General features: G+C 38.5%; 40 protein-coding genes. 23 read left to right on the forward strand and 17 right to left on the reverse strand.

Annotated elements, in window-relative coordinates; all coding sequences use genetic code 11:
- The first annotated feature begins 681 nt into the window (after nt 1-681).
- Together AOB46_RS21240 and AOB46_RS21245 are read left to right on the forward strand one after the other, a co-directional pair.
- Entirely contained in the window at nt 682-3,534 is a 2,853-nt protein-coding gene (locus tag AOB46_RS21240) for a SusC/RagA family TonB-linked outer membrane protein (protein WP_062703189.1), read from the forward strand.
- A 12-nt stretch (nt 3,535-3,546) separates the two neighbouring features.
- The gene (locus tag AOB46_RS21245; RefSeq protein WP_062703191.1) at nt 3,547-5,166 is read left to right on the forward strand and encodes a RagB/SusD family nutrient uptake outer membrane protein; all 1,620 of its coding nucleotides are present in this window, start codon (nt 3,547-3,549) and stop codon (nt 5,164-5,166) included.
- Between the two features lie 115 nt (nt 5,167-5,281).
- On the opposite strand, the gene AOB46_RS21250 is transcribed toward AOB46_RS21245, so the two are convergent.
- Nucleotides 5,282-6,208, reverse strand: coding sequence for a helix-turn-helix domain-containing protein (locus tag AOB46_RS21250; RefSeq protein WP_062703193.1), 927 nt, complete (start codon nt 6,206-6,208; stop codon nt 5,282-5,284).
- A 179-nt stretch (nt 6,209-6,387) separates the two neighbouring features.
- On the opposite strand from AOB46_RS21250, the gene AOB46_RS21255 reads away from it, so the two are divergent.
- Entirely contained in the window at nt 6,388-7,917 is a 1,530-nt protein-coding gene (locus AOB46_RS21255; RefSeq protein WP_062703195.1) for an aldehyde dehydrogenase family protein, read from the forward strand.
- Nucleotides 7,918-7,919: 2 nt separating this feature from the next.
- Here the strand turns inward: AOB46_RS21255 and AOB46_RS21260 are convergent, their stop codons facing one another.
- Nucleotides 7,920-8,243 (reverse strand): hypothetical protein, encoded by a 324-nt coding sequence (locus AOB46_RS21260; RefSeq protein WP_062703197.1) that lies wholly within the window; start codon nt 8,241-8,243, stop codon nt 7,920-7,922.
- 25 nt (nt 8,244-8,268) lie between these two features.
- Between AOB46_RS21260 and adhP the strand changes: the two genes are divergently transcribed.
- Both adhP and AOB46_RS21270 read left to right on the forward strand, forming a co-directional pair.
- A complete protein-coding gene (adhP, locus tag AOB46_RS21265) occupies nt 8,269-9,303 on the forward strand; it encodes an alcohol dehydrogenase AdhP (protein ID WP_062703198.1) in 1,035 nt (344 codons plus the stop codon).
- A gap of 120 nt (nt 9,304-9,423) precedes the next feature.
- Nucleotides 9,424-9,807 (forward strand): DUF779 domain-containing protein, encoded by a 384-nt coding sequence (locus AOB46_RS21270; RefSeq protein ID WP_062703200.1) that lies wholly within the window; start codon nt 9,424-9,426, stop codon nt 9,805-9,807.
- 23 nt (nt 9,808-9,830) lie between these two features.
- On the opposite strand, the gene AOB46_RS21275 is transcribed toward AOB46_RS21270, so the two are convergent.
- Nucleotides 9,831-11,030 (reverse strand): dicarboxylate/amino acid:cation symporter, encoded by a 1,200-nt coding sequence (locus AOB46_RS21275; protein WP_062703202.1) that lies wholly within the window; start codon nt 11,028-11,030, stop codon nt 9,831-9,833.
- 94 nt (nt 11,031-11,124) lie between these two features.
- On the opposite strand from AOB46_RS21275, the gene AOB46_RS21280 reads away from it, so the two are divergent.
- The 3 genes from AOB46_RS21280 (at nt 11,125) to AOB46_RS21290 (ending at nt 12,991) form a co-directional block, all read left to right on the forward strand.
- The gene (locus AOB46_RS21280) at nt 11,125-12,048 is read left to right on the forward strand and encodes a DnaJ C-terminal domain-containing protein (protein WP_062703204.1); all 924 of its coding nucleotides are present in this window, start codon (nt 11,125-11,127) and stop codon (nt 12,046-12,048) included.
- A gap of 3 nt (nt 12,049-12,051) precedes the next feature.
- Entirely contained in the window at nt 12,052-12,354 is a 303-nt protein-coding gene (locus AOB46_RS21285) for a chaperone modulator CbpM (protein WP_062703206.1), read from the forward strand.
- A 109-nt stretch (nt 12,355-12,463) separates the two neighbouring features.
- The gene (locus tag AOB46_RS21290) at nt 12,464-12,991 is read left to right on the forward strand and encodes a hypothetical protein (protein WP_062703207.1); all 528 of its coding nucleotides are present in this window, start codon (nt 12,464-12,466) and stop codon (nt 12,989-12,991) included.
- A gap of 87 nt (nt 12,992-13,078) precedes the next feature.
- Here AOB46_RS21290 and AOB46_RS21295 read toward each other — a convergent pair whose 3' ends face one another.
- Both AOB46_RS21295 and AOB46_RS21300 read right to left on the reverse strand, forming a co-directional pair.
- Complete coding sequence (locus AOB46_RS21295) at nt 13,079-14,062, reverse strand: PLP-dependent cysteine synthase family protein (protein WP_062703210.1); 984 nt, start codon at nt 14,060-14,062, stop codon at nt 13,079-13,081.
- 152 nt (nt 14,063-14,214) lie between these two features.
- A complete protein-coding gene (locus AOB46_RS21300) occupies nt 14,215-15,444 on the reverse strand; it encodes an ABC transporter permease (protein ID WP_062703212.1) in 1,230 nt (409 codons plus the stop codon).
- A gap of 4 nt (nt 15,445-15,448) precedes the next feature.
- Between AOB46_RS21300 and AOB46_RS21305 the strand changes: the two genes are divergently transcribed.
- Nucleotides 15,449-16,645: an exo-beta-N-acetylmuramidase NamZ domain-containing protein gene (locus AOB46_RS21305; RefSeq protein ID WP_062703256.1), complete on the forward strand. Its 1,197-nt coding sequence runs from the start codon at nt 15,449-15,451 to the stop codon at nt 16,643-16,645.
- Between the two features lie 166 nt (nt 16,646-16,811).
- On the opposite strand, the gene AOB46_RS21310 is transcribed toward AOB46_RS21305, so the two are convergent.
- The 6 genes from AOB46_RS21310 to AOB46_RS21335 form a co-directional block, all read right to left on the reverse strand.
- Complete coding sequence (locus AOB46_RS21310) at nt 16,812-17,018, reverse strand: hypothetical protein (protein ID WP_062703214.1); 207 nt, start codon at nt 17,016-17,018, stop codon at nt 16,812-16,814.
- A 5-nt stretch (nt 17,019-17,023) separates the two neighbouring features.
- Nucleotides 17,024-17,653 carry a DUF3575 domain-containing protein gene (locus AOB46_RS21315; RefSeq protein ID WP_241489256.1) on the reverse strand — a complete coding sequence of 210 codons (630 nt, stop codon included), beginning with the start codon at nt 17,651-17,653 and terminating at the stop codon, nt 17,024-17,026.
- 5 nt (nt 17,654-17,658) lie between these two features.
- On the reverse strand, nt 17,659-18,834 hold the full coding sequence (locus AOB46_RS21320) for a thioredoxin family protein (protein WP_062703216.1): 1,176 nt from the start codon (nt 18,832-18,834) through the stop codon (nt 17,659-17,661).
- 163 nt (nt 18,835-18,997) lie between these two features.
- Nucleotides 18,998-19,693, reverse strand: a complete 696-nt coding sequence (locus AOB46_RS21325) for an alpha/beta hydrolase (RefSeq protein WP_062703218.1) — start codon at nt 19,691-19,693, stop codon at nt 18,998-19,000.
- Nucleotides 19,694-19,753: 60 nt separating this feature from the next.
- The gene (locus AOB46_RS21330; RefSeq protein WP_062703220.1) at nt 19,754-20,338 is read right to left on the reverse strand and encodes a Crp/Fnr family transcriptional regulator; all 585 of its coding nucleotides are present in this window, start codon (nt 20,336-20,338) and stop codon (nt 19,754-19,756) included.
- A gap of 88 nt (nt 20,339-20,426) precedes the next feature.
- Nucleotides 20,427-20,672, reverse strand: coding sequence for a GNAT family N-acetyltransferase (locus tag AOB46_RS21335; RefSeq protein ID WP_062703222.1), 246 nt, complete (start codon nt 20,670-20,672; stop codon nt 20,427-20,429).
- Nucleotides 20,673-20,892: 220 nt separating this feature from the next.
- Here AOB46_RS21335 and AOB46_RS21340 point away from each other — a divergent pair, with 220 nt between their 5' ends.
- From AOB46_RS21340 to AOB46_RS21375, 8 genes are all read left to right on the forward strand, one after another.
- Complete coding sequence (locus tag AOB46_RS21340) at nt 20,893-21,996, forward strand: helix-turn-helix domain-containing protein (protein ID WP_062703224.1); 1,104 nt, start codon at nt 20,893-20,895, stop codon at nt 21,994-21,996.
- Nucleotides 21,997-22,157: 161 nt separating this feature from the next.
- Complete coding sequence (locus tag AOB46_RS21345; RefSeq protein WP_062703225.1) at nt 22,158-23,177, forward strand: alpha/beta fold hydrolase; 1,020 nt, start codon at nt 22,158-22,160, stop codon at nt 23,175-23,177.
- A gap of 9 nt (nt 23,178-23,186) precedes the next feature.
- Nucleotides 23,187-23,855, forward strand: a complete 669-nt coding sequence (locus tag AOB46_RS21350; RefSeq protein ID WP_062703226.1) for a hypothetical protein — start codon at nt 23,187-23,189, stop codon at nt 23,853-23,855.
- A 307-nt stretch (nt 23,856-24,162) separates the two neighbouring features.
- A complete protein-coding gene (locus AOB46_RS21355; protein WP_062703227.1) occupies nt 24,163-25,758 on the forward strand; it encodes a histidine kinase in 1,596 nt (531 codons plus the stop codon).
- A 103-nt stretch (nt 25,759-25,861) separates the two neighbouring features.
- Nucleotides 25,862-28,444 carry a zinc-dependent metalloprotease gene (locus tag AOB46_RS21360; RefSeq protein ID WP_062703228.1) on the forward strand — a complete coding sequence of 861 codons (2,583 nt, stop codon included), beginning with the start codon at nt 25,862-25,864 and terminating at the stop codon, nt 28,442-28,444.
- 6 nt (nt 28,445-28,450) lie between these two features.
- Complete coding sequence (locus AOB46_RS21365) at nt 28,451-31,786, forward strand: SusC/RagA family TonB-linked outer membrane protein (protein ID WP_062703229.1); 3,336 nt, start codon at nt 28,451-28,453, stop codon at nt 31,784-31,786.
- A gap of 12 nt (nt 31,787-31,798) precedes the next feature.
- Nucleotides 31,799-33,118, forward strand: a complete 1,320-nt coding sequence (locus AOB46_RS21370) for a RagB/SusD family nutrient uptake outer membrane protein (RefSeq protein ID WP_062703230.1) — start codon at nt 31,799-31,801, stop codon at nt 33,116-33,118.
- Nucleotides 33,119-33,193: 75 nt separating this feature from the next.
- Nucleotides 33,194-33,958 carry a LytR/AlgR family response regulator transcription factor gene (locus AOB46_RS21375; protein ID WP_062703232.1) on the forward strand — a complete coding sequence of 255 codons (765 nt, stop codon included), beginning with the start codon at nt 33,194-33,196 and terminating at the stop codon, nt 33,956-33,958.
- 29 nt (nt 33,959-33,987) lie between these two features.
- On the opposite strand, the gene AOB46_RS23500 is transcribed toward AOB46_RS21375, so the two are convergent.
- The gene (locus AOB46_RS23500) at nt 33,988-34,155 is read right to left on the reverse strand and encodes a hypothetical protein (RefSeq protein ID WP_157845091.1); all 168 of its coding nucleotides are present in this window, start codon (nt 34,153-34,155) and stop codon (nt 33,988-33,990) included.
- A 6-nt stretch (nt 34,156-34,161) separates the two neighbouring features.
- On the opposite strand from AOB46_RS23500, the gene AOB46_RS21380 reads away from it, so the two are divergent.
- Genes AOB46_RS21380 through AOB46_RS21400 form a run of 5 tightly spaced genes read left to right on the forward strand, consistent with a single transcriptional unit; the run spans nt 34,162 to nt 37,668 of the window.
- On the forward strand, nt 34,162-35,619 hold the full coding sequence (locus AOB46_RS21380; protein WP_062703234.1) for a hypothetical protein: 1,458 nt from the start codon (nt 34,162-34,164) through the stop codon (nt 35,617-35,619).
- A gap of 23 nt (nt 35,620-35,642) precedes the next feature.
- Nucleotides 35,643-36,110, forward strand: a complete 468-nt coding sequence (locus tag AOB46_RS21385; protein WP_062703236.1) for a hypothetical protein — start codon at nt 35,643-35,645, stop codon at nt 36,108-36,110.
- A 39-nt stretch (nt 36,111-36,149) separates the two neighbouring features.
- Nucleotides 36,150-36,611 (forward strand): hypothetical protein, encoded by a 462-nt coding sequence (locus AOB46_RS21390; protein WP_062703238.1) that lies wholly within the window; start codon nt 36,150-36,152, stop codon nt 36,609-36,611.
- Nucleotides 36,612-36,613: 2 nt separating this feature from the next.
- On the forward strand, nt 36,614-36,997 hold the full coding sequence (locus tag AOB46_RS21395) for a hypothetical protein (protein ID WP_062703240.1): 384 nt from the start codon (nt 36,614-36,616) through the stop codon (nt 36,995-36,997).
- Nucleotides 36,994-37,668 (forward strand): hypothetical protein, encoded by a 675-nt coding sequence (locus AOB46_RS21400; protein WP_062703243.1) that lies wholly within the window; start codon nt 36,994-36,996, stop codon nt 37,666-37,668. The genes AOB46_RS21395 and AOB46_RS21400 overlap by 4 nt, the downstream gene beginning before the upstream one ends.
- A 156-nt stretch (nt 37,669-37,824) precedes the next feature.
- On the opposite strand, the gene AOB46_RS21405 is transcribed toward AOB46_RS21400, so the two are convergent.
- Nucleotides 37,825-38,703, reverse strand: a complete 879-nt coding sequence (locus AOB46_RS21405; protein ID WP_062703245.1) for a tetratricopeptide repeat protein — start codon at nt 38,701-38,703, stop codon at nt 37,825-37,827.
- 195 nt (nt 38,704-38,898) lie between these two features.
- On the opposite strand from AOB46_RS21405, the gene AOB46_RS21410 reads away from it, so the two are divergent.
- On the forward strand, nt 38,899-40,638 hold the full coding sequence (locus AOB46_RS21410; protein ID WP_062703246.1) for a S41 family peptidase: 1,740 nt from the start codon (nt 38,899-38,901) through the stop codon (nt 40,636-40,638).
- A 186-nt stretch (nt 40,639-40,824) separates the two neighbouring features.
- On the opposite strand, the gene gwsS is transcribed toward AOB46_RS21410, so the two are convergent.
- The 4 genes from gwsS to AOB46_RS21430 all read right to left on the reverse strand — a co-directional run bounded on the left by gwsS (nt 40,825) and on the right by AOB46_RS21430 (nt 44,389).
- On the reverse strand, nt 40,825-41,919 hold the full coding sequence (gene gwsS, locus AOB46_RS21415; protein WP_062703248.1) for a grasp-with-spasm system SPASM domain peptide maturase: 1,095 nt from the start codon (nt 41,917-41,919) through the stop codon (nt 40,825-40,827).
- Between the two features lie 155 nt (nt 41,920-42,074).
- Nucleotides 42,075-43,001 carry a hypothetical protein gene (locus AOB46_RS21420; RefSeq protein ID WP_062703250.1) on the reverse strand — a complete coding sequence of 309 codons (927 nt, stop codon included), beginning with the start codon at nt 42,999-43,001 and terminating at the stop codon, nt 42,075-42,077.
- Complete coding sequence (locus AOB46_RS21425; RefSeq protein ID WP_062703252.1) at nt 42,985-44,076, reverse strand: hypothetical protein; 1,092 nt, start codon at nt 44,074-44,076, stop codon at nt 42,985-42,987. The genes AOB46_RS21420 and AOB46_RS21425 overlap by 17 nt, the downstream gene beginning before the upstream one ends.
- Nucleotides 44,077-44,134: 58 nt before the next feature.
- A complete protein-coding gene (locus tag AOB46_RS21430) occupies nt 44,135-44,389 on the reverse strand; it encodes a hypothetical protein (protein ID WP_062703254.1) in 255 nt (84 codons plus the stop codon).
- Between the last annotated feature and the right edge of the window lie 279 nt (nt 44,390-44,668).

Below are 44,668 nucleotides of genomic sequence, written 5' to 3' on the forward strand. Positions count from 1 at the left end.
ATGACAACTCACTTTAATAAGTAAAAGCTTCTTCACAGAAGAACACTTATATAAATTTTTAAAAGCAGTAACATGGTCACATGTTGCTGCTTTTTTTTGTTGTAAAAATTAACGTGTATAGAAAAAAGAGTAACATAAGGGGAAAGATAAATCGGCTTGTTTTATAGTTGGATTTTTCAAAATCACAGTATTATAAAAACAATAGATAGCGGAATACATTGCATAAAGAGTTTTGAGGAATTTCCTGTATCAGTAAACGAAAAATATAAAATATTTTATTCGGGAATGAGAATAAAACAGCATTACCATAAGATAAAAGTTACTTAAACTTAATGTTTTTCAACAAAAAATGAGACTGGGTTTATTCAGTTTCTTTAAAAATGAGAAATTTTAACTTTTATATTTTTCGTTAATAATAATATTTTTAATTAATATTTTTTATAATTTTAATTAAATCGATTGAATTTAATTTTCTTTTTTCTTTTTTCTAAAATTCCTCTAAAATTCCGTTTCTTTTACTTTTTGTTAATTTTTTAAATGGAACAAAACGTAATTTTTATTATTTCTGAAAAATTGTTATGAATATTTCCTTTGTTCATGCGGGTTTTGGCCGTTTAACCAATTGATGTTCCTGATTTTTATTAACATATTTGTCACTTCAATATATTAAAATTTGTTAATATGAATGTGAAACTACGCGTTTTGACAGCAGGTGTTCTATTTTTTACAGGACAGGCTGTATTTGCTCAGCAAAAAGAATCTAAGGACAACAAGGACAAGGAAACTAAAATTGAGGAAGTAGTTGTTTTGGGATATAGCAAAACTGCTACAAAGGCTAAAACAACAACATCTTCGGTAACAGTTGGTGCTGAAACTTTAGAAAACAGACCTAATATTTCGGTATTGAACTCAATTCAGGGAACTGCTCCCGGGATTGTTGTTAACTCCGCTTCTGGATCCCCGGGTTCTGGAAAATTCAATATTCTCATCAGAGGAGCCAGCTCCCTTAATGGTTCTACAGATCCTTTGTATGTTATAGATGGGGTAATTACTTCTGGTTCTCAGTTCAGAAACCTGAATTCTTATGATATTGAAACGTTCAGTATTTTGAAAGATGCCCAGGCAACTGCCATCTATGGTAACAGAGCTGCAAATGGAGTAGTTGTAATAACAACAAAAGGAGGGAAGTTTAACTCCGGATTAAAGGTATCTTATGATGCTTTAACTTCATTCAGCAAACTACCGGAGGCTCATTACAATATATCCAATGCTAAGCAGCTGCTTCAAATTCAGAAAACCCTATCAACAGGCAAAGGAAATACCCTGTCACAAGCCGATATTGATACCTGGGGAATTGATACTGACTGGAACAAGCAGTTTACCCGTACCGGTATATCTCAACAACACAATTTATCAATTACAGGAGGTGGAGAAAACATCAATAACTTTCTCTCTTTGGGATATCTGGATAGTGAAGGAACAGTGAAGCCAACTGATTTTAAAAGATTTACAATGAGAAACAATCTCAATGGCAAATCTAAAGATGGCAGGTTAACTTTCGGTTCTATTATTGGATTAGGGTATTCCAAAAGAAATCAGCTGGATGATGAAACCAACGTTGGAATTGCGAATAATACACTTCAGAATCCCTTATTTGGAGGTATTCTTTCCCGGCCGTATATAGGACCTTCTCCATATGCAAATGGTCAGGAGCTGTTTAATGCCATTAAATCAGATGCAACCAATAACAGACAATGGGTTCTTCAGGACAATATTAACGGAGGAATCAGAAACCGGTTTACGGAAATCAGCATCTCTGCGAATGTTAATGCAAATTATAAGATTACAGATTATCTAAGCATTGGGAACAGAACAGGAATTGAATATAAACAATACGAAAGAATTTTTGCAAGAGCGCCTCTGGGATATCTTTCCATTAGTGTTGCCAATGGTGATACATCCCAATATGGAGGTAACGAAGATTTTACCACAACACGGGATTTAACATTCAATAGTATAACCAATATTACATTCAACAAATCATTTGAAGATCACACCATCAATGCAGCAGCATATATGGATTATGTTAAAGCTCATGTTAGTACAACTTTCCAAAGGCAAAATGGCCTGAATCCATTGCAATGGGAATTTGGAGCAGGAACAGGTTATATTCCTTTTAATCCTGATACTCCTGACTTTTACAGACCTTCTGCAACTGCTTCAAAAGTGACTGCAGGTACATTAGCATATTTTGGAACAGTAGATTATGATTACAAAGATAAATATGGGGTGAGCGGAGTAGTAAGAAGAGATGGGTCTTACCGTTTTCTGCCTACCAACAGATGGGAGACTTTCTGGTCTGTAGCAGCAAGATGGAATATTGATAAAGAGGATTTCATGGCCAATTCCGGATTCAGGTTGTTAAAGTTAAGGGCTTCAATCGGTACTACAGGGAACCAGAACTTAGGAATTGCAAGCGATAATTCTAACCCATTGGTTTTACTTCCAAATAATTTCCTTGAATTGTATAATGGTTTTTCAGGGTATCAGAATATATTAGGATATAATTTTGTTAATCTTTCCAATCCTTACCTAAGATGGGAGCAGGTAAAACAGAGTAATATCGGACTGGATTATAACTTTAAAGGTCTTATTGAAGGTAGCATTGATTACTATCAGAAAAGGACATCCAGAATGTTTAATGACCTTCAGAAATCATCAGTTACCGGTACATATGCCATTAGAGGAAATGACGGGGTTCTTGATAACAAAGGTATTGAAGCATTAATCAGATATAACGCCATCAGAACGGAGAATACAAGATTATCTGTTTTCGCGAATGCAGCATATAATTCAAATAAAATTGTTTCTATGGATAGTGAAAACCTTGCAGGAGATGTGGTGAATGCCATAGGCGGACCTGCAGGACAGTATCAGCTATATCCATATGTAGGAGTAAACCGTGAAAACGGAAACCTGCAGTTCCTGGATAGGAACGGAAACATTACCGAGGCGCCAACATCTGCTGACAGAAGGCTTACCGGAAAATCCAGATATGCTAAATTTACAGGAGGTTTTGGATTTAATTTCAGCCATAAAGGATGGTTCCTGGATACCCTATTCTCTTTCCAGCAGGGAGGATGGATCTATGATAATTTACAATCCTGGGTATTTGACCCCAACGCTGCCGCTAACCGAAACCTTTCCGCTGATTTGCTGAATGCATGGACGCCTCAAAATAGAGATACCGATGTGCCTGCATTAAAAGCAACCAACTTAAGCTTAGGTTCTTCAGATAGATTTTTACACAGATCAGACTTTATAAGACTGAAGAACGTTTCTGTAGGATATAGTTTTGCAAAAAGCCAGCTAGGAAAGCTGCCGGTAAGAGGAATTAAGATATTTGTTCAGGCAGAGAACCTTTATACCTGGACGGATTGGAAAGGTTTTGATCCGGAGCCTATTACTTCATATTCATTAAATGTTTATCCTAACCCTAAAACAGTATCGGTAGGTTTAAATGTTGATTTTTAATATAGGAAAATTATGAAAAGAATTATCAATACAATATTAGCTGTAGTTACTTTATCATCTGCAGCATTGACGGTGGTGGGGTGTCAGGATGCACTTGATATCAGACAGCCAGGAGAGTTACAGGATTTTGAACTATATACAAGTGTTTCTAACCTGAATGAAGTCTTAAACGGAGCTGTATATGCTCAGCTGGACCCCATTGAAGAAATTTATTTTACAGCAGTATTTACAGATGAAGTAAAACCCGGTTCCGGAAGTGGAGGACAGGAATACACCCTGCACAGACACTTTCTTGATCCTGCCAGCACTATTGTAACAGGAGGAGGAACAGTAAGTACTGTCTCAAGCGATGGTATCTGGTTAAATAATTATAAAGTGATCAACAGAGTTAACAGATTACTTGAAGGAGCAAAGAAAATTACCCCTGCCAGTGATAAGGAAAAAGAAACATATGAGTCAATCCTTGCACAGGCAAGAGCCATCAGGGCATACTGTTACGTGCAGCTAGAAGCCTATTTCTCCAGAGATATGAAAGATCCGAATGCTTTAGGCGTAATTCTTCTGAAAGATGTTCCTTCCAATGAAGCTCAGCTGCCAAGGTCTAAAAACCAGGAAGTATATGATTTTATCAATGCTGATTTAGATTATGCAAGAGGCATATTGAAATATTCTGCTACAGTTGCAGGCGGTACAAGATATGCAGCCGATAAAGGATTTGTAAATGCTGTGACAGCCCGTTTTAATTTGTATAGGGGGAACACAGCTTTAGCAAAACAGTATGCTAATGAAGTCATTTTAAACTCAGCTTTAACCCTTACTGTAGCCAATCCATCAAAACCTGCCGGAGCAAATTCTCCTGAAATAAATACTCCTGAATGGAAAGATGCATTTTATGCGACCATATCTTCTTTCAATCCATACAGAAATCTTTGGAACGATTCTGAAAGAGGTGAGATTATCTTCTCTTTAAACAGGCTGCCATTAGGAGCCGGAGGAACTATCGGTTCAAGATGGAACACCAACCAGTCCAACATTAATGGTACGCCAATGTGGTTCTGGGGAAGAAACCTATACAATCTGTTACAGGAAACTCCGGGGGATATCAGAAAATATGCCTATTCAGACCCTACTTCAAAACCAGAGGCCAATTATGCTTCTGCAACAGCCGGAGCTACCAGAAACGATGCATTGGTGATTGATAAATATCCGGGGAAAAGAAGTACTCCTACCAGAAACGATATTAAAGTTTTCAGATTATCCGAAATGTATTTCATTTTAGCTGAAGCTGAAGTGGCAGGCGGAAATCTCTCAGCAGCCCATGATCTTATCCAGAAAGTGAGAGTGGCAAGAAATTATCTGGGTACAGCCGTAACCCCTAACTACTCAAATGCACAATTCGCCTATGCAGATATTTTGAAAGAGCGCAGAATAGAACTGGCACTTGAAGGTCACCGTTATCTTGACCTGAAAAGACTTGCTGTATTAGCGAATGTAAGCATGGATAGAAACCCTACAGATGATATTATTCCGGTTAAGAATCTTCCCAATGGTGATTATAGATATACTTTACCTATTCCTATCAAAGAAGTTTCAGCAAACCCTAATGTAGAACAGAATGACGGATATAAGTAGTAAACTGATTTTCCTTGGTAAGGAAATGAAAAGCTGAACAAGTCTGGTTATTTTAATTTTAAAAGCTGTCTCAACCTTGAGATGGCTTTTTTGTTGATCATCAATCCTGTAAATACTAATCCCTGTACAACGTTCTGTCCTGGAAACTTTTAGGAGTAATTCCTACAAGCTGCTTAAAAACCCTTGTAAAATAATTCGCATCCGAAAATCCGGTTTGGTAAGCCGTTTCTTTAATACTATTCTGATTTGAAAGTAATTCTTTGGCTTTATTGATCCTTTCCTGCAAAATAAAATCATTGGGAGAAGTCCCCAGCTCATCCTTAAACATCCTGAAAAAATTCGATTTGCTTACATAAGCCAGTTTAGCGATACTTTCAATCGAAAGTTTCTGATGAAGATTTTTCCGGATATAATCTACGGCAAAACCGATTCTGGATTTGTTTTTAGCTACATTTTTTTCTACCATGCTTCGGGCCTGGGTCTGCATAAGCCTGATCAAAAGCTCTTTCAAAGCAAGATCTGCCATGATATCCTTTTGGGAGTTATCATCCATTGCAATTCTCATAATGTTATTGGTAGCAGAAGCCAGAGACTGATTGTTAAAAAGAAAATATTCATCCAGCTGGATATTCCATTGGGAAGCTTCATCGGTTTTGGGAAGGCTGTAATTAAAATAATTAAGAGAATCCTCTATAAAATCCGGATTGAGGCTAAGAGAAATACACTGGGTGGGAGATTCATCTGCATCGGGAAAATCAATCACCATAGTTTCACCCGGAGCTACCAGAATGCTTTCACCGGGAAAATAGTCGAAGTAATTGGTTTTATGGTCCAGTTTCATATGTTTTTTTCCTCTCAGCATTGCTGTGAAAGCTATGTTTTCAAAATGAAGCTTAACTCCAAAAGCAGTTTTGTGGGTTTCATATATACTGAACTCACAATTGTTAAGGCTGAATTTGGTCTGGTGCTCTACGAGGCTCTGTAGCTGCTTTTCCTTCTTTAATTCAGGAGTATTTAATAAAAATTTATTATTACTGTTCATTTCTAAACATTTTAAAGGACCTGATAACTCAAATATAGAAAATTTAGCTTTGGGTTGTTGTTAACAAAATTATAAAATTGAAGCGTTGCACTATTTTGAAGTGTTTTTACACGATTGTGCTATATCTTTTTCTACTGTAAATGTAATTTGGCATTACGAAAAATTAAAACAATACTAATATGAGCACTATGACAGAACCGAGATCAGAGACTGCTTTACAGTGGCCTGAATTCAAAAACAGATATGATAATTATATTGACGGAAAATTTACACCTCCGGTAAACGGGCAGTATTTTGATGTGGTTTCCCCGGTAGACGGAAAAAACTTTACCCAGGTGGCTCATTCCTCAAAAGAAGATCTTGAACTGGCTGTAAATGCTGCTGGCAAAGCATTCCAGACCTGGAAAAATACATCATCTACAGAAAGAAGCATCATCCTGAATAAAATTGCAGACAGAATTGAGCAAAACCTTCAGTATCTTGCCGTCGTGGAAACCATTGACAACGGGAAGGCAGTAAGAGAAACACTGGCCGCAGATTTACCCTTGGCAATCGACCATTTCAGATACTTCGCTTCCGTAATCCGTGCAGAAGAGGGCTCTCATAACGAACTGGATAAAGATACCGTCTCCCTAATCGTTCACGAACCGCTGGGAGTAATTGCACAAATTATCCCATGGAATTTTCCTATTCTGATGGCGGTATGGAAGCTGGCACCGGCACTGGCTGCAGGAAACTGCGTGGTATTGAAACCTGCTGAAAGTACTCCGGTTTCAATTTTGATCCTGATGGAAATCATCGGAGACCTTCTTCCGGCAGGAGTTGTTAATATTGTTAACGGTTTCGGAGCGGAGCTAGGAAGAGCGCTGGTAACCAATCCTAAAGTGTCAAAAGCGGCATTCACCGGATCTACAGCTACAGGGCGTCTTGTAATGCAGTATGCTACAGAAAATATCATTCCTGTAACCCTGGAGCTTGGTGGTAAATCTCCCAATGTTTTCTTCAATTCGGTAATGGATGCGGATGATGAATTCCTGGACAAAGCCATTGAAGGAGCTGTTCTCTTTGCTCTTAATCAGGGAGAAATCTGTACATGTCCGTCAAGATTGCTGGTTCAGGAAGATATTGCAGATGCTTTCATCGCCCGGGTGATTGAAAGGGTGAAAGCCATCAAGATCGGAAATCCGCTGGATAAAACAGTAATGATGGGGGCACAGGCTTCCAAGATTCAGAAAGACAAGATTCTTTCCTACATTCAGCTGGGAAAAGAAGAAGGAGCGGAGGTTCTTGTAGGAGGAGATGTCAATAATGTAGGAGAAGGCCTGGAAGATGGATTTTATATTCAGCCAACCATTTTCAAAGGCAATAACAGGATGAGAATTTTCCAGGAGGAGATCTTTGGCCCGGTGCTGGCTTTTACAACCTTTAAAGATGAAGAAGAAGCCGTAAGAATTGCCAACGATACCATTTACGGGTTAGGTGCCGGAGTATGGACAAGAGATGCCCATCAACTGTATAATATTCCGCGCCAGATTCAGGCAGGGAGAGTTTGGGTAAACCAGTACCATTCATACCCGGCAGGAGCACCTTTCGGAGGATATAAGCAGTCCGGTATCGGACGTGAAAACCACAAAATGATGTTGGATCACTACCGTCAGACTAAAAATATGCTGATTTCCTACAACAAAAACAAATTAGGTTTCTTTTAATTTTAATAGTAGGGCGTGCCCGTTTGCCCCGGCGAAGCCGGGGCAAAACGGTCGGGCTGTTTCAGGGCTTCAGTTCGTTTCGGTGCTCCATTGCATTCCGCACCGGCTCGTTCCTCGCCGCCCTTCCCATCCCTCACGCAGGAAAAAGTTCTCCTTATCCGGAAATTCCCGGGTGAGAAGATCGTGAGTACCTGTTTGAATAAAAAAACATTTGAATAACCTGAAGTCAGCGAGGGTGAAAATCTTTCCAATTCTTGAGCCTGTTCATAATCTGTGAATTGAAAGGAATGATCAGCAGGAAAGCTCACCACTAATTGACCATTCATAATTAATAAAAAAACTTTAATCCATATGATTCCAAAAACAATGAAAGCTGCTGTAGTTCAAGGCTACGGACAACCCCTGAAAATAGAAGAAGTTCCGGTAAGAGAGCCCGGAAGATATGAAGTGCTCGTGAAAGTAATAGCCTGTGGAGTCTGCCATACCGACCTGCACGCTGTGGACGGAGACTGGCCGGCAAAACCCAAAATGCCCCTGATTCCCGGACATGAAGGAGTAGGTATCGTAGTAGCCTGCGGACCCGAAGCACAGGTGAAAGAAGGAGATGCAGTGGGAGTTCCATGGCTGTACAGTGCCTGCGGATGCTGTGATTACTGTATTACAGGCTGGGAAACCCTCTGTGAAGCTCAGAAAAACGGTGGATATAGCGTGGATGGAGGTTTTGCAGAATACGTCATTGCAGATTCCAGATATGTAGGACATTTAAAATCCGATGTCAACTTCTTAGAAATTGCTCCGATTTTGTGTGCAGGAGTAACTGTTTACAAAGGGTTGAAAGAAACCGAAACAAAACCGGGAGAATGGGTTGCCATCTCAGGAATCGGAGGATTAGGACATGTTGCTGTTCAGTACGCCAAAGCGATGGGAATGCACGTAGCAGCAATTGATGTAGCAGATGATAAGCTTGAGCTGGCTAAAAAATTAGGCGCAGACCTGGTGGTCAATGCAAAAAACACAGATCCCGGAGAGTACCTTCACAAAGAAGTCGGAGGAATGCATGGTGCATTAATTACGGCAGTTTCTCCCATTGCTTTTAAACAGGGAATAGACGTTTTGCGAAGAAAAGGAACCATTGCCCTAAACGGTCTGCCTCCGGGGTCTTTCGAACTTCCGATCTTTGAAACTGTTCTAAAAAGAATCACGGTAAGAGGTTCTATCGTAGGAACAAGGAAAGACCTTCAGGAAGCATTGGATTTTGCCAATGAAGGACTGGTAAAAGCTACTGTAACCTCGGCAAAGCTGGAGGATATCAATGAAGTATTTGATAAAATGAAAAAAGGACAGATAGACGGTCGAATCGTACTGGATATTGCCGGCTCAAATTAAAGATGAGTTAATGGGCCCGGCATTACACTAGCCGGGCTTTTCTGTTAAAAAGTTGATTAGAAGATAAACTGATCATAGATCAAAAAAATGTGTTCAATCTGCATCATCAAAAAAACAGCTATGGAAACAAAAATAACCAGATTATCCGCCACTGAAAAAGCCCTTGAGGTTATCCGCGATCTGGAAACAAAATATGGAGCCCTAATGTTTTATCAGGCAGGAGGATGTTGTGAAGGAACCCAACCGCAATGTTTTGAGAAAGGAGGATTTTTCCCCAGAATGAATGATGCTATGATAGGAACTGTAAACGGGCATGAATTCTGGATAGATCACGATCTGTTCGAATACTGGCAATACTCTCACTTTACCCTTGATGTGATTGACGGGTTTGGTCCGGGAGGATTTTCACTGGAAACCCCTTTAGGTAAAACTTTTAAAGTCCACTACCGGCTCTTTACTCCGGAAGAATATAAAAGCCTTGAACCGGTAAAACGAAGTGAATAAAAAAGGCTTAGTGTTTAAGGAAATCAGGTTTTCACAAACCGGTTTACAAACATGGCCGCAACCACATCACCCACTGCATTAAGAACCGTAGCCAGCGGATCTACCAGTGTTCCGATAATCATTACGGCAGGAATCGCTTCCTGAGGCAGTTTATACACTGAAATCATCAGCATTTCCCCGATATATCCGCCATTCGGAATACCTCCCGCTACAATACTTACAAATACGGTTATACCCAAAGCCAGCAAAAGATTGGCCGGATCAAAAAAATCTTTCCCGATAATCAGAAAGGCAACATAGATCTTGATGATGGAAGACATTGAAGAGCCGTTCTTATGAAGTGTCGTTCCAATAGGAATCACCAGATTGGCAATAGAATTTGGTATGCCGATTTTAGAAGCAGCCTGAAGATTAGCAGGCATGGTGGCAAAGCTGCTGCATGTACTTAAGGCAGTAAGAGTAGGGTAAGCTGCATTGCTCCAGAATCCTTTGATTCCTCTTTGTCCATCTGCCATAAATGCGTACAGTGTAAAAAATACAAAAAAATAAATGATCCCGGCAATATAATACAATCCGAGAGGTTTCGCATAAAATCCAAAAAGCTGAGGTCCCAATGTAGCAACCTGGTAAGCGAAATAGGCTCCTAAACCAATTGGAGCCAGTTTCATAATCAGTAAAAGCAGTTCCTTCATTACTTCATATCCCGAGGCAATAAAAACTCTGAAAGGCTCCCCCTTTTCACCTGCCTTCCGCGCCGAAAACCCTGTAAGGAAAGCGAAGATAAGAAGTGCCAGCATATTCTGCCTTGAAAAAAGTGCTGTGAATTCCCCAACGGTGAAAAAGCCCACAATCCGGTCACCCCATGTATCGTTATTCGCTGTTTCTGTAATGATTTCACTGCTTCCCGAAACGCCGGAAACAGGAAACACATACACAGCACAAATGGTAAAAACAGCTGCTGTAAGAATGAAGAACAGAAATGTTAAAGACATGGTAAGGATAATCTTTCCAAACTTAGACTGCTGTTCCAGAGAAGCAATAGAATTGGAAACGGCAAAAAATACCAGCGGAACTACGCTCACAAAAAGAAGGTTGAGGAAAATATCTCCCAGCGGTTTAATATATTCTACAAAACCGGGAGCGGTAATGCCTATAACGCTGCCCACAGTAATTCCTAAGAGTAAAAGTATAATTCCTGAGTAGTTTTTCAAAACCTCTTTCATGCAGTACTTTTTTATCAAAGATAGGCTTATTTTTAACATTCTGTTATACAATTTTCAGAGGTAAATTTCATATTTTTGAGTAAATATCGTTTCTATGGCTTATATAGATTACTATAAAATTCTGGGCGTAGATAAAAACGCAACACAGGATGACATCAAAAAAGCTTACCGCAAGCAGGCGAGAAAGCTGCATCCTGACCTTAATCCCGATGATAAGGAGGCCGAAAGAAAATTCAAGGAACTGAATGAGGCTAATGAAGTGCTCAGCAACCCCGAGAATCGTGCCAAATATGACAAATACGGGGAACACTGGAAGCATGGTGAAGAATATGAAAAAGCTCAGCAGCAACAGCAAAGGCAGTACCAACAGCAGAATTACGGTGGCGGTGGATTTTCCGGTGCCGATTTTGGTGATGGAGAAGATTTTTCCGATTTTTTTCAGAATATGTTCGGTGGCAGCAATGGAGGGGGAGGTTTCGGAAGAAGCTCACGCGGAAGTGCTTCTGGAAAATTCAAAGGACAGGATATTCACGCTGAACTGAACCTAAATCTGCGGGATGCCGCTCAAACCCATCCCCAAACTTTTGAAATTAATGGTAAAAAAGTAAGAATTACCATTCCCGCAGGAGTATATGACGGACAGCAGATCAAGTTAAAAGGTCACGGAAATCCAGGATTTAACGGCGGGCCGAACGGAGACCTGTACATAACATTCAATATCCCTATAGATCCGGATTTTGAAAGAACAGGAGATGATCTGAAAACCAAAGTAACCATTGATCTGTATACCGCTGTTTTAGGAGGTGATGTGAAAGTAAATACCCTGGATGGAAGTGTCAATCTTAAAGTAAAACCGGAAACCCAGAACGGGATGACCGTAAGGCTGAAAGGAAAAGGATTTCCTGTATACAAAAAAGAAGGCCAGTATGGAGATCTGTTTGTGACGTACGAAGTAAAGCTGCCGGTAAATCTTACAGAAAAGCAGAAAGAACTTTTTGAACAACTTAAAAATTCCTAAGCCATGAGTGAAAGAATATCGCGCGAAGAAATCGTGAAAATATACAATATAGAGATCACTTTTTTTGATGAACTTGTAGATTATGGATTACTAAGTATACACATCGAAGATGATATCAGCTATCTGATGTACGAAGACCTTCCGGATCTCGAAAAATTTGTCAATTGGCACTATGACCTTGAAATTAACCTTCCGGGGATGGAAGTTATTCATCATATGCTGAAAAAACTGGATGCTCTGAAACGCAGAAACCGGGAGCTGATGAATAAGCTTGCCGCAATCAGCGATAAGTATGAAGAAGAGTAGAAGCTAAAGATATCTTTTGAATGATTTACAAATCCTGGCCTTAGCTTAAAATAATTTCCACATTCAGACTATTTCGTTTAGCTTTGCAGCCTAGACCAATTGAATTGCTATGAATGAAGAAAAAGTGATTATTCTAAAGCCTAAAAGACAGGATTTTGAAGAAATATATTTCAGTGGAAACCAGGGAAGTTTACTGTTTTCGCCCACTACAAAGAGTAAAACCATTTTTACCATAGCTTCAGCGTTGATTGTAGGAGCCGCTTTTCTTTTGAAAGACCAGTTCAGCAAAGAAAATCAGGGAATTTTATATTTTCTGAGTTTTATATTCCTGCTTTGTGCTGTATTTCTTTCAGTAAGCATCAACAAAGTTTCAAGATGGAGAAAACAGGTGAAACAGTATTTAAATGGGCTTGAAAACTGTAAAGTATATGAAATCAGGTTTGATCAGAATTTCTTTGTGGTAGCCATTGATGATGAGAAGGAATCCAGCGAATGGAAAGATTTTGATTATTTTGAAAATAACGAACAGTTTATTTCCCTTGAAGGAAAATACAGCTATATGTTTCCCAGGAAATCAATGAGCGAAAAAGAATACAATCTTCTTAAAAAAGCACTTAAAGAAAATATTAAAGCATAAAAAATCAGAGCAGACCTGCTCTGATTTTTATTTTATAGGTGACTTAGGAAATCAGCAATCTGCTTTTCCCGGTTTTTGTCTTTTCTATTATTCAAGCCATCCCATCTCTTTCATCCACTCATCATTGTAGATTTTTCCTACATATCTTGAACCGTGGTCATGAAGAAGCACAACAATAACATCATCTTTGGTGAACTGATCCTTCATTTGTATAAGAGATGCAATAGCACTTCCTGCAGAATATCCGCAGAAAATTCCTTCTTCTTTAGCCAGTTTTCTTGCATAGATGGCACCATCTTTATCCGTTACCTTTTCAAAATGGTCAATAACAGACATATCATAGTTCTCAGGAATAATATCTTCCCCGATTCCTTCTGTGATATAGGTATAGGCATGATCATAGTGAAGTTCTCCTGTCTCATGGAATTCTTTCAGGATAGAACCGTACGTATCCACTCCAATTACTTTTATGTCCGGATTTTTTTCCTTGAAGAAAGTTCCGCATCCTGTAATGGTACCTCCTGTTCCTGCTCCAACTACAAAGTGAGTCAGCTTTCCTTCTGTCTGTTCCCAGATTTCAGGAGCTGTAGATTCATAGTGAGCCGCTCTGTTGGATAAATTATCATATTGGTTGACGTACCATCCGTTTTCCGTTTCTTTAGCCAGTCTTTTGGAAACTGAATAATAAGAACGGGGATCCGTAGGTTTTACATCGGTAGGGCAAACAATGACTTCTGCTCCTACGGCACGTAGGATATCACATTTTTCTTTTGACTGCTTGGAATTCGTTACAAAAATACATTTGTAGCCTTTGATAATAGCGGCAAGGGCCAATCCCATTCCCGTATTTCCGGAAGTACCTTCAATAATGGTTCCTCCCGGTTTTAACCTGCCGTCTTTTTCGGCATCTTCAATCATTTTAAGCGCCATTCTGTCCTTCACGGAATTTCCAGGATTGAATGTTTCAACTTTTGCCAGAACTAAAGCCGGAAAATCTTCACCTAAAACTTTGTTAAGCTTTACGAGAGGAGTATTTCCGATAGTTTCAAGGATATTTTTTGCGTATTTCATAAATGGTTTATAAGCGGTTGCAAAGATAAGGCTTTAAAAATTAGCCACGTAATTTGTGAGAAATGATTTATAAAAAGTGAACGAAGAATTGCTAACGGTGAATTTTTTACTGTAAATCCATTCAAAATGAACAATTCGCTCTTTTCTTTTTATTAATTATACTTAATCACTTTTACAGGTGAAATCTTACTGATCAGATAGCTCGGAATAATCAGAGCCAGTCCGGAAATAAGAAGAATTCCTAATGAAATGGAGATAATGGCGATAGGATTAAGATCTACCGGTACCGTACTCACATAATAATTCTGAGGATTAAGCTTAATTACCCCAAAAAATTTCTGAATCAGAATAAGTCCAAGACCAATGGCATTTCCATAGAGAAGCCCCGGAATCATAATAATCAGGGTATAATTGATGAAGGTTGCTCTGATCTGGGCATTGCTTGCTCCGAGTGTTTTAAGAAGTCCGATGGAATTGGTCCTTTCAATGATAAGAATTAAAAGAACCATGATGATGTTGATCACCACTACCACAAGCATAATGATAATGATAAGAGCAATATTAGTATCAAATATACTGATCCAGTCGTTGATCTGAGGGTATTTCTCAGTTGCTTTTTCAGCATAATTTTTATAGCCGATAAGCTTTTCAATCTCAGGAAAATCTTTATCAATATCATTGACATTTTTCAGGAAAATATCAATTCCTCCCACTTCATCAGGTTTCATATCCTGGATTCTTCGGACATGGTTAATACCACCGATAACGAACTGGTCGTCAATCATCTTAATATCTGTTTTGTAAATTCCGATAATCCTGAATTTACGATAAATTGGTTTCTGATCAGCTTTTGAAAATACAGTTACAATACTGTCATTGACTTTAAGATGGAGGTCATTCGCAACTTTTTGCGATATGGTAACATCATTGTTGAAGCCTTTCTCTGTTACTGTCGGGGTTGTTCCGGCTACAAGGAATTTTTTAAATCTAAGGCTGTCAAAATCTTTACCGACTCCTTTAAAAATGATTCCTGCAAAACTATGCTCATTCCGCATAATCCCGGTAACCGTGGCATATTTCTGTACGCTTTCTACATCAGGAAGCTCTTTGATTTTTTGAATATTAAGCCCCTGATTATCTAAAATAGATGTATTATAAGATGAATTGGACCTTGTAGACCGTAAAGTAATATGGCCGCTGAAATCTGCCAGTCTCTCTTTAATGGCTTTCTTTGAACCGAAACCCGTAGATACGGTAATTAAGGAAACAATGATTCCCAAAGCCACAGAAAGTCTGCCGATGAAGATAATAACCCTCGATAGGTTATTTTTGTTATCTTTGGAAAACGCTATTTTTCTAGAGAAATATAAAGGAAATTTCAAGCTTATGAATTTAGATTTCAAAATTAAAAATTTACTTCTGATTTGCCTAATTTTTTTAGGAGTATTCAACCAATATTATTCTCAGACCCAAGATCAAACAGGTTTTAAAACAGGGGCAGACCAGCCGGAAGTTTATCTGCCGTTACTGAAAAATAAAACAGTTGGTGTGGTGACTAATCAGACCGGACTGATGAGCGACAGAACCCATGTCGTAGATTTTCTGGTGAAAAATAATGTGAAAATCAAAACGATCTTTGCTCCGGAACATGGTTTCAGGGGAGACGCTGATGCCGGAGAAAAAGTGAAAAACGGAGTAGATGTAAAAACCGGAATTCCAATTATTTCTTTATATGGAAACAACAAGAAGCCCAAACCTGAACAGTTGAAAGGAATTGATGTGGTTGTATTTGATATACAGGATGTTGGTGTAAGGTTTTATACATATATTTCCACGTTAACCTACCTTATGGAAGCCGGAGCGGAAAATAATGTTGAGGTAATGGTACTGGACCGCCCCAATCCTCATGACGGATATACAGACGGACCTGTTTTAAGAAAAAAATGGTCAAGTTTTGTAGGAATGCACGAAGTTCCTGTAGTGTATGGGCTGACGATAGGAGAGTACGGAAAAATGGTGAATGGTGAAAGCTGGCTGAAAAACGGGGTTCAGGCAAAATACACCCTGATTCCAATGAAAAGCTACCATAAAAAACAGCGCTATCCTATTTCAGATAAGCCTTCTCCCAACCTTCCGAACGATAAATCAATCAATCTGTATCCAAGCTTATGTTTTTTTGAAGGAACTCAGGTTTCTGCCGGAAGAGGAACAGATCTGCCGTTTCAGGTATATGGATCTCCATGGACACCGGGACTGCCTTATCAGTTTACTCCCAAGCCAAACTTCGGTGCGAAGGATCCCTTCCTTAATGGTAAACTTTGCTATGGGGAAAACCTTTCAGAATATCCGAAAGACCTTAGAGAACTGAATCTGGACTGGCTTATCAAGGCTTATAAAAACTATAAAAATCCACAGCAGAATTTCTTTCTTGAAAACCTGTTTTTTGATAAGCTGGCCGGAACAGATGAGTTCAGAAAACAGATTATTGCCGGAAAATCAGTTCAGGAAATCAAAGCTTCCTGGAAAAATGATCTGGAGAAGTTTGAAAAAATCCGTATTAAATATGTGGTGTACCAGGATTAATTAACAAAAGCCGGAAGCTGGAAGAGGGATGATGAAAGGTATTTCATTTATCATTTCTGATAGTCGCTATACAATTGAATCCTCTTAAATACACAGCGATTCTTCCTACATCTTCCCAGCTTCAAACTAACCTAAATCAGGAATTTTTACTCCGAATAGGTATTTGTTAATCAAAATTTTGCGGAGGTTTATTATCATTCTTCCCCTTATTCAGAATGAAAAGCCCTACAGATAGCCCGATCACTCCGGCAAAGGCGGTCATCAGACCTCTTTCCAGCTTGTCAGGCTGATTATTCCCGAGATAATTCATTAAAAAAAGGATCACAAAAGTGATCACTGAAATGATTATATGATTTTTTCCGAACAGTTTCATGAAGATTATTTTATCTGGTAAGAAATCATGATACCTCCTCTGTATGGGAGGATCTCACCACTTTTATTATATTTTTGAGCCATATCATAGCGTTTGCCGCTTTCACGGTCGTATCCTTTGTAGAAATCCTGGGATGTACCTATACCGGCATAGATATCCATGTTCCAGCGGTCGGATAATTGAAACTGATACCCTCCTGTAACTCCAATTATAAGCGAATATCCTTTTTGATACAGATTGGCCTTGTTATAAATTTCACCTCTGTCATTAACGTACGGAGCTTCTTTCCAATAATTCCATTTCTGTAAATTAAATGCTGATGCAGCAAGATTGGCACCTACATACCAATGGTTGAAAGCTTTGTTAAAATAATACCTGCCTTCTATCGAAACAGAATAATACTGAAACTCATGTCCTGCAAATGATTTCCATGGAGAAACAAGAATATCTCCCTGAAGTGTATATTTTTCACTCAGCTGTTTCTCTGCCGCAATATTGATAACACCAATGGGGATAAGCAGGGCATTTCCTTTCAGGTATAATTTCTTTTCCTGTTCAGGCTCCTGCTCCTGGGCAGATAATGCTCCTACAGACAGGATTGAAAAAAGTCCGGCGAAAAATTTTTGTTTCATCATTAATCTTATTTTAGTTGATTTAGTAATTCATCTGCAAGGTTAGAGTCTTTTTGGGTCTGAGTGGCTATATTCTTTGACATGGTTGCATAAGTCTTGGCCAGTTGTTTATTTCCGGTCAGAAAGTATAGTTTTGCAAGAATATAGGTGTTTTCAGAGGTTTCGCCCCGCATTACAGATTTTTCAGCCCATTCTGTGGCTTTCTTTAATGATGACGGCGTTTTTATATGATCGCTGAATACCCATGCAGCTCTTAAAAGCTCATTGGGATCGTAGGCATCAGCGTTTTTATAATAATCCAGAGCCGCTTTTTCAAACTCGGGATAATTGGCGTGCTGCTCATAATAGCTTAACTTGGTCTGATTAAGCTTAGACAGTGCAAGCTCTTTTCCTACAAGCGGTTCAGCTGATTTCATAAAAAACTCCTCGTTGATCTTTTTGTTTTTATCATCGATGGATTGTGCTAAGATTTTAGAGAGTTTCAGCTGGCTGTCAAATTCTTTGTAGGTATCTTCCGGAAGAAATTTTACAATATCGGCTTTTCTTGATGAAAATGTTTTATAATTGCTGTCTTCAGTAGACTTCAGAAAAAACAGAAGAAAGCCTATTTCTTCTTTGGTAATTTCTTCTGTGGCCTTTTTGTTTTCGAAATACCTTTCAGATGCCTGTTTAGCAAAATTATAATCAGAGCTGGAATTCAATTTCATAATGTTGATCAGAAACGAAGGATCTTTTTCACCTTTGGCAAAACGTTCTTTTAAAGAACCTTTTTTATTGGAAGGGGAATTGATATCCTGAGCCATAGTCAGGAAAAGACCTTCTTCCATATAGCCGGAATTCTGGGAAACCAGTTCACCTTCTCCATTCAAAAAAAGGTAAGTAGGATAGGAACGTACTCCGAATTTAGCCGCAATTTCCCTGCCTTCTCCCTTTTCCATATCGAATCTGGCATTGATAAAATTGGCGTTATAATAATCTCCTACGGATTTTTGAGTAAAAACATTTTTCTCCATCATCTTACACGGGCCACACCAGGCCGCATAAGCATCTATAAAGACCAGTTTTTTCTCTTTTTTGGCCTTGGCTATGATATCTTTAAACGGTAATTCCTGAAACTGGATGGCTTCCTGAGCCAGTATAATAACAGAACAAAAAACAAATATCCCGGAGATCAGTTTCTTCATTTTCAAATAAAATTTACAGGCGAAGATAGGTAATTTCCAAAATATAGGCAGTGAAATTGGGCCGGCAGAACTCTATATTAACTATTTTTAAGACTATTGTTTCTGTTTTGTAATAAAAAAACAGGCATAAAGCCTGTTGATTATAGTAAGTTTAAAGCAGGTTTCAGGAAACTGCATTAACTGCTTCTTTGATCAGTTCAGTAATTTCTCTGGGATGAGTCGCCAATGAAGCATGGCTGGCATCCAGATGAATGATTTTTTTTGGATTCATTCTTTCCGCCATTTCCTTTTCTGTTTCAGGAGGAATCATACGGTCGTTATCTGATACCTGATACCAGCTAGGTTTAGTTTTCCAGGCAGGTTCTCCGGCCTCTGCAGCAAAAATACTTCCATGGATAGGTTTTTGGGATAAAGACATCACAACAGAATCTTCAGGATTTAAGTCCTGGGCAAAACTTTCATGGAATTTGTCATATTTTATCCATAAAAATCCTTTAGCATCCGGCACAATATTGGCTGCCCCTGAAGGTTGATCCCTGCGCCCGAAAATTCCTCCCAGACTTTCACCTTTATCAGGTGCAAAAGCCGCAATATAAACAAGTCCTGCTACTTTATCATGATGACCGGCACCGGAAATTACAGCTCCCCCATAAGAATGTCCTACCAAAATAACTTTGCCTTCCTGCAGGTCAATCAGATCCTTTGTTTTCTGAATATCATCTTCCAAAGATGTTAAAGGATTCTGCACGCTTCTTACGGTATAGCCTTCATGATGAAGGTTTTCAATAACATGTCTCCAGTGAGAGCCATCCCCCCATGCTCCGTGAACTAAAACGATCGTAACATTTTTATTTTCCATATACTTTAGATTTTGTACTACAAATTTAGGATGCTGATGGTGGAAAAATGTTCACTTTAGTTAACGTTTTAAGGTCCGGTTCCGGATTCGGCTTAAAGACTGAGGTTTTATTCCCAGATAACTGGCAATATGTTTCTGGGCAACCAGCTGAAAAATTTTTGGGTTTTCGGTGAGAAGTCTGTGGTATCTTTTTTCGGGTGAATAATAGAGAAGCTCTTCAATTCTTTTCTTGGCGTTCAGATAAATAACTTCTGTCATTTTTCTTCCAAATTCCTGCCAGTAGGCATCCTTTTGATACAGTTTCTGAAGATCATCTTTATGAAGCAGCAGAACCTCTGAATCTTTTACCGCTTTGATATTCATTTTAGAACGGGTGCTGCAGAGAATACTTTCATAATCCGTAAAGAAATAATTGTCAAAATGAAACGTGAAATTAACGTCCTCCCCATTTTCATTGAGGTAAAAGGTTCTCATAAATCCAGTTTTCAGAAAACCTAAATATTGACATTCTTCACCCTCCTGCAGGAAAAAATCAGATTTTTTATAAACCGCTTCCTGCAGATAACCGCAGAATTCTTCATAATGGGCTTCGTCAACCAAAAACAGAGGACCATATGTAGCGTATTCGTTGAGAATATTTTTCATTGTAAGGATTATTTCGCCATATCTATAATACTAAATTATTAAAAACTGACGAAAAAAAAGAAGTGAAAGTCAAAAATAACTAGGCAGACTATAAGAATGGGAGAATACGATTTCTAATTTTTTCAACAGCAAAATAACAAAATCCATTTTTTTTGAATTGAATTTTCATTTTTTCGATAAATTCAATTGTTTGATCTTTAGTTAAAAGAGCAGGAAAAAATTCCATCACTCTCGAATCTGAATTTATTTTATATAATTCTTCTACATCTTTTTCTTCCCAATTTCTAAAACCAAGCCGGGTAGAAGTGAATATATATTTCTGTTCTCTTTTCATTATAGAGATTATTTCACTGTATATATAATACTAAATTATTAAAAATTGATAAAAAAAGAAGTAAAAATAATAGGTAGACCACAGATATGGCTCAAAAAAGATTCTGTTGTCTGATATTGGGTGCTGATGGTAGGAAATTGAATTCGAATGAAAATTTGTTTTGAAATTATATTTATTTTTACGGTATTATTTTACTGAATGAAAATTTTAAAAGCCTGATATGCTTTACCTGTCCGGAGTTTTTTTAGCTTTTTTCTTAACCTTTCTTTTGGTCACCAAAAGAGAGAAGAGCATCGCAGATTTTATTCTTTCGGCATGGCTTTTTGCGATTGGCCTTAATCTTACAGGGCATTATCTTCTGCTTATGGAGCAGTACACCCAATATCCTACTCTTGTTTTCCTGGGTTTCACATTACCTTTGGTATATGGCCCTTTCTTATATCTTTATATTCAAAAGCAGACCTCAGCTCAACAGTTTTCGTGGAAGTATATGCTTCATTTTGTTCCTTTTCTGGTATGCAATTTTTTATTTTTACCCTTTTATATATCTTCTTTCAGCGAAAAGGTAGACATCTTTCAACACCAGGGAAGAGGGTTTGAAACTGAAATGCTTCTCCGGGTTTATTCCATCTATATTTCCGGGATTGTATATGTGGTTCTGTCCTTCTGGAGGCTGTACCGGTTCAGAAAAAATATGGTTCAGCAGTTTTCTAATACGGAAAAGATCAATTTCAACTGGCTGCTCTATCTTATCATATGGATTGCCCTTATCTGGGGACTTGTTCTTTTCGTTAATACAGATATTATCTACGGGGCGATTGCTGTATTTATTGTATGGCTGGGATATTTTGGAATAAAGCAGGTTCAGGTCTTCAACCAGCCTGTATTGGCTTTTACGGGAAGTACCACGTTAGAATTTCCTGTTACAGAAGAAACAGAAACTGCATCTCCTGAAAAGAAATACCAGAAATCAGGGCTTACGGATGAAAATACTGAAGCGATACATACAAGGCTGATGAATCTGCTGGATGAAGAAAAACCGTTCATCAATCCGAATCTTACCCTTAATGAGCTGGCAGGAATGCTGAATGTACATCCGAACAGCCTTTCCCAGGTGATCAATTCCAAAGAAAATAAAAACTTTTACGAACTGATCAACGAAAAAAGAATTGAAGAGTTCCTGAACAGGATCTCCCAGCCTGAAAGCAGGCAATATACCTTACTTTCCATTGCATTTGAATGCGGTTTCAATTCCAAAACATCTTTCAACCGTAATTTCAAAAAATACACAGGCGTTACGCCAAGTGAGTACCAGAAAAGCTAATCCCAGAGGTTTCATCTTTCAGGGAATAGGTTTCATGTTTCATATCTTTCATGTAATCAATTGGTTATATTTTTGTATTTTGATGTTCCAACTTTCCTGATGGGGCGAATCGTTTGGGGGAATGATGAATCTTTGCATCATAATTTTTAACCCCAAAAAGTATGACAGCTTTTAGAAAAAGAAAGATTCTCACAGGAACTTTTACCATTCTTATCTTATTATTTTCCTGTACAGACGGGAGAACCATTGACGAACCCGGCAATCTGGTTCCGAAAACAGTGGATCAGGACGCTTCTCTTCCTTCCATAACAGTAAACGGAGCCATGCTTCACGCTGAAGCTTTCGGCCCGGAGAACGGAACCATGATCGTTGCACTTCACGGAGGTCCGGGAGGTGATTACCGTTATATTCTCAATTGTAAAGATCTTGTTGAAAAAGGATATCGGGTGGTATTTTATGATCAGCGTGGCTCAGGGCTTTCACAGCGTTTTCCGAAAAAGTCCTATACCTCTTTAGGAGCCGGAGCTGCAGATCTGATGTATGATGAACTGCATGCCGTAATCGCCCATTACCGCAAAAGTCCAAACCAGAAAGTCGTATTGCTGGGACATTCGTGGGGAGCGATGCTGGCGTCCGGGTATGCTGGAAAATATCCTCAGAATATTCAGGCATTGGTTCTTTGTGAACCGGGAGGACTGAGATGGGATGACGTGGAGGAGTATGTGAAAAAATCCAGGTCATTTAAACTTTGGAGTGAAATTCTTAACGATGCTGCCTATCTGGATCAGTTTATTTCCGGGAAAGAAGACCAACATGAAATTCTGGATTACAAAATGTCCATGCTTTCCTCAAAAAACAACATTACCGGCGAAGGCGATTTTGATCCGGGGATAAGCTGGAGAAGCGGAGCGGTGATTATGGATGCTCTTTTTGACAGTGGAGACCAATACAAACTTGATTTCTCAAAAGGCCTTCAGAATTATAACGGTCCGGTCTTGTTTTTCTACAGCGATAGAAACAAAGCTTATCCGGATTCATGGGCACAGAAAATTACAACAAGCTACAATCATGTAACCCGTGTAAAAATATCCGGTGTGGGACATGATGGAATTATTACCAATTCCAACGCGTGGAATAACCGGACAAAACCAGAGATCTTAACCCTTATCGGAGGACTTTAAATAAACACCATGAAGAAATACAATATATCAGCTTTATTGATAATGCTGGCTGCTCTTTCCGTGAAATCACAGACACTCAACTGGTCTGCCCTTAAAACTAAAGAAAAACATATCCTGAATGCCAATATCGGAGCCGAATATGGAGTGATTTTCGGATTAGGTTATCACTATAAGTTCAATACTAATTTGTTTCCGGTGATGATTGGAGCTGAATTTTCCGTCCCGTCCGGGGATCAGCTTTTGGATGACTTTAAAACCAAAGCAGGTGCCAATGTTCGCTGGCTGAAAATAAAAGACTTTCAGCTGTCCACAAAAGTACAGGGAGTCTTCCGGAGGTTTGAAAATGATAATGCAGCCATTGCCAATTTTGGACTCGATATGGCAGGAGTAATCGGTTATTACAGACCTAAATGGTTCGCTGCGGGGGAGGTAGGTTTTGATAAAGCGATCGTTACCCACTTCAAACACACGGAACAGTATAAGGAAATATATCCTGAGGTGAAAAACGGTTGGTATGAACCATCTACGGGAGGAAATTTTTATTATGGGATTCAGAGTGGGTATTCTTTCAGAAATCAGGATATTTATTTACGGGGAGGGAGTATTGTTTCTCAGGATTTTAAAACAAAACCTCAGCTTCCTTTTTTTGTGCAGATAGGTTATAATTTTAAATTATAAAAGTCTGTTTAAAATCAATAAAATATTGATACTGGAATTTTTTTCTCGCAGATTCAACAGATTGAGCAGATTTTTTTTGAAATGAGAGTACTAATGATGAACTTTTTTATCATCTTCACCTAAAAATATTTTAAAGAACCGTCTTGATCAGGGCGGTTTTTTGATGTTCTCTATAAAAAATCAATGATACTTTTAATTCACTTTATGGTCCTCAGATCTTTGTTATATTTTTGCAAACGAATTAATTATCTGTAAAATAAATCCCGACAAGGGAAGAAGCTCTACCTGCTTTTTACAGAAAATAACAATGCAGAAGATTTTGAATAGTAATTTTAAACAAGCACTCCCACAAAAATCAGTTTACATCGCGGTATTGTCAGCCTGTCTTATTGCAGTGACAGCATTTGCTGTTCTCAGTTTTCTGATCACCCGCGACAGCCGGAAAAATACAGAAGATTTTGCCAGAAAAACCTTTGTACGAAAATACGAATCTGTAGAAAATGAATTCAGAAACATCGAAGATTATCAATATCTGCTTCGTGCGCTGATCCGGAAAGACGGGCTGAAAAACTATAAAGATTACTCTTCCGTTTTAAATGATCTGAACAAAAAACGAAACCTTCTGGCGTACAGTTGGTATTATTATGATAACAACAGCACAGGAAAGCCGGAGACCAACAGCCTCTTAACTGATGTTTTCAGAAAAACAGGCAGTGCAGACCGGTCCATGATCCTAAAAAACAACAGGCCCGGGCATTTTAAAGACCTTCTGATCACCCGTAAAGACAGCATGTACTGGATTAGTTATGATTCTCTGGTACTGAAAGATAAAAACAGACTGTATTATGGTTCTGCCGTGAGTCTGGATGATCTACATCAGTATTTCATCAACGTAGATAAAAATTCTAATACATATGCCTACGTTTTTACAAAAGAAGGAATTTGTATTACCCATCCTGAGAAGAAATATCTTGGGAAAAATATCTTTGAATTTACAGATATCAAAGCCAAAGATACTTTATGCAGTAGGGTTAAATCAGGATATACCCAGGGAACGGCCACTTCAGAATATCTTGGAGTTGAAGTTACCCGTTTTATCAAACCATTGAAAACCGATAATTTTGAAGGGTATACGGTTGTAAATCATGTCAACTTTATTATTGATGAAAATATTTATAAAGTAAAAGCTTACACCAGCTATATTTTCCTGGCGGCATTATTTCTGATTGTCACTGTGTTTATTCTGTTCCAGAGGTCTGTTGGGATGGCCTATAAAGAAAAAGAAAAAATACAGTCTGAAAAAAATCTCCTGTTGATTGAAAATGAGAGGATGCATAAAGCAGAAGTACTGAATCAGCTGCGGCAGCTGAAGAATAATATCAATCCGCATTTCCTTTTCAATTCACTGAATTCCCTTTATATGCTGATCGGGATTAATAAGGATAACGCACAGAAGTTTACAATGAACCTCTCCCGGATTTACCGATATCTTATAGTACCTCCAAAAGAAAACAGAGTTCCTCTTGAGCAGGAAATTAATTTTATCCGACAGTATATGGAACTTTTGAAAAGCAGATTTGAAGAAGAGCTGACTTTTGAACTGAAGATTAATGCTCCTGAAAGTCTGGAAAAAAAGATTCCTTATTTATCTCTTCAGATCGTAACAGAAAATGCTATAAAACATAATATAGCCACCATAGATCATCCTCTGGAAATCATGATTATAGTTGAAGAAGAGGCAGTTATTGTTAAGAATACCCGGCAGCCAAAAACAGAGCCTGTAGAAGGAGAGAAGTTTGGAATTGACTATTTGAATCAAATTTATGATTATTTTAGGATTAATTCTCTTAATATTTCAGTTGATGGTGAATATTTCGTATGTTTTTTGCCTTTAATGAAGTGAAAATAAAAATCCATTCACTCCCGAAAAACTACCTTTCACTCCCTAACACTATATATATAATTGCTTTACCTTATAGCTTTGCCGGCTAAATCTACTATTTGGAATGAATCGGACTATTTTAATGAAGAATTACAGACTGGCCCTGTATCTGGGACTTGCTATGGCATCGCCGGCAATCTTGGCACAGAAAAAAGATTCTGTAAAAACAGATAAAGAAAAAACGGAGAAAACCGATGTTTCTTCAAAGAAAACTAAAAAAATTGAAGATCTGATTAAAAAAGGAACCTTCAAAAAAGGACTTTTTAATACCATTCAGGTAAAAACAGATGTTTATTTTGAAATTCCGGACAGCCTCATGGGACGTCAGTTCCTGGTGGTGAATAAGCTGTCCCAGGTACCGATGCAGGTAAATGAAGCCGGATTGAACAAAGGAATGAACTATGAAAACAAGATCATCTCTTTCCATCGTGATAATGTGGCCAAAAAAGTTTGGGTGAAAACTTCAGACGTAAAAGTATCCTCTCCTAAAAATGACGCTATCACAAAATCTGTAAAGGATAACTTTTCAGAATCCGTGATTGAGGTCTTTGATATTGAAGCTCAAAACAATGATTCTACTTCGGTAGCCATTAAAGTCAATAAGGTTTTTGATGGAAATCAGAAAAGCTTTAATGATGTGCTGGCTAATGTAGGCTTAGGTGGATCCGTAAAGTCAAACCTTTCTTACATTGAAGGAGTAAAGACATTTCCTCGGAATCTTGTGGTGAAATCCCAGCTGACTACTTCTGTGAATGAAGGAGGAGTAGACCTTCCTGTGACACTGGGCGTGACCACCAATCTTGTATTGCTTTCTAAAACTCCTATGAAACCAAGAATCTCTGATCCCAGAGTTGGCTTCTTCAGCGAAAAGCACTGGGCATTCAATGACCGTCAGCAAAAAATGGATGAGAAATTCTTCATTACCAGATGGAATTTAGAGCCGAAAGACGAAGACAAAGAAAAATACCTGAGAGGGGAACTGGTAGAGCCGAAAAAACAAATCGTCTATTATATTGATCCTGCAACTCCAAAACAATGGCGTGAAAAAATCATAGCAGGGGTGCATGACTGGCAGGCAGCCTTTGAACAGGCGGGTTTTAAAAACGCGGTTATCGCCAAAATGCCGGATGAAAAAGATGAAGATTTTGATATTGATGATGTGAGATATTCAGTGATCACCTATGCAGCTTCTCCTAAGTCAAATGCAATGGGGCCTTCAGTAGTTGATCCTAGAAGTGGAGAGATTATTGAGGCAGATATCATCTGGTGGCATAATGTGATGACTTCTCTTCAGGAATGGATGCGAATTCAGATAGGACCTATTGATCCTAAAGCCAGAGGAAATAAATTCAGTGACGAATATATGGGGGAAGCAATCCGTTTTGTATCGTCTCATGAAGTGGGACATACGTTCGGATTAAAGCATAATATGGGATCTTCATTTGCGTTTCCTGTAGAATCACTCCGTTCAAAAGAATTTACTGATAAAATGGGAGGAACAGCCCCGTCTATCATGGACTATGCCCGTTACAATTACGTAGCACAGCCGGAAGACGGCGTTACCGCGATCACTCCAAAAATCGGAATTTATGATAAATATGCTATAGAATGGGGTTACCGTTGGTACCCGGATGAGTTTTCGGAGAAAAAAGCCATTAGGAATTTAATCGAAAAGCATCAGGATGATCCATTGTATTTCTATGGCGAGCAGCAGAGTTATCTGGAGACAATCGATCCGCGTTCGCAGTCTGAAGACCTTGGTGATGATGCGATGAAAGCCAGTGAATATGGATTGAAAAACCTGAAAATCGTTATCAATAACCTTTTACAATGGACTTATGAAGACGGTAAAAAGTATACAGATGCCGGTAAGCTATATCTGGGAGTAATAGGACAGTGGGATTTGTATACAGGCCACGTAATGGCGAATGTAGGAGGAATTTACCTGAACAATACGGTTTTCGGGAATAAGAAAAAAGCATACGAAGCGGTACCGGCTGAAACTCAGAAGAGAGCAGTGGATTATCTTGTGAAAAATGCCATCAACCTTCCGGAATGGCTGTTCTTTAATCCTATTTCTGAAAAAACATATCCTGTGAAGAATTCTCCGATGGGACCATTCGAGCAGACTCCTTATACGTTAGCAAGAGGAATGCAGTATGCCAATATTTATGCCCTGTTCATGGATGACAGGCTGCTCAGAATGCTTGAAAATGAACTGAAACACGAGGTTTCAGGTTCAAAAGAAGAAATCTATACCGTTGAAAATCTGTTTGACCAGGTGAGAGCTGCCATTTTCAGGAAAAAAGGAACGCTGACCATTCTTGAAAAGATGACGCAGAAAAACTATGTAGATGCACTGATTGTTTCTGTCAATAAATTATTTGAAAAAACAGCAGTAAAGGCATTGAAGACAGATCAGACCCTGAATATGCCGCTCATCTGTAATTTCCATGGTGAAGATCGAAATCTTAGGAATATTAATTATTCATCCATGAAAAGAGTATCTGAAGTAACCACTTACAAGAGAGCGGAACTGCAGAAAGTGCTGGATCTGCTAAACAGAACCAGATATAAAGGAGATGATGCTTCAAGAGCTCATTACACAGACTTAATTATTCGTATTGAAGAGGCTTTAAATAAATAATCGGAAATGAAAAAAACTCTAATACTTTTACCTCTTTTGGCCGCTAATATGGCGCTGGCCCAGCAAAAGAAAACAATTACAGGTAAAGTTCAGGATGGCAGTACCTCACAAATCATTGCAGGAGCATCCATCAAAATAGAAACACAATCTGTTTCTTCCAAAACCAACCAGGATGGGATCATTGAAAGTGTTTCCATGGGTACCGTTACAGATAAAAACGGACAATTTACTTTAGAAATTCCTGCCGATACCAAGTCGGTATTGGTAAGCTATCTCGGCTATGAATCAAGGTTGATTCAGATTGATGAAGATCAGACCAGCTATAATATTTCATTAGCGCCGGCAGGTGAAGTTTCTGAAAAAAATAAAATTCAGGAAGTAATCATTACAGGATACCAGAAAATTGAAAAACGTAAGCAGACTTCGGCGGTTTCTACAGTGAAGATGGATGCGATTAACCAATCCGGTGTTGCCAGTGTAGACCAGATGCTGGCCGGACAGATAGCCGGGGTAGTGGTGACCCCTGAAACAGGATCTCCGGGAGGTCCTGCAAAAATAAGAATTCGTGGAACGGCTTCCCTGTCCGGTCCACAGGATCCGTTATGGGTAATTGACGGTCTTCCGCTGGAGGGAAATGATGTTCCCAACTTCAGCGATAAAGATAATATTGACCAGCTTCAGAACTTTTCTATTGCAGGCCTGAATCCTAATGACATTGAGGATATCACTATTCTGAAAGATGCGGCCGCCACTGCCATCTATGGAGCAAGAGCTGCCAACGGGGTGATTTCCATTACAACGAAAAAAGGGAAAAAAGGCGGCATGAAAGTGAATTTTTCAGCAGATACCTTTATCACATCCCGCCCCGATTTTGACAAGCTGAATCTTCTGAACGCTTCTGAAAAAGTGGATTTTGAATTAATGCTTGCCAAACGTACTGACCTTACCTATCGTGCTGACAAAGGGGAAGTCATGAGAATTTTAACCCAGAACAACCAGCTTGATGCATTCAGAAGCGGTGGTTTGGATGCACTGAATTCAATGACACGCCAGCAGCTTGATGGTCTGAGAAACAGCAATACAGACTGGGGCAAACTGCTATACAGAAATGCAATCAACAAACAGTACGGACTGAGTCTTTCCGGAGGGAGTGACCGTTCTGATTACTATTTCTCACTAGGGTATTTTGATGAAGAAGGAACAACTATCGGTACAGGTTTTAAACGGTATAACCTTACCTTAAAGAACAATTATAAATTAAGTGATAAGTTAAATGCAGGAATCTCTATTTTCGGTACTCAAAGTGAGCGCTCATCATTCATGACGGATGCTGATGCGGCGGCCAGCCCTATCAACTATTCAAGAAATGCCAATCCTTATCTCACCCCTTATAATCCGGATGGTAGCTACAGATATGATCGTGATATAGATGGTTATGCAGATCAGTATGTTCCTTTTAACTTCCTTGAGGAAAGGGAAAATACAAACTATACCCTTAAAAATCATTCCCTAAAAGGGATATTGGATCTTGAATATAAAGTTTCAAAAAACCTGAGATTTACATCACAGCTAGGCCTTCAGTATGATACCAACAAAACGGAGAAATTTGCTGCTGAAAATACCTATTATACCAGAAAGATGAGAGAAGGAACCCGTTATTATAAAGACGGGGCGTTCCAATATTTCCTGCCTAAGGGTGGAGTAAAGCAAAACTGGGATAATGAGTTCTTCCAGTACAACTGGAAACTTCAGGGAACTTACAGCACAAAGATTAATTCGGTACATGAAATTGATGTGATGGCCGGAACAGAAATCCGAAAAACGAAAGACAATACTACGGTTACCAGAGCTTTCGGGTTTGACAGTCTTACCAAAACCGGAGTTCCGATTATTTTCCCGAATTCTAACTTTGCAGCAGATAAAAAATATGAAACATACCGTGAAATGCCTGTCGCAGAAAATGCCTATGCTTCCATGTTTGCGACTGCATCCTATACTTATGACCAGAAATATACCTTCTTCGGAAGTGTGAGATATGACGGGACCAATTTATTCGGGGTGAATAAAAAGTATAAATATCTGCCGATTTGGGCAGTTTCAGGATCATGGCTGGTATCGAAAGAGGATTTTATGAAGAATCTGAATGCCATTTCTAATCTTAGATTGAGAGCATCCTACGGTTTGCAGGGAAATATTGACCGAAACACGTCACCTTTCTTTATTGGTGAATACAATAATGCTACCATTCTGCCGGGCGGAAAAGAAGATGTGATCAACGTGATCAGCCCTCCGAATGATAAACTTCGCTGGGAAAAAACAACCAACGTAAATCTTGGGCTTGACCTGGGTGTATTCCAGAACCGCATCAACCTTACCTTAGATGTTTACAGCAGAAAAGGGACAGATATGATCAGTATGAAAGAAACGCCGCTTGAAACCGGATTCAATTATACAATGATGAACTGGGGAAGTCTTACCAACAAAGGCTTTGAATTAGCTTTGTCCACAAGAAACATCAATAAAGATAACTTCAAATGGTCAACTACGATTAATTTCGCCCATAACAAGAGTGAAGTTCTCAGCGAGCAGCCTCGTGACAATGCTTTTCTTCCATCCAGAGAAGGTCTTCCTGTAAATGCGGTTTTTGCATTGAAAACAGCAGGAATGGATGAATACGGAAACCCGATGTTCTGGAAAGGAAATGAAAGAGTAAAAATTGCAGATTTCTTCAAGCTTTATGATGTATATGAAGAATTTCTTCCGGGGCAGCTTGTCGACTCTAAGCTTTCACAGGCAGAGATGAGAAGTCTTTTCACCTATATCGGGGATAGAGATCCCAAGTTTACGGGAGGGATTATCAACACCTTTAAAATCCACAATTTTGACTTTACAGTTTCCGCAGCTTTCAACTTCAAGCAGACGGTGATGAGATCGCCTTCTTACAGAGGAATGGAGCTGGACAGAGGAAGAAACTATACAAGAGATGTTTACGAAGCAGGAAATTCACTTCCGGGGATTACAGGCTCTGAAATGGAAAATAATCCCGGCTGGATGGGAAATAAATGGCTGACGAACAACCCGTCTAATGCCTACGGCCTGCTTGATATCTGGGCTAAAGAGATCAGCTATGTGAGAATAAGCAGTATCCGTCTGGGATATACGCTTCCTAAAGAATTTACCGCTCCTATGGGGATCAGCAGCCTGAGACTGAGCGTTGAAGGTCGCAACCTGTTCGTATTCAGTAATGGATATAAAGGATATTTTGATCCGGAAACCTATGGTAATATTTATGCACAGCCTATTCCCAAATCAGTTACCGTAGGATTTAATGTTTCTTTTTAAAACTTGAAAAAAATGAAAAAAATAACAGCATGTATCGCATTGGCACTGATCAGCTTTACCAGCATCGGATGCGATCGTTTTTTAGATATTCAGCCTGAAGGAAAGGTTATTCCGGTGACAGTTGAAGATTACAGGAAAGTACTTACCTCAGCCTATGCCAAATACCCGACCCATAAATCCCTGACAGCCCTTCGTACAGATGAAACCTATCTGGATGAAACCCTGAATGAATTTAATGTGTACCGTGAAATTGCCATGTGGAAAGACACCAACAATGATGCGGCAACGATGGAGTTTCCCTGGGTGAAATTTTATTCTGTGGTATTCTATCTGAACCAGATCATCAATGAAGGGAGCAAGACTATGATGGATTCTCCCGAAAAACAGCAGATTCTGGCAGAAGCGTATGCACTGCGTGCTTACACCTACTTCGATATGGTGAATTTATACGGAAAACCATACAACAGCGCGACTGCATCTACAGACAAAGGAGTTCCGTTAAGTCTGGAAATTGATCTGGAAGCAGTCCTGAAGCCTTCTACCGTTCAGGAGGTTTACAATCAGGTGCATGCAGACATAAAAAAAGCGGAGGATTTAATGGTGGCAGAGAAGCAGCCTTTGGACATCAGTTATAGATTTTCAAAAATATCATTGAATGCTCTTCAGGCAAGAATCGCCCTTTATCAGGGTGACTGGAATAAGGCGTTACAATATTCAGATCAGGCTCTGGCAATGAAAGGAAGCCTTACAGATCTGAATACAACCAATACCTTACCCAACCATTATGCTTCAGCAGAAGCAATTATGGCTTTGGATGCCGTGTTTGATGATGCTGCCAGAAATTTATCATATGCCTCCCCGGAATTGATTTCAAAATTTAATACAGCTGCGGACAAAAGATTCGGAATGTATTTTGAAAAGAAAAATAATAAATACAAGATCATCAAAAAAGGAACGGCAGATTTTAAAGTGTCTTTCAGAACGTCTGAATTGTATTTTATTAAATCCGAGGCATTATTAAAGCTTAACAGACTTGATGAAGCTAAGCAAACACTGCTTAAAGTGGCTAAAAACAGATATACTCCGGACGGTTATACATCCGTTCAGAATACTGTGGCTTTAATGAATGTAGCAGAATTGATGAACTTCATCCTGGATGAAAGATTCAGGGAATTTACCGCAGAAGGACACCGCTGGTTTGATTTAAGAAGAGCCAATCAGAAAGAAATAAAGCATATCGTGAACGGTAAAGAATATATTCTTCAGCAGAATGACCCGAGATATACCATAGAATATCCTATGAGTGCAAAGAAGAATAATCCCAACTTATAACATTTCATATTAATATCCCCTGAAACCGCTTGAACTTAATTGTTTTAGCGGTTTTTTTGTATTTTTGCTAATGTTATGAAAATTGCCATTATAGAAGATGAACTGCTGGCTGTTAATTATCTGAAAAACTTATTGGATAAACAGAGCATTATCCCTGTCACTGAGACCGTTATTCTTCGCTCAAAAAAACAGGCAATAGATTTTTTCAGCAAAGATTCGGCGGATCTTATTTTTATGGATATTCATTTGGGAGATGGTATGAGCCTTGAAATTTTCGAGTATGTGGAACTTTTTACCCCCATCATTTTCATAACAGCTTTTGATGAATATGCGATGAGGGTTTTCAGGCATTTCACCATAGACTACCTTCTGAAACCTTTTGAAGAGGAAGATTTACATAAAGCTTTACAGAAATTCATTTCTATCAGGAATAATTTTGATCCTGAACCTCTCCTGAAATCTGTTTCAGCATTACAGCATGATAGCGCTTCCGGAACCATGAAACGTTTTATGGTAAGAGAAGGAAACAAGCTTAAATCCATAGACGAGCATGATACGGCTTACTTTTTTGCTTCGGGAAAATATCTTTTTCTCACCACGGCAGATCATCAGACCTATATTTTTGATGATACCATTAAGGACATCATCCGGAAACTGAACCCACAGGTTTTCTTTAAAGTGAACCGTAAATTCATCATCAATAAAAAAGCCGTTACGGAAATCATCAAACACTCAAGCCAGAAAGTAGAGCTGAAGCTTTCCCCGGAACCGGAAGTCAATACGGAAATATTTATCAGCAAACCGCAGATTGCAGAATGCCTGAACTGGCTTAATTCTTAGAGAGGAAGCTGGAAGAGGGAAGCTGGAAGTTACTGTTCTGCGGAATACTCTTTCTTGCCTTCTGAAAGGAATTGATACGATCTTAAAATTAAAAACAGATATCTGTTTTCCGGACTTTCATTACTTCCATCTTCCTGCATCCATCTTCCATCCTCATCCCAATATTTTTCGTATTTTTCCCTTTCTAAAACTAACATGAAATTATGAGAATGTACCTGCTGGCAGTTCTGCTGTTTTCTTCCCTGGTGTTTTCACAGAAAATCCAGCTGAAGAAAGATAAAATCCTGTTCAATGAAAAAGAAATAGGCATTCTGAAATCACCGTACCGCGATCATTTTGAATTTTATACCTTATCCAATGAAAAGATTTTTGATGCCGATCTGAAAGGGGTTTCTCTGGCCAAAGAAGAAATTCTCTACTATCTGGATATGAAATCGGCGGACGGCAAAACCACGCAGATTCCTTATGAAGTGCTCATTACCTCTTTTAAGCCGGATCGTATTGTTGCCCATCAGCTGGCTGTAAAATACAAACTTTTCAATGAAAATGGTTTTGATAAGGCTGAACTGGAAACCTTCTTTACAACCCCAAGGGAAAATCTGGGTGACAAATACCTGAAAGCAAAAACCAGCAGCATTGCAGAAGATAATGAAAGAAAAAGCAGACTGGATAATATAAGAAGTCTTTACAATCCGAGGCTGGGATCAAAAGGAGAGATCCTGATCAACAACGGGTCTTATCCGGCTAAAATTATTGGGTATTCCAGAGCTTATAACTGCGTTGGCTTCAACAATACAGGACCTTGTCTGGAGGTAAGTGATCTTGATGGTGTTAAAGTAGCCACGATGTATCAGACCCAGGGCATGAAAACCTATGCGGTAAGAACTTTTGACAACAATGAGTTTACGTTTACAGCCACCAGATCTTATGCAGCTTCAGATTATGCTTTTGTAGGTGAGTTTATAGCGAATCTTTTCATGGAAGGCTATACACTGGAACATCAGGCTTATTATAAAAACCAGGAGCTTCAGCAGGCTAAAGTGGAGGATGCCATTAACAGGAGCATCAATTTATATGATGTGCCCGGATATTTAGTCGAGAAATCCGGTAAAAAAACAGAAGGAATGATCACCATCTGGTTTGAAATGCTGGATACGGAAAGAACAGGGCAGAAACTTCCCGAAGGTGGTGCCGATCTGTTCGGACAAAGGGTAACCCTGAAAAAACAGCTGCCGGGAATGAGAAGCATGGCTACCAAAGTCTATGATGCAGATTCAGGCGTACACTTCTGTGTTTCATTGAACGGAAATGAAGAATGTTATTACGGATTGGATGTAAAAGGAGAGTTCATGAAAAAGCTTCAGAATTACGGAAGTATGCACGGAAATAATGCTTATTTCTACAGACTTGTGGCCAGAGAAAACAGAATTATGCTGCTTCAGGATCCTGTTGAGCTTCACAAATATGTTATCAAAACAGACCTTCAGCCTAAAGGGCAGATGCTCGATAACAGATCCAACGACCAACTTTCTGAAAAGCTGGCCGATTATCTGAAAGACTGTAAAAGCCTTTCAGATCAGCTGAAAACAGAAAGTCTGGATCTTAAAAATGAAGAAAATCTGCTTCACATTATTTCAGAATATGGTAAATGTAAAAAATAACATACTTTTCCTCACTAAATATCATGGGACAAACACTTGTAGAATACGAAAAAGATAAAGGATTCCGGATCGCGGAAACGATGATGCAGCTGGTACTGCATTATATTCTTCAGGAAATGGAAAAACCGGAACATCTCATTCCGAATAAATCTGATCTGCTGGAGGATACAAAATTTCATATCAATGGATATAGTGGAGGTCATATGTATTTCAGTCTGTTTGATGAAATCAGTTCACCGGCAGACGAACAGATCATGATACAGATCCTGAATAATGTGAAGACAACACTGCAAAATAAAGGAAGTCTTATTTCCGTAGAAGAATTAATGAGCATTCCTACGGATGATTTTACCCTGAAATATATTCTTGACAAGAAACCCTTTCCAACCGCGGAATTAATCCGCGTGATGGATGCTCTTATCCAAATGCTGGAAAGAACCTGGCCCTACAAAGATTATGAAATGGATCTGAACTGGAAATATTTTGATTAAGTTGAATTTCAATAGTGTAATTGACAAACAGCAGAAAAAATGAAATATTTACAGTTTTTAAAAGATCACCCCACAGCAGATTCCTTTACCAATAAAGGAATAAGCGATGCAGAAATCAGGCATCTGGAAGAGCTATATAATAACAGCCGTTCATTTCCTGTTGCTTTAAAGGAGCTTTTATCACTGGCGGGAAATTTCTGTCATGCATTGGATTATAACATTTATGACAGCCAGGAAGAGCTGCAGACAGAAGAAAGGGAAGAGCTGAAAGATTTGTATGATCTCACCATAGAAAGACCGTTCTTTTTTATCGATTTGGTTTCTTACGGTCTTCCTGTATTTGTATTTCTGGATGAAGGAGATGATCCGCCTGTCAACCAGATGGTAAATAATCCTACTAAGGAAAAATATTATGAAAGAGTAGGAGGAACACTGCAATCTTATGTCATCAGCAGAATCCGGTATTACCAGAAATGGTATCCCGACCATAAAAAAAATTAACAATGTCAATGAATCACGAAGTTTTAAACCGGTATTCTTTAAAGTTTTCAGTGGAAATTCTGGATGGAAGAAGAATGGGAATTGTGAGAACAACTGCTCCGGAAAATATGTTAAGCGGAAGCCTGGAAGACCTTTTTGTGCGTGGATATCCGGATGGATTTATCAAAAGGATCCTGAAAAATATAGAACGTGCCCTTCATAATGTTGATTTTGATCCAACAGATGATGGAGGCCCGGAATTTGTCAGTGTGAGGGTTGGAAAAGAAACCTGTGTGATAAAAAGTATAAGAGAAAAGGCTCCTGTGAAGATTCCTACTGAAGATTTAAAGCAGATCTTAATCGCATGGACAGACTATTTTGAAAAAAATGATATTGATGTGATATGACCGAATATAAAAATTCAGAAGGACAGGTAGTGACGGAACAGGAATTCGACAGAACGAAAGGAGGAACCATTCACACCTATGATGACATTACCGGGAGGCTGAAAAAGGCTGAAAATATCATTTTTATGTCAAAGCCGGGAACAACACGTACCTGGTACGAATATTATCTGGATCCTTCAGAAAGTGAAACGGACATTATCCGGCAGTATACGGGTGAAACTGAAAATCATTCCCTGACCGTCTATTTAAATCAACAGACAGCACACGAATTTGAAATGTGGGATGCCAGAGATTATAACAAAGAAGGGATTTTAAGATTCAGAAGCAGGATTGTTTATGACAGCCGGGGAAGAATGGTTTCAAAGGTAAATTTCGATGTACAGACGGATGAGGTAATGCGGCATTCGGCGTACTGTTCTTCAAAATACTATTATGGAACCGATATAGATACTGAAAACGGATTGCCGGATCTGGAACTCAAGTTTACCTATGAGTTTGATGAGCGCATCAGCCGGTTCGTTACTTACATCAAAGATATCAATGAAACTACCGGAGAAATCCATACCATGAATGTTGAAGACTTTATAGAACTCTTTGGCGGGGATTTCTGGAATGCGCATCCTTATTATCATTCATTGTATCCGATATTACCGGAGTTTCCGGTGATATAAACAGAGTAGACTTCCTATACAGGCTAGGACGTTAAAATATTGGTACGATACAGATGAAAAATGGTAAAAAATACAAGGCTGTTCGTTGCCTGTATGATGAGAACGGTTTATTGGAGGCTGCGATAGACCAAAGAACTCCGGCTTCCTTTCAAAACTCTATTTTCCCAGCACTTTTTTTGCATTCTCATTATCAGGATTCAGCTCCAGGGATTTTTTATAATTTTCCAGGGCTTCCTTCTTTTTGCCAACTATCAAAAGGTTTTCTCCATAACTGTCATAGGTATTCCAAGCATTGGGATAAAGCTCAATATTCAGCCTGAATATTTTCAGGGCATCATCCATTTTATTTTCTCTGGCCAGCTGATAGCCAAAACTGTTGATTTCTCCCTCACCCATATTATATTTTGATGCAAGTCCTTTCTTATATTCTGACTTTATAAACGGAATCAGTTTGTCAATGGATTTTTCTTTGTTATAGGCTTCATTCAGGGAGATGAGATTCATTTTTCTCTCCTTTTCTTCCTGTTCTTTCAGGGTTTCAACGCTGTAATATTTTCTCTGTTCATCGGTCACCTGAGAAGGATCGATCTTATATCGTGCCCATTTTCCATTGGTTGTATGATCTTTATAGAACTGGGTTCCATAGATCTGTGGCTGATTTCTGCGCATCAGGTCTCTGTCTACGGCAGCGGCATACCACCACCGGTTCAGGGTAGGGTCCATTTTCAGGGCCTGTCCGAAACTTTTAACAGCCATTCCTGAAGAAATACTGTCGTTTCCGTGTTGAAAAACAATTCCGGCGTTGAAATGATCTTTGGCGGTCAGCACTTTGCCTTCCTTCATCAGAACAAGAATTCTGGCTCTTCGGTCGCTGTCTTCCTTATTCAGGACAGACCAGTCAATATTGGCGACCTTTCTTGCATTCTGGTCATCGTCTGCCATTTTCTGAAGCTCAGGATTATCCTTCGCCTGGGAGAAAATCAATAGAGGAAATGCCAGTAAAAATAAAGTGAAAAACAGGTTTGATTTTTTCATGATGTTAAAGTGATTAGTTTTTAAGTGGTTAATTAACCCAGGGCAATTTACAAATTAATTTGTAGAAATAAATCACTGAATGAAGGGGCAACTGGTTTTCCCGGATTAGTTTACATTTTTACAATTTTCAGAACAGATTACAGAATAATTTTGAAGAACACCGGTTAATTCCGGTCCTTTTAAAATTATTGCACTATGATAAATTTTTTTCTTACCCTCTTATTGTTTCTGTTCAGTGTTTTTAGCTTTGCCCAGACCGCTAAGGGAACAGATATTTCTACAGATCATACCTTTGATAAAGGTTCATCTGTGTCCGTACAGAAGCTGTCTGAAGCTCAGATCAGGGATCTTGCCGTGCTCGGAAAAGTTTGGGGTTTTCTGAAATATTACCATCCGAAAGCCAGTTCAGGAACCGTCAATTGGGACTACGAACTCTTTAAGGTAATGCCCGCTATTCTTTCAGCTAAAAATGAATCAGAAAGAAATAAAATTCTTCTTACCTGGACAAAATCTCTTGGAGATTTCTCCAAAAGAACGGAAGTGAAGGAAGATTCAGAAGTAAGATACAAACCGGATTTACAATGGATCAGCAAATCATTAGGGAAAGATCTCAGTGAATCTCTGATGAATATTTCCCGGGCGGAGAGAAAGGCAGAAAATCATTACGTTAAAATATATTCAGAGGATATGCCTATTCCTTATTTTCAGAACGAAGCAGCATATGCTCAGTTCAAATATCCTGATGCAGGTTTCAGACTGCTGAGCCTGTACAGATACTGGAATATGATAGAATATTTTTACCCTTATAAAAACACCCTTGAAAAAAGCTGGGATAAAACATTGACAGAGCTGATTCCAAAATTTGCAGAAGCCGAAAACGAAATGAGCTACAAGCTTGCCGTAGCATCTATGGTTGCCGAAATACAGGACTCACATGCCGTATTATCCATATGGACAACACCTCCGTTATACGAACAATACGGTAAAATGAGACCAGCCGTGAATCTGGTATTTGTGGATAACAAACCCGTGGTTTTTGAGAGTCTTGAAGAAAAGAACGGAAATAAAAATGAACTTCTTCAGGGCGATGAAATTGTATCGGTAAACCGGAAACCTGTTGAAACCCTGATTAAAGAACAGCTTGCCTATGCCTCAGGATCTAATAATCCTGTCAGGTTATCAAAAGTAGGCGTAAGTCTTTTAAGAACCAATGAGCCCCAGATTGAAGTTGAAGTAAAAAGAGGAGGTACTTTAAAGATGGTTAAAGTAACAACACTTCCTCTGGAAAAATCTCTTATTGAAGAAAATCCGGGAGAGCCCGCCTTCAAAATGATGGAGAACGATATCGCTTATATCCATCCCGGAAGGCTGGACGTAAAAGACCTTGACGGGATCATGCAGAAAGCTTTAAAAACCAAGGCTATTATCATCGATATGAGAACCTATCCGAAGGAAACTATGTTTCTCATGAAAATCGGAGACTATCTTTTTGAAAAGCCGAAAGATTTCTGCAGAATGACCAAAGGAAGTACCGTAACGCCTGGGCAGTTCAGCTATTTAAGTAAAGAATACATGAGTAATGTAAAAATAGGAAAAGATACCCCTGATTATTACAAAGGAAAGCTGATTATTCTGTGTAATGAAACTACCCAGAGTTTTGCAGAAATGTGCCTTATGGCATTTCGTGCAGGACCTGATACAACGATTATTGGAAGTCAGACAGCGGGGGCAGACGGCAATGTAACAGCCCCTATCTCACTGCCGGGGAATATCAGGACAATCTTTACCGGAATAGGAATGTATAACCTGGACGGAACGGAAACCCAGAGAATAGGAATTGTACCCGATATAGAAGTAAAGCCTACGATCCGGGGGATTCTGGAAAAGAAAGATGAGGTACTGGAAAGAGCAATACGTTTTTCCAAAGAAGCATAATCAGCAGAGAACAGAAGAATGGCGTTACATAAAAATACCGGATATAAATCCTATGGAGATCTTCAGTGTTGCTTTTACTGCTTGTTGTTAATATGAATGTCTTATGGGCAAAAACCCGGAAAAGCAGCAATGAAATCGCTTTAATAAGAGAAATCAACGTACCGGAATGGAATGGAAAAATTACCGTCAGGATATATCCGTAATGAATTCCTGCATGTCATAATACTGTATGGCATTTTGTTTTAAAGGGTTGGTACTCCATTCTTCCCATTCGCCGGTATAAGGATTATAACCGCATTTTAAAGGTTTTGAAACATCAAGTCCGTCGGGATCTGTATGAGTTCGTTCTGTATATGCTCTGCAGTCTGTGCAGATATCCCTGAACTCGCAGTCCTTACATATTTCAATCTTATCCTTTGTAAGATTCCAGTATTTTTTTAAACCGGGAGTACTGGCAGCTTCCTTTAGCAGGGTATTGCTGATGTTTCCAAAACTTTCAGGCATGGAAGGGCAGTTCCGGATATATCCATTTTTATCAATTGAAATTTTTTTGTACAGACAAGAGTTATGAACCTTGGATTCTAAGTTAAAATGATAATTTAAATTAAAATTTTTAGCATTAATACATCCGCAGCTGGTGGGAATGGCTATGTCTTTTTTGATCAGGCTTAAAATAACCGGACCAAAAGTTTCCTCCCTTTCCAGATCAGAAGAATATAATGTAAACCTGATAAGCTTATTCGTATGAATATTTCCTTTCTTTATACTGTCAACTAATTCAGAGCTATATTTTGCAACAATTGAAATTTCATGCAAAGAAGAGGTATCAAACAACGCAAGCTTTGAAATAATCCGTTTAATATTGGCTGTACTGATTTCTTTTACTATTCTTATTTCCAAAAATCTGATTTGCAAATCACTGATCTGCTCAGCCAGCTGCTTATCCATCAGAGCAGGGTCGGAAATATCAATAATAATATACTCAATGAGGGTTGGATTTTCCTTAAAAGAAGAATCATTTGGAAAATTTCCCAGTTCTTTTTTGTCTTTTACCGTGAATCCCAGCTTATGAGTGGTAATAAAGTTCAGATAATCATTAAGAATCGGAAGATCTTCCGGGTCCATTTTTTTCTGCAATGATGTATAATTGGTATGCTCATTGGCGATCAGATTAAAAAACCCTTTGGGGATTATTCTTAAAAAGCCTGAAGCTGTATCGTATATAATTGCCCGCTTAGCTCCGGCAGTAATTTTTACCGAATGATATAATTTTAAAAACATAGATCAGTGTAATAATGAATAATGCTTTACAGAACGGAAAATCTTAGTATTGCTGCTTTTAATATCCTTATTGGAGGAATAGGTAACTTTTTTTACATCACCGCACTTTTTCCATTCCTGCAAAGTAAATTCAGTGCCTTTTATCTGTAATTTTTTCATAGTAAATCTGCAATATATTTTTCTATCTGATAATTGCCGTAAAGACTGACTGTATGAAATTGTCCGACAGGATTAACCTCTAAAAAGTAATAGTCGTCTTCTGATTTTAATAAATCAATCGTTCCGCAATTGATCCTTAATTTTTGGGCAAGCTGGTTGATCTTTCTCTCCAGATATGAAGGAAGATTGATCGGAAGATATTTTTTATCACTGTTAGAGGTGTTTCTGATATCAATTTCCTCCGAAAATTCAAATGTTGCAATAGCCCATACCTTCTTTCCGAAAAAAAACGCTCTGATTTCATAATCCTTTTCTATTTTTTCCTGAATCAGGGTAGGGATAATATTATCCTGTCTGGAATGTATTTCACTAAGGTCAATTTCTTTTGTATAATTCATATAAAGCTCACCTTCATGGAAGATATGAGCCATTTCCGCTACCGATTTTGTAATATACTTTGCCGAAGGATCAAGGTTAAGAATATTTTGAAGCCGGGAATAGATATAAGTCTCCGGGATTTTAAAATTCAAAGCCTGGGCGATATGAAGAACTTCCAGCTTATTCACTTCTTTTGTTGTGAGGTTTCCATATATTCTTGCACCCGATATATTCAGAACATAATAGATGAATTGCGTCACTGCATGAAGCTCGGAATTAAAAAAGGTGAGAAGCTGTTCATCTATTTCCCCGGTAAATCCGCCATACACCAATGATCCGTTTCTGTAAAAAACCGACTGGAAATTTTTCAGGTCGTATTCCAATCCGTCAATTGTTACTGTAAAAAGAGAATTCCTGAAATCAAAAGAAACAGCTTCAATGATCTGGTTTTCGTTAAGACGGACAAATTGTTTTTCTAAACGGGAGAGCCATACGCAGACCGCATCTGTCATGGTGTCGTTATCTGCACTAATGATGAGAATCATTTAACTTTAATAAGAATTTTTTTATTTTATTGGCATCTTCTTCAGTTTGGAAATTCATCCCTACAATTTGAGCCTGGGGAAGAATAAAATCTTTGTGACGTAGTGTAAAAACCTTCTTTTTAAGGTTATCATCAAGACTGCTCATACCCAGTTTTTTTCTGTTTTCATTAATGGGATTAACTAAAATATTTCCCTGTTCACCTCTGTTTTTCGGATAGAACCACTGATGAACATAGCAACAATCAGCTTTCTTTAGGTTTTCTGTCACTTTATCATGAGGCCTGTCCGGATCTCCTTCATTTTTAATAAACTCAATAATGTCGAAATGCCGGGAAGAATAATTGTTGGTACTGTTGCTCAGATCAAGTAAAAAAGCAGTGTTGTCAGGAGTAATTTTACCTTGGTTTAAAGCTTTTATAAGTTCATTGGAAAAATTAACCTGCTGAGGTTTTATTTTGTCATTAGAAGACTGGTGCCAGATAATAAGATAAAACTGATGGGAAAAATCCTTACCCGCAGATTGTAAACCTAAGTCATATTCATTTGGAAATCCTTTTTGCTGAATAAGCTTTAAAAGTCTTACAGATACAATACTGTCATTTTTTGTAATTTCTTTCTGATATTTGGCGTAGTTTCCTCCTGAAAGTTTCCGGTAATACTGATCCATTGTAAATAAAGAATCAATCGTTTTTTTGTAGGATGAGTTTAGTGTTGTTGTACAGCGTACGTCATCAGATTTTTTGTGGTCAGGAAAATTTTGAATTAAAAACTGCTCTTCAAATGGATAATCAAGGCACTTTAAATAACGGTATTGTCTTAAAGCATAATCAGTGTCTTTTATCTTTAATGCGGCTTGCATACTGTTATAAAGATCCTTTGCATGAGGATGGTCAAAGGTTTTGAACGCTTTTTTGTATAAAATAAGAGCACTGTCTAAATTATTGCTGACAATTTTATTTTCAGCCTTATTAATAATATCGTAATAGAGAATCAGTTTTTTATTGGTAAGTTCCTGTGATTGGGAGTAGGTGAAGGAGCCTATACACAAAAAGAGAAAAGTGAAGAGTAATTTCATGGGAAGGTCATTAAAACAAGAGAAGTATCTCTGATACTTCTCCTGAATTTTTTTTATTTTAGTTGGGTCCCTGGTATACTATCGTTTGATTGTGATAAATATATTGTCCATTGGCAACCATTGTATCGGATGTATATCTGATTGTAGTACAATAGCCCGGGCTTGGCCAGTTCTGTTCTGAAGTTTCTCCTCCTCCTGTAGAAGTAACACCAAGGTCAAAAGAAGGTTTTGCAGGTCCTCCCTCACCTCCGAAAACATTAAGCAATTTCTCATTCTCTAACTGGAAACTTTCCAGTTTTTCTAAATTTTTCATGTGTTAAAAGTTTTTGATTTATGTCACTATTGACGGATTAAAACTAGTAATATAAATTTTACTTTCATAATATTTAACAAAATTTAACTTTTTTGTTTGTTTTGTTGGATTGTTAGTAATGAATTTTAGATTTGATTATTAATGTTTTAATGAATTTTAGTATATTCAGTCCTTATCACTGAAAAACAAAAAAACCTCTGACTAATCAGAGGTTTTCAAGTGGTTTCTCCAGGAATCGAACCAGGGACACATGGATTTTCAATCCATTGCTCTACCAAC

The organism is Chryseobacterium indologenes, assembly GCF_001295265.1.
Taxonomy (GTDB): domain Bacteria; phylum Bacteroidota; class Bacteroidia; order Flavobacteriales; family Weeksellaceae; genus Chryseobacterium; species Chryseobacterium indologenes_A.

Coding starts and splice junctions, on each gene's coding strand:
- AOB46_RS21240 (WP_062703189.1), top strand. CDS start 682: ATGAATGTGAAACTACGCGTTTTGACAGCAGGTGTTCTATTTTTTACA.
- AOB46_RS21245 (WP_062703191.1), top strand. CDS start 3,547: ATGAAAAGAATTATCAATACAATATTAGCTGTAGTTACTTTATCATCT.
- AOB46_RS21250 (WP_062703193.1), bottom strand. CDS start 6,208: ATGAACAGTAATAATAAATTTTTATTAAATACTCCTGAATTAAAGAAG.
- AOB46_RS21255 (WP_062703195.1), top strand. CDS start 6,388: ATGAGCACTATGACAGAACCGAGATCAGAGACTGCTTTACAGTGGCCT.
- AOB46_RS21260 (WP_062703197.1), bottom strand. CDS start 8,243: ATGAATGGTCAATTAGTGGTGAGCTTTCCTGCTGATCATTCCTTTCAA.
- adhP (WP_062703198.1), top strand. CDS start 8,269: ATGATTCCAAAAACAATGAAAGCTGCTGTAGTTCAAGGCTACGGACAA.
- AOB46_RS21270 (WP_062703200.1), top strand. CDS start 9,424: ATGGAAACAAAAATAACCAGATTATCCGCCACTGAAAAAGCCCTTGAG.
- AOB46_RS21275 (WP_062703202.1), bottom strand. CDS start 11,030: ATGAAAGAGGTTTTGAAAAACTACTCAGGAATTATACTTTTACTCTTA.
- AOB46_RS21280 (WP_062703204.1), top strand. CDS start 11,125: ATGGCTTATATAGATTACTATAAAATTCTGGGCGTAGATAAAAACGCA.
- AOB46_RS21285 (WP_062703206.1), top strand. CDS start 12,052: ATGAGTGAAAGAATATCGCGCGAAGAAATCGTGAAAATATACAATATA.
- AOB46_RS21290 (WP_062703207.1), top strand. CDS start 12,464: ATGAATGAAGAAAAAGTGATTATTCTAAAGCCTAAAAGACAGGATTTT.
- AOB46_RS21295 (WP_062703210.1), bottom strand. CDS start 14,062: ATGAAATACGCAAAAAATATCCTTGAAACTATCGGAAATACTCCTCTC.
- AOB46_RS21305 (WP_062703256.1), top strand. CDS start 15,449: ATGAATTTAGATTTCAAAATTAAAAATTTACTTCTGATTTGCCTAATT.
- AOB46_RS21310 (WP_062703214.1), bottom strand. CDS start 17,018: ATGAAACTGTTCGGAAAAAATCATATAATCATTTCAGTGATCACTTTT.
- AOB46_RS21315 (WP_241489256.1), bottom strand. CDS start 17,653: ATGATGAAACAAAAATTTTTCGCCGGACTTTTTTCAATCCTGTCTGTA.
- AOB46_RS21320 (WP_062703216.1), bottom strand. CDS start 18,834: ATGAAGAAACTGATCTCCGGGATATTTGTTTTTTGTTCTGTTATTATA.
- AOB46_RS21325 (WP_062703218.1), bottom strand. CDS start 19,693: ATGGAAAATAAAAATGTTACGATCGTTTTAGTTCACGGAGCATGGGGG.
- AOB46_RS21330 (WP_062703220.1), bottom strand. CDS start 20,338: ATGAAAAATATTCTCAACGAATACGCTACATATGGTCCTCTGTTTTTG.
- AOB46_RS21335 (WP_062703222.1), bottom strand. CDS start 20,672: ATGAAAAGAGAACAGAAATATATATTCACTTCTACCCGGCTTGGTTTT.
- AOB46_RS21340 (WP_062703224.1), top strand. CDS start 20,893: ATGCTTTACCTGTCCGGAGTTTTTTTAGCTTTTTTCTTAACCTTTCTT.
- AOB46_RS21345 (WP_062703225.1), top strand. CDS start 22,158: ATGACAGCTTTTAGAAAAAGAAAGATTCTCACAGGAACTTTTACCATT.
- AOB46_RS21350 (WP_062703226.1), top strand. CDS start 23,187: ATGAAGAAATACAATATATCAGCTTTATTGATAATGCTGGCTGCTCTT.
- AOB46_RS21355 (WP_062703227.1), top strand. CDS start 24,163: ATGCAGAAGATTTTGAATAGTAATTTTAAACAAGCACTCCCACAAAAA.
- AOB46_RS21360 (WP_062703228.1), top strand. CDS start 25,862: ATGAATCGGACTATTTTAATGAAGAATTACAGACTGGCCCTGTATCTG.
- AOB46_RS21365 (WP_062703229.1), top strand. CDS start 28,451: ATGAAAAAAACTCTAATACTTTTACCTCTTTTGGCCGCTAATATGGCG.
- AOB46_RS21370 (WP_062703230.1), top strand. CDS start 31,799: ATGAAAAAAATAACAGCATGTATCGCATTGGCACTGATCAGCTTTACC.
- AOB46_RS21375 (WP_062703232.1), top strand. CDS start 33,194: ATGAAAATTGCCATTATAGAAGATGAACTGCTGGCTGTTAATTATCTG.
- AOB46_RS23500 (WP_157845091.1), bottom strand. CDS start 34,155: ATGTTAGTTTTAGAAAGGGAAAAATACGAAAAATATTGGGATGAGGAT.
- AOB46_RS21380 (WP_062703234.1), top strand. CDS start 34,162: ATGAGAATGTACCTGCTGGCAGTTCTGCTGTTTTCTTCCCTGGTGTTT.
- AOB46_RS21385 (WP_062703236.1), top strand. CDS start 35,643: ATGGGACAAACACTTGTAGAATACGAAAAAGATAAAGGATTCCGGATC.
- AOB46_RS21390 (WP_062703238.1), top strand. CDS start 36,150: ATGAAATATTTACAGTTTTTAAAAGATCACCCCACAGCAGATTCCTTT.
- AOB46_RS21395 (WP_062703240.1), top strand. CDS start 36,614: ATGTCAATGAATCACGAAGTTTTAAACCGGTATTCTTTAAAGTTTTCA.
- AOB46_RS21400 (WP_062703243.1), top strand. CDS start 36,994: ATGACCGAATATAAAAATTCAGAAGGACAGGTAGTGACGGAACAGGAA.
- AOB46_RS21405 (WP_062703245.1), bottom strand. CDS start 38,703: ATGAAAAAATCAAACCTGTTTTTCACTTTATTTTTACTGGCATTTCCT.
- AOB46_RS21410 (WP_062703246.1), top strand. CDS start 38,899: ATGATAAATTTTTTTCTTACCCTCTTATTGTTTCTGTTCAGTGTTTTT.
- gwsS (WP_062703248.1), bottom strand. CDS start 41,919: ATGTTTTTAAAATTATATCATTCGGTAAAAATTACTGCCGGAGCTAAG.
- AOB46_RS21420 (WP_062703250.1), bottom strand. CDS start 43,001: ATGATTCTCATCATTAGTGCAGATAACGACACCATGACAGATGCGGTC.
- AOB46_RS21425 (WP_062703252.1), bottom strand. CDS start 44,076: ATGAAATTACTCTTCACTTTTCTCTTTTTGTGTATAGGCTCCTTCACC.
- AOB46_RS21430 (WP_062703254.1), bottom strand. CDS start 44,389: ATGAAAAATTTAGAAAAACTGGAAAGTTTCCAGTTAGAGAATGAGAAA.